This window comes from Streptomyces sp. NPDC042346, from assembly GCF_055581845.1.
In genome coordinates, this window is the sequence record NZ_JBVJEH010000001.1 from 1360695 (window position 1) to 1417837 (window position 57143).

Annotated in this window: 53 protein-coding genes, 1 tRNA gene and 1 pseudogene (2 of these 55 cut by a window edge); 34 read left to right on the forward strand and 21 right to left on the reverse strand. The window is 70.8% G+C overall.

All coding sequences use genetic code 11. From position 1 onward, the window contains the following. Positions 1-537 carry the 5' portion of a lysozyme gene (locus ACZ6K0_RS06475; protein ID WP_376400139.1) on the reverse strand. It extends 294 nt beyond the left edge of the window, so the window shows 537 of its 831 coding nt (coding positions 1-537); the start codon lies at positions 535-537; its stop codon lies off the left edge, out of view. A 259-nt stretch (positions 538-796) separates the two neighbouring features. Here ACZ6K0_RS06475 and ACZ6K0_RS06480 point away from each other — a divergent pair, with 259 nt between their 5' ends. After that, positions 797-1279: a MarR family winged helix-turn-helix transcriptional regulator gene (locus tag ACZ6K0_RS06480; protein ID WP_376400136.1), complete on the forward strand. Its 483-nt coding sequence runs from the start codon at positions 797-799 to the stop codon at positions 1277-1279. 66 nt (positions 1280-1345) lie between these two features. On the opposite strand, the gene ACZ6K0_RS06485 is transcribed toward ACZ6K0_RS06480, so the two are convergent. Further along, on the reverse strand, positions 1346-2131 hold the full coding sequence (locus tag ACZ6K0_RS06485) for a protein phosphatase 2C domain-containing protein (RefSeq protein ID WP_469227653.1): 786 nt from the start codon (positions 2129-2131) through the stop codon (positions 1346-1348). A 359-nt stretch (positions 2132-2490) separates the two neighbouring features. Between ACZ6K0_RS06485 and ACZ6K0_RS06490 the strand changes: the two genes are divergently transcribed. The 6 genes from ACZ6K0_RS06490 to ACZ6K0_RS06515 all read left to right on the forward strand — a co-directional run bounded on the left by ACZ6K0_RS06490 (position 2491) and on the right by ACZ6K0_RS06515 (position 9088). Continuing rightward, complete coding sequence (locus ACZ6K0_RS06490) at positions 2491-5607, forward strand: nitrate- and nitrite sensing domain-containing protein (protein WP_469227652.1); 3117 nt, start codon at positions 2491-2493, stop codon at positions 5605-5607. Next, the gene (locus ACZ6K0_RS06495) at positions 5604-6095 is read left to right on the forward strand and encodes a roadblock/LC7 domain-containing protein (RefSeq protein WP_376400128.1); all 492 of its coding nucleotides are present in this window, start codon (positions 5604-5606) and stop codon (positions 6093-6095) included. The genes ACZ6K0_RS06490 and ACZ6K0_RS06495 overlap by 4 nt, the downstream gene beginning before the upstream one ends. Before the next feature lie 13 nt (positions 6096-6108). Then, entirely contained in the window at positions 6109-6537 is a 429-nt protein-coding gene (locus ACZ6K0_RS06500) for a DUF742 domain-containing protein (protein WP_376400125.1), read from the forward strand. Beyond that, positions 6518-7201: a GTP-binding protein gene (locus ACZ6K0_RS06505; protein ID WP_376400123.1), complete on the forward strand. Its 684-nt coding sequence runs from the start codon at positions 6518-6520 to the stop codon at positions 7199-7201. Before ACZ6K0_RS06500 ends, ACZ6K0_RS06505 begins: the two co-directional genes overlap by 20 nt. A 40-nt stretch (positions 7202-7241) precedes the next feature. Beyond that, positions 7242-8477 carry a styrene monooxygenase/indole monooxygenase family protein gene (locus ACZ6K0_RS06510; protein ID WP_376400120.1) on the forward strand — a complete coding sequence of 412 codons (1236 nt, stop codon included), beginning with the start codon at positions 7242-7244 and terminating at the stop codon, positions 8475-8477. An 86-nt stretch (positions 8478-8563) separates the two neighbouring features. After that, the gene (locus tag ACZ6K0_RS06515) at positions 8564-9088 is read left to right on the forward strand and encodes a DUF6584 family protein (protein WP_469227651.1); all 525 of its coding nucleotides are present in this window, start codon (positions 8564-8566) and stop codon (positions 9086-9088) included. Positions 9089-9096: 8 nt separating this feature from the next. Here the strand turns inward: ACZ6K0_RS06515 and ACZ6K0_RS06520 are convergent. The 5 genes and pseudogenes from ACZ6K0_RS06520 to ACZ6K0_RS06540 form a co-directional block, all read right to left on the reverse strand. Beyond that, positions 9097-10287 (reverse strand): annotated as a pseudogene (locus ACZ6K0_RS06520) (MFS transporter); the annotation flags it as partial. Positions 10288-10382: 95 nt separating this feature from the next. Next, positions 10383-11849 carry a C40 family peptidase gene (locus tag ACZ6K0_RS06525; RefSeq protein WP_469227650.1) on the reverse strand — a complete coding sequence of 489 codons (1467 nt, stop codon included), beginning with the start codon at positions 11847-11849 and terminating at the stop codon, positions 10383-10385. A gap of 74 nt (positions 11850-11923) precedes the next feature. Further along, positions 11924-12274, reverse strand: coding sequence for a hypothetical protein (locus ACZ6K0_RS06530; protein WP_469227649.1), 351 nt, complete (start codon positions 12272-12274; stop codon positions 11924-11926). 42 nt (positions 12275-12316) lie between these two features. Continuing rightward, positions 12317-13039: a TetR/AcrR family transcriptional regulator gene (locus ACZ6K0_RS06535; protein WP_469227648.1), complete on the reverse strand. Its 723-nt coding sequence runs from the start codon at positions 13037-13039 to the stop codon at positions 12317-12319. Between the two features lie 166 nt (positions 13040-13205). Further along, complete coding sequence (locus tag ACZ6K0_RS06540; protein ID WP_469227647.1) at positions 13206-14141, reverse strand: AurF N-oxygenase family protein; 936 nt, start codon at positions 14139-14141, stop codon at positions 13206-13208. A 190-nt stretch (positions 14142-14331) separates the two neighbouring features. On the opposite strand from ACZ6K0_RS06540, the gene ACZ6K0_RS06545 reads away from it, so the two are divergent. Then, positions 14332-15441 (forward strand): ferritin-like domain-containing protein, encoded by a 1110-nt coding sequence (locus ACZ6K0_RS06545; RefSeq protein WP_469227646.1) that lies wholly within the window; start codon positions 14332-14334, stop codon positions 15439-15441. Between the two features lie 105 nt (positions 15442-15546). On the opposite strand, the gene ACZ6K0_RS06550 is transcribed toward ACZ6K0_RS06545, so the two are convergent. From ACZ6K0_RS06550 to ACZ6K0_RS06565, 4 genes are all read right to left on the reverse strand, one after another. Then, positions 15547-17022: a penicillin-binding transpeptidase domain-containing protein gene (locus ACZ6K0_RS06550; protein ID WP_469227645.1), complete on the reverse strand. Its 1476-nt coding sequence runs from the start codon at positions 17020-17022 to the stop codon at positions 15547-15549. Then, positions 17019-18398, reverse strand: coding sequence for an FtsW/RodA/SpoVE family cell cycle protein (locus ACZ6K0_RS06555; RefSeq protein ID WP_376400098.1), 1380 nt, complete (start codon positions 18396-18398; stop codon positions 17019-17021). The genes ACZ6K0_RS06550 and ACZ6K0_RS06555 overlap by 4 nt, the downstream gene beginning before the upstream one ends. A 67-nt stretch (positions 18399-18465) precedes the next feature. Next, positions 18466-19803: an ATP-binding protein gene (locus ACZ6K0_RS06560; RefSeq protein WP_469227644.1), complete on the reverse strand. Its 1338-nt coding sequence runs from the start codon at positions 19801-19803 to the stop codon at positions 18466-18468. Then, positions 19800-20591 carry a hypothetical protein gene (locus ACZ6K0_RS06565; RefSeq protein WP_469227643.1) on the reverse strand — a complete coding sequence of 264 codons (792 nt, stop codon included), beginning with the start codon at positions 20589-20591 and terminating at the stop codon, positions 19800-19802. Before ACZ6K0_RS06565 ends, ACZ6K0_RS06560 begins: the two co-directional genes overlap by 4 nt. Positions 20592-20877: 286 nt before the next feature. On the opposite strand from ACZ6K0_RS06565, the gene ACZ6K0_RS06570 reads away from it, so the two are divergent. Next, positions 20878-21723 (forward strand): CPBP family intramembrane glutamic endopeptidase, encoded by an 846-nt coding sequence (locus ACZ6K0_RS06570; RefSeq protein ID WP_469227642.1) that lies wholly within the window; start codon positions 20878-20880, stop codon positions 21721-21723. Between the two features lie 158 nt (positions 21724-21881). Here ACZ6K0_RS06570 and ACZ6K0_RS06575 read toward each other — a convergent pair whose 3' ends face one another. The 3 genes from ACZ6K0_RS06575 to ligD all read right to left on the reverse strand — a co-directional run bounded on the left by ACZ6K0_RS06575 (position 21882) and on the right by ligD (position 26064). Beyond that, positions 21882-24023 carry a PBS lyase gene (locus tag ACZ6K0_RS06575; RefSeq protein ID WP_376400087.1) on the reverse strand — a complete coding sequence of 714 codons (2142 nt, stop codon included), beginning with the start codon at positions 24021-24023 and terminating at the stop codon, positions 21882-21884. A gap of 236 nt (positions 24024-24259) precedes the next feature. Further along, positions 24260-25171: an ATP-dependent DNA ligase gene (locus tag ACZ6K0_RS06580; RefSeq protein ID WP_376400084.1), complete on the reverse strand. Its 912-nt coding sequence runs from the start codon at positions 25169-25171 to the stop codon at positions 24260-24262. Next, positions 25168-26064, reverse strand: coding sequence for a non-homologous end-joining DNA ligase (gene ligD, locus ACZ6K0_RS06585; protein ID WP_376400081.1), 897 nt, complete (start codon positions 26062-26064; stop codon positions 25168-25170). The genes ACZ6K0_RS06580 and ligD overlap by 4 nt, the downstream gene beginning before the upstream one ends. A 62-nt stretch (positions 26065-26126) precedes the next feature. On the opposite strand from ligD, the gene ku reads away from it, so the two are divergent. From ku to ACZ6K0_RS06600, 3 genes are all read left to right on the forward strand, one after another. After that, a complete protein-coding gene (gene ku / locus ACZ6K0_RS06590; RefSeq protein WP_376400078.1) occupies positions 26127-27053 on the forward strand; it encodes a non-homologous end joining protein Ku in 927 nt (308 codons plus the stop codon). A 364-nt stretch (positions 27054-27417) separates the two neighbouring features. Next, complete coding sequence (locus ACZ6K0_RS06595; protein ID WP_376400513.1) at positions 27418-28917, forward strand: M4 family metallopeptidase; 1500 nt, start codon at positions 27418-27420, stop codon at positions 28915-28917. A 205-nt stretch (positions 28918-29122) separates the two neighbouring features. Then, positions 29123-30883 (forward strand): phosphorothioated DNA-binding restriction endonuclease family protein, encoded by a 1761-nt coding sequence (locus ACZ6K0_RS06600; protein WP_469227641.1) that lies wholly within the window; start codon positions 29123-29125, stop codon positions 30881-30883. 536 nt (positions 30884-31419) lie between these two features. Here ACZ6K0_RS06600 and ACZ6K0_RS06605 read toward each other — a convergent pair. From ACZ6K0_RS06605 to ACZ6K0_RS06625, 5 genes are all read right to left on the reverse strand, one after another. Continuing rightward, complete coding sequence (locus ACZ6K0_RS06605) at positions 31420-32334, reverse strand: SRA domain-containing endonuclease (RefSeq protein ID WP_469227640.1); 915 nt, start codon at positions 32332-32334, stop codon at positions 31420-31422. A 64-nt stretch (positions 32335-32398) separates the two neighbouring features. After that, complete coding sequence (locus ACZ6K0_RS06610; protein ID WP_469575338.1) at positions 32399-33091, reverse strand: HEPN domain-containing protein; 693 nt, start codon at positions 33089-33091, stop codon at positions 32399-32401. 3 nt (positions 33092-33094) lie between these two features. Continuing rightward, positions 33095-34348 carry a GmrSD restriction endonuclease domain-containing protein gene (locus tag ACZ6K0_RS06615; RefSeq protein WP_469227639.1) on the reverse strand — a complete coding sequence of 418 codons (1254 nt, stop codon included), beginning with the start codon at positions 34346-34348 and terminating at the stop codon, positions 33095-33097. A 686-nt stretch (positions 34349-35034) separates the two neighbouring features. Beyond that, positions 35035-35847: a protein phosphatase 2C domain-containing protein gene (locus ACZ6K0_RS06620; protein ID WP_469227638.1), complete on the reverse strand. Its 813-nt coding sequence runs from the start codon at positions 35845-35847 to the stop codon at positions 35035-35037. 1 nt (position 35848) lies between these two features. Further along, positions 35849-36685 (reverse strand): sigma-70 family RNA polymerase sigma factor, encoded by an 837-nt coding sequence (locus tag ACZ6K0_RS06625; protein WP_469227637.1) that lies wholly within the window; start codon positions 36683-36685, stop codon positions 35849-35851. Between the two features lie 166 nt (positions 36686-36851). Between ACZ6K0_RS06625 and ACZ6K0_RS06630 the strand changes: the two genes are divergently transcribed. The 12 genes from ACZ6K0_RS06630 (at position 36852) to ACZ6K0_RS06685 (ending at position 44060) form a co-directional block, all read left to right on the forward strand. Next, positions 36852-37184, forward strand: a complete 333-nt coding sequence (locus ACZ6K0_RS06630; protein WP_469227636.1) for an SCO3933 family regulatory protein — start codon at positions 36852-36854, stop codon at positions 37182-37184. 2 nt (positions 37185-37186) lie between these two features. Then, positions 37187-38539 (forward strand): FtsK/SpoIIIE domain-containing protein, encoded by a 1353-nt coding sequence (locus ACZ6K0_RS06635; protein WP_469227635.1) that lies wholly within the window; start codon positions 37187-37189, stop codon positions 38537-38539. An 81-nt stretch (positions 38540-38620) separates the two neighbouring features. Beyond that, a complete protein-coding gene (locus tag ACZ6K0_RS06640) occupies positions 38621-39313 on the forward strand; it encodes a DUF2637 domain-containing protein (RefSeq protein WP_469227634.1) in 693 nt (230 codons plus the stop codon). Positions 39314-39333: 20 nt separating this feature from the next. Continuing rightward, complete coding sequence (locus ACZ6K0_RS06645) at positions 39334-39522, forward strand: mobile element transfer protein (protein WP_469227633.1); 189 nt, start codon at positions 39334-39336, stop codon at positions 39520-39522. 20 nt (positions 39523-39542) lie between these two features. Then, positions 39543-39698 carry a hypothetical protein gene (locus ACZ6K0_RS06650; protein WP_469227632.1) on the forward strand — a complete coding sequence of 52 codons (156 nt, stop codon included), beginning with the start codon at positions 39543-39545 and terminating at the stop codon, positions 39696-39698. A gap of 11 nt (positions 39699-39709) precedes the next feature. Next, on the forward strand, positions 39710-40027 hold the full coding sequence (locus tag ACZ6K0_RS06655; protein WP_469227631.1) for a SpdD-like protein: 318 nt from the start codon (positions 39710-39712) through the stop codon (positions 40025-40027). Between the two features lies 1 nt (position 40028). Then, entirely contained in the window at positions 40029-40268 is a 240-nt protein-coding gene (locus ACZ6K0_RS06660; protein ID WP_469227630.1) for a hypothetical protein, read from the forward strand. A gap of 4 nt (positions 40269-40272) precedes the next feature. Then, positions 40273-40821 carry a GGDEF domain-containing protein gene (locus ACZ6K0_RS06665; RefSeq protein ID WP_469227629.1) on the forward strand — a complete coding sequence of 183 codons (549 nt, stop codon included), beginning with the start codon at positions 40273-40275 and terminating at the stop codon, positions 40819-40821. 95 nt (positions 40822-40916) lie between these two features. Next, a complete protein-coding gene (locus ACZ6K0_RS06670; RefSeq protein ID WP_469227628.1) occupies positions 40917-41099 on the forward strand; it encodes a hypothetical protein in 183 nt (60 codons plus the stop codon). A gap of 5 nt (positions 41100-41104) precedes the next feature. Then, positions 41105-42508: a replication initiator protein RepSA gene (repSA, locus tag ACZ6K0_RS06675; protein WP_469228005.1), complete on the forward strand. Its 1404-nt coding sequence runs from the start codon at positions 41105-41107 to the stop codon at positions 42506-42508. Between the two features lie 11 nt (positions 42509-42519). Beyond that, positions 42520-42690, forward strand: coding sequence for a helix-turn-helix transcriptional regulator (locus ACZ6K0_RS06680; RefSeq protein WP_056568115.1), 171 nt, complete (start codon positions 42520-42522; stop codon positions 42688-42690). After that, positions 42687-44060, forward strand: a complete 1374-nt coding sequence (locus tag ACZ6K0_RS06685; protein WP_469227627.1) for a tyrosine-type recombinase/integrase — start codon at positions 42687-42689, stop codon at positions 44058-44060. The genes ACZ6K0_RS06680 and ACZ6K0_RS06685 overlap by 4 nt, the downstream gene beginning before the upstream one ends. A gap of 126 nt (positions 44061-44186) precedes the next feature. On the opposite strand, the gene ACZ6K0_RS06690 is transcribed toward ACZ6K0_RS06685, so the two are convergent. Then, positions 44187-44708: a hypothetical protein gene (locus ACZ6K0_RS06690; RefSeq protein ID WP_469227626.1), complete on the reverse strand. Its 522-nt coding sequence runs from the start codon at positions 44706-44708 to the stop codon at positions 44187-44189. Positions 44709-45223: 515 nt separating this feature from the next. After that, a tRNA-Arg gene (locus tag ACZ6K0_RS06695) sits at positions 45224-45295 on the reverse strand. 160 nt (positions 45296-45455) lie between these two features. Here ACZ6K0_RS06695 and ACZ6K0_RS06700 point away from each other — a divergent pair. The 10 genes from ACZ6K0_RS06700 to prfA form a co-directional block, all read left to right on the forward strand. Then, positions 45456-45950: a response regulator gene (locus ACZ6K0_RS06700; RefSeq protein WP_376400072.1), complete on the forward strand. Its 495-nt coding sequence runs from the start codon at positions 45456-45458 to the stop codon at positions 45948-45950. Positions 45951-46030: 80 nt separating this feature from the next. Beyond that, positions 46031-47002 carry an ArgS-related anticodon-binding protein NrtL gene (nrtL, locus tag ACZ6K0_RS06705; RefSeq protein ID WP_469227625.1) on the forward strand — a complete coding sequence of 324 codons (972 nt, stop codon included), beginning with the start codon at positions 46031-46033 and terminating at the stop codon, positions 47000-47002. Between the two features lie 18 nt (positions 47003-47020). Continuing rightward, entirely contained in the window at positions 47021-48412 is a 1392-nt protein-coding gene (lysA, locus tag ACZ6K0_RS06710; RefSeq protein WP_469227624.1) for a diaminopimelate decarboxylase, read from the forward strand. Positions 48413-48562: 150 nt separating this feature from the next. Continuing rightward, on the forward strand, positions 48563-49861 hold the full coding sequence (locus tag ACZ6K0_RS06715) for a homoserine dehydrogenase (RefSeq protein WP_469228003.1): 1299 nt from the start codon (positions 48563-48565) through the stop codon (positions 49859-49861). 7 nt (positions 49862-49868) lie between these two features. After that, positions 49869-50939, forward strand: coding sequence for a threonine synthase (thrC, locus tag ACZ6K0_RS06720; protein WP_376400063.1), 1071 nt, complete (start codon positions 49869-49871; stop codon positions 50937-50939). 295 nt (positions 50940-51234) lie between these two features. Next, positions 51235-52152: a homoserine kinase gene (gene thrB, locus ACZ6K0_RS06725; RefSeq protein ID WP_376400060.1), complete on the forward strand. Its 918-nt coding sequence runs from the start codon at positions 51235-51237 to the stop codon at positions 52150-52152. A 429-nt stretch (positions 52153-52581) separates the two neighbouring features. Further along, positions 52582-54666, forward strand: a complete 2085-nt coding sequence (gene rho / locus ACZ6K0_RS06730; RefSeq protein WP_469227623.1) for a transcription termination factor Rho — start codon at positions 52582-52584, stop codon at positions 54664-54666. Between the two features lie 206 nt (positions 54667-54872). Then, a complete protein-coding gene (locus tag ACZ6K0_RS06735) occupies positions 54873-55970 on the forward strand; it encodes an LCP family protein (protein ID WP_469227622.1) in 1098 nt (365 codons plus the stop codon). A gap of 222 nt (positions 55971-56192) precedes the next feature. After that, positions 56193-56411, forward strand: coding sequence for a 50S ribosomal protein L31 (gene rpmE, locus ACZ6K0_RS06740; RefSeq protein WP_376400051.1), 219 nt, complete (start codon positions 56193-56195; stop codon positions 56409-56411). A 93-nt stretch (positions 56412-56504) separates the two neighbouring features. Beyond that, on the forward strand, positions 56505-57143 hold the 5' portion of the coding sequence (gene prfA, locus ACZ6K0_RS06745; RefSeq protein WP_376400048.1) for a peptide chain release factor 1. 438 nt of this gene lie beyond the right edge of the window; only the first 639 of its 1077 coding nucleotides appear in the window; the start codon lies at positions 56505-56507; the stop codon falls past the right edge of the window.

Sequence of the window (57143 nt, forward strand, 5' to 3'; positions counted from 1 at the left end):
CGCGGTCTTGCCGTAGCAGGTCGCGCCGTACGGGTTCCACTCGATGTCGAGGACGCCCGGCAGGGTCCTGCCGTCCTTCGACCAGCCGCCGCCGTTGTTGACGAAGTAGTCGGCCTGGGCGGCGCCGGTCGTCGTGTCCGGGGTGGCGAAGTGGTACGTGCCCCGGATCATGCCGATGTTGTACGAGCCGTTGTACTGCTGCGCGAAGTACGTGTTCTTGTAGTACGTGCCTTCCGTGGCCTTGACGTAGGCCCACTTGACGCCGCTGTTCCACAGCGTGGACCAGGCGACGTTCCCCTGGTGCCCGGAGACGTCCACGCCTTCGGTCTGGACGGCCAGGGTCGAGCCGCCGCCGGGCGCGGCGCCGCGCCCGTCGTGCGCGAGGACGCCCATGCCCATGGAGGCGGAACCACGGGCGGGCACCTGCCGGGCACCCGGATCCTGGGCGGCGCCGGCGGGCCCGGCGAGGGGGAGGAGGAGGGCCAGGGCCGCGAGGGCGGCACCGGCGAGGGTCGTTCCGGATCTGTGCACACGCATGCGTGCCTCCGAAAGGCGGTGGGGGACCGATGTCGACACGTCCTGGTGTGGACATGTCATTGAGTCGGGAGAGACGCTACGCACGTAGACCCGCCCGGCGGAAGGGGGCCCGGATACCGCCGTTGGTCTACTCCTGCGAAATACTGAAGGAGCTGCGGCGATCGCCGTGACGGGAAGAAACTTTCAGCGGCCGGAAAACCATCGGGAAGCCGCAGAGGGCCGCCGGGAAGCCGCCGGAGAACGCGTGGGAGGTGCTGACGTGCACGGAAGCGGTACGGGAAGTGAAGGCCGGGCCGTCCCGCCCGCCGGGGTCGACCCGGAATTCCTCGCCCTCGAACGGGAACTGGCGGTCTTCCTGCGCCGCGCCCGCGCCCAGTCCGGCGAGATGGCCCGCGAGGTCCACCCCGAACTGGAGCCCGCCGCCTACGGACTCTTCGTACGGCTCGACGACGCCGGCCCCCAGCGGGCCACCGAACTCGCCGGGTACTTCGGGGTCGGCAAGGCGACCATGAGCCGCCAGCTGCGCGCGCTCGAAATGCTCGGGCTCGTCGTCCGCGACCCCGACCCCGCCGACGGGCGCGCCTCGCTGGTCCGCCTCACCGAGGAGGGCCGGGACCGCTTCCGGCACGTGCGGGACGCCCGGCGCGAGCGGTACGTCCGCAAGCTCGTCGACTGGGACCGCACCGAGGTCGCCGAACTGGCGCGACTCCTCCACCACTTCAACGTCCGGTCCGAGGGCTGAGCCGAGGGGCTCGCTCGCCGGAGGGCCGGAGGGTCGGGGGCCGGGGGCCGGATGGCCGGAGCGGCCTCAGGTCAGCTCCGCGTACACGGCCGTCGCGTCGTCGTGCGTCTTCCAGCGGCGCGCCCCGCCCGCCTCCGCGTCCGCCGTCTCCAGCGCCCGCACCCGCCGCAGCAGACCCGACGGGCCCTCCTCGCGCAGGACGCCGAAGCACTCCGCCCAGTCGCCCGCGCCGAACAGCTCCACCCAGCGGCTCGCCCCGTCGGTGAGCGCCGCCAGGGCCCGTACCTCCGCGCGCGGCGTCGTCCCCGTCACCGCCCGCTCCGCGACCGCCGGGTCGGCCGCCGCCGTGAAGAAGCCGCCCTCCCGGTTCCGCAGCCGGTCCGTCGCCTCCAGGGAGCGCAGGATCTCGTCCGGGACCCGGTCGAGCCGGTCGTCGAGCACCGCCCGGACCGATCCGTCCGGCGCCTCCAGGAGGAGAGCGGAGTCGGAGAGGACGAGATGTTCGACCGAGGACTCGTCCCAGCGGGCCAGCACCACGGTCGCCTGCGGCGTACGCACGTGAGAAAGGTCACAGGTGTCCCGGTGAGCGTTCGCGGTGCGCCGGATTGCCCGGGACAGGATCTCGGGCAAGGGCATGTCCGGGCGGGAAGCGGACAGTTCGGTCAAAGCCCCGCCAAGGCGAGCGGTGAACCACGGCACCGTGTGCACACAACCGTCATGACCGGCCGGTGGTGTGACGCCGTCGAGGACGACGACCGTCCCCCCGCCGCCCGAGGCGGGCAGAGCTGCGGCTGCCCAGTCCTCGTTGGGGCGTTCGGGGCTGCCGGGGAGGGTGGCGACGTCGCTGCGCATGATGTCCAGTGTGCCCGCCCCGCCGCACTCCTTCACGGCACCTCCCAACGGCCGGAAAAGGCCTGTACCAAGCCGCCGGTGGCGCCGCGCGAGGCGGAACCGGGACCTCCGCGGAGCTGCGGGCGGGCATCCTGCCAAAGCCCGCGCGGAAGATCCAACCGGGGGCCCGTGGAGGCCCGTGGACCCCGCCCCGGGGAGTTGTTCGCCAACTCATGAGTGTTGTTCACTCGTTCGGGTGGCGGAGCGGCCGATGCGCGCCCCCTTCCCAGAAGCGCTGGAATGGTCGGAAGCCGTACCAGGGGTGGGGGCGCTCCACGTGACCGGTCGTCACCTCTGCTTTGTGGGCGGACGAGTCAAGAATGCGAGCACCGGTGGAGAAGAAGCGGCCTCGGAGCAAGAACGGCGCGCGGAGCCAGACCCCCGGTGTACCGCCGACCCCGGTCGGCACCGCCACGGCGCCCGCCGGCGGCCACCCTTCGGAGCCCGCCGCGACGCTCCCCGCGCAGAAGCAGAAGCAGACGCCGACGCAGAAGCAGTCGCAGACGCAGCCCCCGGCCGGCCGCGCCAAGCGCGTCCGCAACCGCCTGGTCGCCGGTGTCGCCCTCGTGGGCGTGACCGTCCTCGCCGCCGGCGCCCCCGCGGTCCTCGCGGCCTCCGCCGACCTCAGCGACTCCCAGCGCCTGGTCACCCTCGCCGAGCTCGACCGGCAGGCCGTCACCCTCGCGCACTCCCTCGCCGACGAGCGCGACGAGGTCGTCGCCTACATCGCCGCGGGCCGCGACGCGCAGACCGGCGCCGCCAAGGACAAGCGCCAGGTCACCGACGTCCGGTCCGCCCGCGTCGACCGCCAGATCGACGAGATCAGGCCCGCGGCCGCCACCGAGCTCCGCCGCGACCTCGCCGGCGTCCCCTCCATCCGCCGCACCGCCCTCACCGGCAAGGGCACGGCCCTGGAGGCCCACAAGGCGTACTCGGACGTCATCACCAAACTCCAGGCCCTCTCCGACGAGCTCGCCGAGAAGACCCCGCCCCGCGCCGCCGACACCGCGCTCACCGAGGCCACCCGCGCCCCCGCCGCCCTCGGCCGCGCCGTCGAACAGGCCTCCGCCGCCCGGGGCCTGCTCCTCGCCGCGCTCGCCGTGCCGCAGCCCGAGCCCACCGGGGACGTCCACTACGACGCCGAGACCGGCACCTACGTCCCCGACGTGCCCGAGGGCGCCGACGAGGCCGAGCGCGCCCGCGACGCCCTCACCGCCGCCGCCCAGCAGGCCCGCGTCCGGGAACTCGCCGCCCTCGGCGACTTCGACCAGGCCGCCGGCGCCACCGCCCGCGACGCGATCGCCGCGACCGTCGCCGGACCCGACGTCAAGAGCGCCGAACGCTCGCTCGCCACCCTCACCGACCAGCCCCGGCTGACCGAGTCCGAGCGCGAGACCGACCCGGCCGGCCTGGAGGCCGCGCTGTCCGCCCGTATCGAGCAGATGCGCGGCGTCGAGTCCCGTCTCGCCGCCGAGCGGGTCGAGCACCTCGCCGCGCTCCGGGACGACGACGTCACCGCCCTCGAACTGCGCATCGCGTTCCTCGGCGGCTGCCTCCTCGTCGCGATCGGCATCTCCACCTACGTCGCCCGCACCCTCACCCGGCCGCTCGCCGTGCTCCGCATCGGCGCCGCCCGGCTCGCCGGGGCCCCCGAGCCGCACGCCGAGGAGCCGGTCCGCTTCACCGGCCGCAACGACGAGTTCGCCCAGGTCGTCCGCTCCCTCAACACCCTGCACGGCAAGCTCTCCGGCCTCGCGGCCCACAGCGAGCGGCTCACCGGCGAGCACGCCGAACTCGCCGCCGCGAAGGAGACGCTCGGTGCGGAGATCGCCGCCCAGCGCGCCGACCTCCAGGGCCGGGTCGCCCTCCTCACCGCCGACCTGGAACGCCTCAAGGGCACCATCCACCACACCTTCGTCAACCTCTCGCTGCGCAGCCTCGGGCTCGTCGAGCGGCAGCTCGGCGTGATCGAGAAGCTGGAGGAGCGCGAGCAGGACCCGGACCGCCTCGCGACGCTCTTCAAGCTCGACCACCTGGCGACCGTCATGCGCCGCCACAGCGAGAACCTCCTCGTCCTCGCCGGCCACGAGCACGTCCACGGCCACGCCGGGCCCGTCCCGCTCGTCGACGTCCTGCGCGCCGCCGTCAGCGAGATCGAGCGGTACGAGCGGGTCACCATCCAGTCCCTGCCGCCGCACGCCCAGATCGCCGGCTTCGCCGCGGACGACCTGAGCCACCTGATCGCCGAGCTCCTGGAGAACGCCACGTCGTTCTCGCCGCCCGACGCCGAGGTCCAGCTCTCCGGCTGGCTCTTGGAGAGCGGCGAGGTCATGCTCTCCGTCCAGGACGCGGGCATCGGCATGACCGACTCCCGGCTCACCGAGCTCAACGCGCGCCTCGCCGAGGCCGACCCGGACCGCTTCGAGGGCGAGGGGCTCGGCATGCGGGTGACCGCCCTGCTCGCCGCCCGCCACGGCGTCCGCGTCCAGTTGCGCGAGCAGAAGCCCGGCGGCATCGCGGCCGTCGTGGTCCTGCCGCTGCCCCTGCTGCCCGCGGCCCTTCCCGCGGCCGTGTCGGAGCCGCCGGTACGGGTGGCGGGCGCGGCGCCCACGCTCCACCTGCCCGGCTCGGCGGCGGAGGCCAACTCCAACACCCTGCCGTCCCGGACCCGCGACCCGCTGGTGGAGGCCGCGGAGCGCGCGTTCCTGGCGGCGGAGGCGGCGGGCACGACCGAGCCCCGGACGCCGGACGGGGGCCAGGCGCCGGAACACGCGCAGGCCCAGGCCTCCGAGCCCCAGCAGCAGTACGCGCCCGAGCCGGAGCCGACGCAGGCGTACGAGCCCGCGCAGGCGTACGAGCCCGGGCCCGAGCAGGCATACGAGCCCGAGCAGGCTTACGAGCCCGCACCCGAGCCCGCCGGATACGTGGAGTCCGTCTCCGAGACCACGCTCCAGGTCCGGCTGCCCGACCCGCAGCCCGAGCCGGACGCCCACGAGCGCGCCGCCGACGGGGACGCCCCCGCCGCCGCCCGCGTCGAGCCCCCGGTCGCCCCGGTCGCCCCGGCCCCGCCTGTCACGGCCGCACCGACCGCCCCCTCGGCCCCCACCGCCCCGTCGGCCGCCCCGGCCCCCGAACCGGCCTCCGACCAGCCGATTCCGGGCCCCCGCGTCGCCCAGTGGGAGCGGGTCACCGACAAGGGCCTTCCCAAGCGCACCCCGCAGGTGGTCCGCAAGGCCGAAGCCCCCACCACCCCCCGTCAGGGAGGTGTGGACGCCGAGGCCCTGCGCCGCCGGCTCGGCGGCTTCCACCAGGGCGCCAACGCCGGACGCCGGGACGTCGAGGCGGAGATGGAGAGTGGCTCGGCGCGGATAGACGCCGCAAGGCCTGCACGTACAGAGGAGATGACGGGGGACACAGTCGAGGAGGCACGCAGTTGACTGCGACGGGAACGTTCGGACTGAGCACGGAGGCCCGCAACCTGCAATGGCTGCTGGGCAATCTCGTGGAGGAGGTACCGGGAGTCCGCTCGGTCACCGTCGTCTCCTCCGACGGGCTGATGCTGCTCTCGTCCGACCCGGCCACCCAGCAGGCCGCGACGGCCGCCGCCGAAGCCGGCCGTCCCGACGGGCCGCGCGGCTCCAGCGCCGACCTGGCCACGATCGTCTCGGGCATCGGCAGCCTCACCATCGGCGCGGCACGGCTGATGGACGGCGGCGGGGTCAAGCAGACCATGGTGGCGATGGAGGAGGGCAGCGTCTTCGTGATGTCGATCAGCGACGGCTCGCTGCTCGGCGTGCACGCCACCCCCGACTGCGACATGAGCGTCGTGGCGTACCACATGGCGCTCTTCGTGGGCCGCGCCGGACACGTACTCACCCCCGAAGTCCGCAGTGAGCTGCGCAAATCGATGGAGAGCACCCAGTGATGGAGAGCACCCAGTGACGTCTGCGTCCGCGTCCGCCGCCTTTCACGCCCACAAACTGCCGGTACGGGGAGACGGGCGGCGCCCCTCGCGCGTCCGCCCGTACTCGCTGACCGGCGGCCGGACCCGCTTCGGCCACGTCCTGCTCGTCGAGACCTTCGTGGCGGCGCTCGAAGCGGCCCCCGCGCGCAAGGTCCTGACGGACGGCGGGCCCGGCGCCCGCGGTCTGATGCCGGAGATGCGGGCCATCGTCGAGATCTGCCGTCGGATGCGTACGGTCGCGGAGATCTCGGCACTGCTGAAGATGCCGTTGGGGGTCGTCCGGGTGCTGCTCAGTGACCTGGCCGACCAGGGAAAGATCCGTGTGTACGGGACCGGTCACGGCACCGGCCAGCCCGACCGCGCGCTCCTCGAAAGGGTGCTGAGTGGACTCCGTCGTCTCTGACGCCACCGCCGTCTCCGAACCGCCGGCCGTCGCCGGCATCCCCGTCCAGCCGCGGGCCGGGGATCCCCTGCTCGATACCGAGGACGGCGCCCAGGACTGGCAGCTCGACCACACCAGGGCCCCGATCGCGACGAAGATCGTGGTCGCGGGCGGCTTCGGCGTGGGCAAGACCACCTTCGTCCGCGCGGTCTCGGAGATCACCCCGCTCCAGACCGAGGCGCTGATGACCCGGGCGAGCGAGGACACCGACGACCTCACGTCCACGCCGGACAAGCTCACCACCACGGTGGCGATGGACTTCGGCCGGATCACCCTCGACAACGACCTCGTGCTGTACGTCTTCGGTACGCCGGGACAGCAGCGCTTCTGGTTCATGTGGGACGACCTGGTGCGCGGGGCGATCGGGGCGATCGTGCTCGCCGACACGCGCAGGCTGACCGACTGCTTCCCGGCCCTGGACTACTTCGAGAGCTGCGGCCTCCCGTACATCGTGGCCGTCAACCACTTCGAGGGCACCGAGCGCTTCGAGCCGGAGGACGTCCGGGAGGCCCTGACGGTCTCCGCGGACGTGCCGGTGGTGATCATGGATGCGCGCAAGCGCTACAGCGTCGTCGAGACCCTGCTCTCCATGGTCGCGCACGCGCTCGAAGCCACCCCCGAATAGTTCTCACGAGCAGTTCTCACAGTCGCCAGGAGCACCACCCATGCGGAAGATACTCATAGTCGGCGCCGGCCAGTCCGGTCTGCAGCTCGCCCTCGGACTTCAGACGCAGGGGTACGAGGTCACCCTCATGTCGAACCGGACGGCGGACGAGATCCGCGCCGGGCGCGTCATGTCCACGCAGTGCATGTTCGACACGGCCCTCCAGCACGAGCGGGACCTCGGCCTCAACTTCTGGGAGTCGCAGGCCCCCAGGACCGAGGGCCTCGGCGTCTCCGTCGCCGCCCCCGACTCGGGCCGCGCGATCGACTGGGTCGGCAAGCTCGACGGTTACGCGCAATCCGTCGACCAGCGCGTGAAGATGGCCGGCTGGATGGAGACCTTCGCCCAGCGCGGCGGCCAGCTCGTCATACACGGCGCGGCCGTGAGCGACCTGGACTACTTCTCCCGCACCTACGACCTGGTGCTCGTCGCGGCGGGCAAGGGCGAGCTGGTCTCCATGTTCGGCCGGGACGAGTCCCGTTCGCCGTACGCGGAGCCGCAGCGGGCGCTGGCCGTGGCGTACGTCCACGGCCTCGGCCCGCGCCCCGAGCACCCGGACTTCGACGCGGTCCGCTGCAACCTGGTCCCGGGCGTCGGCGAGCTCTTCGTCATGCCGACCCTGACGACCGGCGGCCGCGCCGACATCCTCTTCTGGGAGGGCGTTCCCGGCGGCCCGATCGACGTCTTCCAGGGCGTCAAGGACCCCTCCGAGCACCTGGCGCTGACGCTGGAGCTGATGGAGAAGTTCACGCCCTGGGAGTACGCGCGGGCCACCAGGGTCGAGCTGACCGACGCGGGCGGCACCCTCGCCGGCCGGTACGCGCCGACCGTCCGGAACCCGATCGGCCGGCTGCCCGGCGGCGGCCTCGTCCTCGGTGTCGCCGACGTCGTCGTCGCCAACGACCCGATCACGGGCCAGGGCTCCAACTCGGCGTCCAAGTGCGCCGCCACGTACCTCGACGCGATCGTCGCGCACGGCGACAAGCCCTTCGACGAGACCTGGATGCAGGCCACGTTCGACCGCTACTGGGACACCGCGCGGCACGTCACCAAGTGGACGAACGCGATGCTGGGCGTCCCGCCGGAGCACGTCCTCAACCTGATCGGCGCGGCGGGCCGGCTCCAGCCGGTCGCCGACCGCTTCGCGAACGGCTTCAACGACCCGTCCGACTTCGAGAACTTCTTCTTCGACCCCGAGAAGACGAACGCGTACCTGGCCGAGGTCGCCGGCGCCTGACGGCGAGGGCCGGTCGGCGCTCTGGGCAGTGGTCCGGGCGGCGAAATCCGGTCGAGACGCGGTACCAGGGTGTTCGACAATGAGGCATGTCCCTTTCGAACACCCTGGCCCGTGTGGACGCGGACCTGGCCGCCGGCCGTGTGCCGATGGCGCGTCAGCGCCTGCGGGGCCTCGTCTCGTCCTTCCCGTACGACCTGACCCTCCGCCGGCGTCTGGCCGAGGTGTACCGGCTGTACGGCGACGCCGCGGAGGCGGGGCGCTGGATGTATCTCGAAGTGGACCGGGACGCGGACGAGACCGCCGCCTTCGAGGAGCGGTACGGGTCTCCCGGGTGGCGCATGAAGGCCCTCGCGTGGCGCGGCCCCGAAGCGCTGGCCGGTACCGCCTTCGCCGAGGAGCGGCTGGTGGCGGTGAGGGCGGCCTGCGCCGAGGAGTTGGGGCACCCGGTCGACTGGGACGACCCCGACTCCTACGCGGAGCCCGACGAGGCGTACGAGGCCCCCGACGCGCCCTGGTCGGTCGGCGGGGTGCTCGCGGGCGCCGGGTGCGTCGTGGGGGCCGTCGCCTTCGCGACGGTCTGGGTGCTCGGCGTCATGTCCCTCTTCGACTGAGCCCCGGCACCGGCACGTGCGGCCTCCGCCCGGCGGACCGCGAGCGGGGTCAGGAGACCGGCGACGGCGAAGAGCGCGCCGACGACGAACCAGCCGGGGCGCCCCCAGGTGATGCAGAGGGCGATCAGGAGCCCGGGGCCGAGAGCCTCGGAGAGGCCCGCGCCCAGGCCGAAGACGCCCAGGTACTGGCCGGTGGCGTGAGGCGGGGCGAGGGCGAAGGACACCTCGAAGCCGCCCGCCGCGTGCCAGAGTTCGCCGACCGTGTGGACGACCACGCCGGTCAGGAGCAGGGCGACGGCCGCCCACGCCGGGACGCCCGCGGAGAGCGAGACCAGGCCGCAGGAGGCGAGGAAGGCCGCTCCGGCGCGACGGTAGGCGCGGCCGCCGGCCCGGGGCGAGTCGATGCCGCGGCTCGCCCGGACCTGGAGTCCGACGACGAGGACGGTGTTGGCGAGCATCGCGCCCGACACCAGCCAGTGCGGGGCGGTCGTGGCCCCGACCAGCCAGAGCGGGACGGCGACCGTGAGCACCTTGAACTGGATGGCCATGACGCCGTCGAGCGCGGTGAGCACGAGGTACGGCCGGTCCCGCAGGGCGATCCAGCGGGGCCCTTCGGCGGCGGGCGCGGGCGCGACGGGCGGCAGGAGGACCAGGACGGCCGCCGCCGCGGCGAACGCGAGGGCGTTGCCGACGACCAGGATCCGGTACGCGTCGAGGGTGCCGACCTGGACGGCCCAGCCCGCGAGCAGCGCCCCGAGGGAGATGCCGACGTTGGTGACGGCCCGCAGATAGGAGCGGAACTCCTGGGGCCGGTCGCCGCCGTAGTGCCGGATCAGCGGTGCGCGGGCTGCGAGTCCGGCCGCCTTCGCCCCGGTGGCCGTCGAGACGGCGAGCACGAACGGCCAGAAGCCGTCCGCGAGGACGAAGCCCGCCGTGGCCACCGCCTGGACCAGCAGCGTCGCGGCGTAGACCGCGCGGGCGCCGTGCCGGTCCGCGAGATGGCCGACGGCGATGCCCACGGCCAGCGAGAGGAGCCCGGCGATGCCGAGCCCGAGTCCCACGGTGGCGGCGGGGAGGTGCACGGCCTGGGTGAAGTACAGGACCCCGGCGGTGAGGAAGAGGCCGCTGCCGACGGTGTAGACGAAGTTCGACGCGGCGAGGGTGCGTTGCGGTCCGGTGTCCGGCAGCAGCTTGGGCATGACGGGGCTCCCAGTCCGGGGCGGGCAACTGTAAGGACCCAGCAAGCTTGGCGCTTATTACTTGTGAGGGCAAGAGGCTTACGGCGAAGGGCAGTTCACGAGCGGTCGTACCCCTCGTCCCCGCCCTCCTCGGCCCCCGCCGGAAGCGTCGGCGGCGCGTACGCCTCCAGGGCCTCCCCGCCCGGATCGGGGCGGACCGCGCCGAGCAGCGGGTTCGCCGCGACGGGGGAGACCTTCACCTTCCCGCCGGGCCGCGGCGCCTGCACCACCAGGCCCTCGCCCAGATAGAGCGCCACATGGGTGGCGCCCGGGAAGTAGACCACCAGGTCCCCCGGGCGGAGCTCGGACAGCGACACCCGGGGCAGCGTCGCCCACTGCTCCTGGCTCGTCCGCGGAATCTCCCGCCCCGCCGCCGCCCACGCCTGCTGCGTCAGCCCCGAGCAGTCGTACGACTCCGGGCCCTCGGCCCCCCACACGTACGGCTTGCCGATCTGGCCCACCGCGAAGCTCAGGGCCGCCGCGCCCGCCCGGGACGGGGTGCGGAGGCCGTCCAGGGCGCCTGAGTCGAGGAGTTCGCGCTGCGCGCCCGCGGTCTGGACGCGCTCCAGCTCGGTGAGCCGGGCGAGCTGCTCGGGTGAGAGGGAGGCGAGCAGCTTCTCGACCTCGCGCAGCTTCGTCGTCACCTCGTCGCGCCGGGTGCGCTGCGCGGCGGCGAGGGTCTGCTGCCGGTCGAGGGCCTTGCGGGAGGCGCTCGCGAGTGCGCCGGCCCGCCGCTCGGCCCCTTCGAGCCGCGAGACGGTGCCGGCCCGGTCGCGGGCCACGCGGGCCAGCAGGCGTCCCTGGTCCAGGGCGGACTGGGGGTCCCGCGCGAAGAGCGCCTGGAGGTACGAGGGGAACGCGTCGAACACGGCCCTGCCCTGGTACTGCTCCCTGGCGAGCCGTCCGGCCGCGGCCCGGCCCCGGGCGAGCTCGGTCCGGGCGGCGGTGAGCCGGGCCGTGACCTTCTTCGTGTCGGCGGCCTGGAGCTTGAGCGACTCCTCGGCGGCGTTGAACCGCTCGGTGGCCTCCTCGGCCTGCTGGTAGAGCGCCCGCAGACGGGTCAGGAGCCCGGTGACGGAGTCCCCGCCGGGCGGCGGCAGCGCGGATGCGTCGTCGACGGGGGCGGGCGTGGGTGTGGGCGTGGGCGTGGGTGTGGGGGTGGGGGTGGCGGTGAGGTCGACGGGATCGGTGAGGGGGGCGACGGGATCGGCTTGCGCGGCCGAGTCGTCCGGCGCGTCCGGGGACACCGGAGGTACTTCCGCGGCAGGGTCCGCCGGGTCCACCCCGGGAGTCGGGCCCGCAGGGTTCACCCCGGCCGCAGGGTCCGCCGGGTGCACCCCGGCCGCCGGGTCCACCGGGTAGACCGGTTCCGCCGCCGGGTCCGCCCAGGCGATCGGGGCCTGCGCCGCCGGGTCCACGGGCGGGTCCGTCGGCCCCGCGCCCGCCGCCGGGACCACCCCCGTGAGGGCCGTCGCCGCGGCCAGCGCCCCCGTGCAGACCGTACGCAGCAGCCTTCGCGACACGTCACCACCTCCAGGGGGATGATGACGCGTCACTTCATCCGATTACCGTATGAATCGGGGCACGCTCGGCGTGCTCACCCGTTCGGCTCAGCATCCGTCGGCCGCGCGCCACCGCTCGCCCCGCCGCTCGCGCCTTCGCCGGCCCCGCCGTTCGCCCCGCCGCCCGGCTTGGACCACGGCCACTTCAGCTCGCGCCGCTCGCGGCCCTCGGGGGCGTACTCGTAGACCCAGCCGCGCTGGATCCCGAGCCGTTTCGTGTGCCCCGCGGGCTCGCGCCGGTACGCGTGCAGCATCGGCGGGCGTCCGTCATGGGCCGGGACCGGCACCTCGTACCACTTCGGCGGGTGGCCGGTCGGACCGACCAGGATCGGCAGGACCGTGCCGTCGAGGGGGCCGCCGCGGAAGGGCGTGTTCTCGCTTCTCACCCCTCCAGTCTCACCCCTCCGGGCCCTCCCGCCCCCACCGGCTCACAGCAGGTGGGCCGCCTCGCCCACCACCGGGATCACTTTGCGGGCGAGCGTCGCCACCGGCCCCTCGGGCGTCTCCTGCGCGAGGAGCCGCCCGACGACCGCCGCCGTCTCCTCGTCGCTCGCCGTGGTCGCCGCGAGGAGGGCGACGAGATGGTCGACCAGCCACTCCCGCAGCTCGCGCGCCGGGGGCTGCTTCTCCTCGTCGAGCCAGATGAGCGAGGCGGCCTCCACGGCCGCGATCCACGTCCGTACCAGCATGGAGAGCCGGGGGCCCGGCCGCTCCGCCCCGAGGTGGACGAGGATCTGCTCGGCGGCGGCCCGCCGCACCTCGTCCACGATCGCGGTGGTCCGGGAGGTCTCGGCGACGCTGCCGCCCCGCAGCAGGGCGCTGAACCCGGCGTCGTGCTCGTCGACGAAGGCCAGGTACCGGTCGAGCACCCGGCCGAGGCGCTCCGTCGGCGCCCCGACCGGCGGCTCGGTGAAGCAGCGGTTCAGGGCGTCGGCGGAGGAGCGCAGGGCGGACTCGTACAGCTGCTGCTTGCCGCCGGGGAAGTAGCGGTAGACGAGGGGCCGCGAGACGCCGGCCGCCTCGGCGACGTCGTCGAGCGAGACGTCCTCGGGCGTCCGGTGGGCGAAGAGCCCCAGGGCGGCGTCGAGGAGCTGCCCGCGCCGCTCCTCGACAGTGAGCCTGCGGTACGCGGGTGTGGCGGCGCTCGTCATGCTCCGCAGCGTATCCGCGGAACGCCCCGCCCAGGCGTACGGTCCCGAACCGGCCCTGAACCGGACCCGAACCGCGCTCGGACCAGGAGTGCTGGTCCCGAACCGCCCCGAACCGCGCTCGTGCCGGGCGTACGGCCCCCGGACCGGCCCCGGCCCCGCTCTCCCGTCAGGCCAGTAGCCCCGAGGAGCGCCAGAGCCGGCGTCCCGCCCCGCGCAGCACGCCGATGTCGTCGAGGAAGTCCGTCAGCCGCTTGGCCCCGGACTGCATCACCTCGCGCCGGTGCCCGCTCGCCTTCACCTGGGCGACGGCCTCGCGCCGGTCCAGGCCGACGGCCTCGTACACCTGCGGGTTGACGAAGCAGGTGGAGAAGACGCGGGCCGCCTCGCCGCAGCTCAGCCGGGTGAACTCCTGCTCCCAGCGCGGGGCGGTCACCATCTGGCGGCGCAGTTCCTCGCGGGCGTACCGGACGTGACGGGCCTCCTCGACCACATGGATCCGGGTCACCCCGCGGACGAGGGTCTGCACCCGCTCGTCCGGGAAGGTCAGTCGCTGCATCCAGTCGAGGATCTCCTCCCCGAGCAGGGTGGAGGCGAAGGAGCCGGGGGTGGTGGAGACGGTCTTCAGGAGGCGCGCGAGGTTGTGGTAGAGCCGGGGGACCGGGTACGCGGGGGTGCCGCCCCGCTGGATGAGCCGGGCGAACATCATCGAGTGCCGGCACTCGTCGGCGATCTCGGTGAGGGCGTACCGGACGTGATGGCTGGTCAGGGACTTGTCGTAGATGTGCCGGACGAGCAGCTGCATCAGGATGATCTCGAACCAGATGCCGAGCGAGGCGAGCGAGGCCGCCTCGTGGCGCGAGAGCGCGATCCGCTGCTCCTCGGACATCCGGCGCCACAGCGGGGTGTCGTAGAGGGAGAGCAGCTCGGGCGGCCAGAACCACTTGCCGTCCTCGAAGGGGGCGTCCCAGTCGAGCTCGGTGTCCGGATCGTAGGAGTGCTTGCGGGAGGACTCCAGGAGCCGCTCGGCGACCTGCTCACGGTCGCGCAGCGGCCCCAGGGCGTCCCGGAGGAGACCGAAGTCGGGCTCGGTGAAGGGGGTCATGGGGGAGGCACCTCACTGCGCTCGCCGTCGCGTTGCCGGGGGCGTCACCGGAATCGTCACCGGGGACGTTACCGGGGGTCACCTTTATGAGACTGCCCGTCAGTAACCCCGTCAATCCCTTGCGCGCGACTTGTTGACCATCCGTCTACCAACGTGTGAGCCTGCTGGAAACGGACGGAAGGAGTCGTCAGTGTCGACGCACGACCTTTACGTGAACACCCCCGCCGGACCCGTCTGGCAGGTACCGGCCGGTGGTGCGGCCCGCTTCTCGTGGGAGTACGAGGACGGCCGCGAGCGCCTCCTCGCCCTCTACCAGAAGGGCAAGGACAAGCAGTGGGACGGCGCCACCCGGATCGACTGGGACCTCGACGTCGACCCGTACGACCCGCTCGGCACCCCCGACGAGGTCCTCAACCTCTACGGCACCCGCCACTGGGCGAAGATGACCGAGAAGGACAAGGGCGACCTGCGCCGGCACTACTCCTCCTGGCAGTTCAGCCAGTTCCTCCACGGCGAGCAGGGCGCCATGATCTGCGCCGCCCGGATCGTCGAGTCCGTCCCCGACCTGGACGCCAAGTTCTACTCGGCCACCCAGACCATGGACGAGGCCCGGCACGCCGAGATCTACGCCCGCTTCCTCCACGACAAGATCGGCATGCTCTACCCGATCAACGACAATCTCCAGAGCCTGCTCGACGACACCCTGCGCGACTCCCGCTGGGACATGCCCTACCTCGGCATGCAGGTCCTCATCGAGGGGCTCGCCCTCGCCGCCTTCGGCATGATCCGCGACACCACCGACAAGCCGCTGCCCAAGCAGATCCTGGCGTACGTGATGCAGGACGAGGCCCGGCACGTGGCCTTCGGCCGGATGGCCCTGCGCGACTACTACCGGCAGCTGTCGGACGCGGAGCTCCGCGAGCGCGAGGAGTTCGTCATCGAGGGCTGCTACCTGATGCGCGACCGGCTGCGCGGCGTCGAGGTCCTGGAGAACTTCGGCATCCCGAAGGCGGAGGCCGAGGAGCTGAGCGAGCGCAGCGAGTTCCTCCAGCTCTTCCGGAAGCTCCTCTTCAGCCGGATCGTCCCCTGCGTGAAGGACATCGGCCTCTGGGGCGAGCGGCTCCAGAAGGCCTATCTGGACATGGGCGTCTTCGACCTCGGCGACTCCAACCTCGACCTGCTCATGACCCAGGACGAGGAGATCGCGGAGCGGCTCGACGCGGAGCGCTTCGCGGCGGAGGAGCGGGCACGGGTGGCGGAGGTGGAGGAGGCCATCGAGGACGGGGCGGCCACGGAGTAGGGCCTGCCGCGGTTGGGCCTACCCTGCCGGTCCCGCAGCTCCCGCGGGTCTCACGGCTCCTGCCGGTTCCCGCTGGTCCTGCCGGTCCCCCAGCCCCCGCGGGTCCTAGTCCCGGGCCTCCGCCTCCAGGCGCAGCGCCTCCTGCATCACGGCCCGGGCGATCGGGGCCGCGCTGCCGCCCCCGCTGATGTCGGTACGGGCCGCCTCGGCGTCCTCGACGACGACCGCCACCGCGACGGCCGGCTGGGCCGTGCCCTCCGCCTGCGCCCAGGCGATGAACCAGGCGTACGGGGTGCCGGTGTTGCCGAGGCCGTGCTGCGCGGTGCCGGTCTTCCCGCCGACCCGGGCCCCCGGGATCGCCGCGTTCGTGCCCGTGCCCTCCTCGACCGCCCGCACCATCAGCCGCTGGAGCTGGATCGCCGTCGAGGGGTTCATCGCCTGCCGGTAGCTGCGGCGGCCCGTACGGTCCACCGTCGACCCTCCGGAGGTCGTGGTGCGGTCGACGAGGTACGGCTGGGCGATCTCCCCGTTGTTGGCCACGGCCGCCGCGACCATCGCCATCTGGAGCGGGGTCGCCGTCGTGTCGAACTGCCCGATCGAGGAGAGCGCCAGCTGGTCCGGGCTCATGTCCCGGTCGAAGTTGGACTTCGCGACCCAGGACGGCACCCGGAGGCCGGTGTCGTTGAAGCCGAAGCGTTCCACCGCGTCGACCATCCCGCCGAGCCCGACCTCCACCCCGATCCCGGCCATCACGGTGTTGCACGACCACTGGATCGCGTACGCGAGGGACGCGTCCCCGCATCCCCGCGCCTCGTTCGGCAGCACCTGCCGGGTGCCCGGCAGGACGAACGGGTCCGGGGTGTCGGTCGGCGCGTCCACGTCCCGCACCACCCCCGCGTCCAGGGCCGCCGCGGCCGTCACGATCTTGAAGGTGGAGCCGGGCGGGTACGTCTGGCGCAGCGCGCGGTTCAGCATCGGCTGGTTGGGCGAGGTGTTGAGCCGCTTCCACGCCGTCGCGACCTTCGCGCCCGTCCCCGAGAGGACCCCGGGGTCGTACGAGGGCGAGCTGACGAGCGCCAGGATCCGGCCGCTGGACGGCTCGACCGCGACGACCGCGCCCCGCTTCCCGTCGAGCCCCCGGTAGGCCGCCTCCTGCATCGGGGCGCGGACCGTCGTCACCACGTCGCCGCCCGGCTGCCGGCCCCGGGTGAGGTCGTTCCAGAGGGGCAGCGGCGCGAGCATCGGGTCCGTTCCGCCGAGGAGCGCGTCCTCGGCGTGCTCGACGAGCGTGGTGCCGTACGTCTGGGAGGCGTAGCCGGTGACCGGCGCGTACAACGGCCCCTGCCGGTAGGTCCGTTCCCAGCGGAGCTGCTGTCCACTGTCCCGGGAGCCGGTCACCGGCTTCCCGTCGACGACGATCTCGCCGCGCGGCTCCGCGTACCGGTCGATGGCGATCCGCCGGTTGGCCGGGTTGTCGTCGAGCTCCTCGGCCTCGAAGACCATCACGCGGGCCGCGTTGACGAGCAGCGCGACGAGGAGGACGAGGCAGAGGGCGGCGGCCCGCCGGATGTAACGGATCACGGGGCGTCCTCCCTGACCGGGGCGAGCGTCCCGGTGTCGGCGGAGTCCGGCTGGGGTGCGCGGGCCGAGTCGCTGACCCGGATGAGGAGCGCCACGATCACCCAGTTGGTGACCACCGACGAGCCTCCCTGGGCGAGGAAGGGCATCGCCATGCCGGTGAGCGGGATCAGCCCCATCACCCCGCCCGCGATGACGAAGACCTGGAGCGCCACGATCGACGCGAGCCCGATCGCGAGCAGCCGCCCGAAGGGGTCGCGCAGCGCGAGGCCGGCGCGGTAGCCGCGGGCGACGAGGAGCGCGTACAGGAGGAAGAGCGCGGTGAGGCCGACGAGTCCGAGCTCCTCGCCGGCCGTCGCCAGGATGAAGTCCGACTTCACGGCGAAGCCGATGAGGACCGAGTGTCCGAGCCCGAGTCCGGTCCCGAGCATGCCCCCGGCGGCGAACGCGAACAGCGACTGGGCCAGCTGCCCCGGCCCGTCGCCCGCCCGGATCGAGGCGAAGGGGTCGAGCCAGTCCGCCACCCTGCTGTGCACGTGCGGTTCGAGCGAGCCGACGAGGAAGGCCCCGGCGGAGGCCAGGACGAGTCCGACCGCGATCCAGCCGGTCCGGCCGGTCGCCACGTACAGCATGATCACGAAGAGGCCGAAGAAGAGCAGCGAGGTGCCGAGGTCCCGCTCCAGGACGAGGACGCCGACGCTCAGCAGCCAGATCGCCACGATGGGCCCGAGCACCCGGCCCGTGGGGAACTGGAACTTCCAGATCCGGCGGCCGGTGTACGCGAGGGCGTTGCGGTTCGCGGAGAGGTACGCGGCGAAGAAGACGGCGAGCAGGATCTTCGCGAACTCGCCGGGCTGGAAGGAGAGCCCGCCGATCCGGATCCAGATCTTGGCGCCGTTCACGGCGGGGAAGAAGATCGGCAGGATCATCAGGGCGAGCGCGGCGGCCACGGAGACGTACGCGTACCCCTGGAGCGTGCGGTGGTCGCGCAGCAGCAGGACGACCACGATGAAGAGCGCGACCCCGAGCGTCGACCAGACCAGCTGGGTCGCCGCCGCCTGGTCGTTCGGCGTCTCCAGGTCGAGGCGGTAGATCAGCACCAGGCCGAGGCCGTTGAGCAGCACCGCGATCGGCAGCAGCAGCGGATCGGCGTACGGGGCGCGGAAGCGGACCGCGAGATGGGCGACGAGCGCGAGCAGCCCGAGCCCGGCGCCGTAGCGGGCGGCGTCCGGCGGCACGGCACCGCTGCGGGCGAGGCCGACGGCGGCGTAGCCGGAGACGGAGATGAAGACGGCGCAGACGAGGAGGGAGAGTTCCACGCCGCGGCGCTTCGGGATGCGGACCCCGGGAGGGGGAGCGTCCGTGCGCGGTGTGGTCATGGTCCGCAACGTAGCAAGCGGTATGCCCTATGTCCCTTTTGTGTGACGGTGTGCCGTGTGGTGCTGTTCAGTCCTCCGGTACGGGGCCGGGCTCGGGGTCCGGCTTGGGCTCGGGTCCGGGCTTGGGCTCGGGTGCCGGCTCGGGTTCGGGTTCGGCGAGGTGTACGTACTCGGGAAGGCGCAGCCGGGCGACGGCGCCGCGGTCCTCGGCGTTCGCGAACACGAGCTCGGCGCCGATCACCTCCGCCTGCCCCACGGCGATCGTCAGCCCGAGACCGTGCCCCTTGCCCCCGCTCTCGGTGCGGAACCGCTGCGGCCCCGACTCCAGCAGGTACCCGGGATAGCCGGGCCCGTGGTCCCGCACGGTCACGACCGGGCCGTCCACCGTCAGCACCACCGGAAGGGCCCCGTGCTTGTGCGCGTTGGCGATCAGATTGCCCAGGACCCGCTCCAGGCGCCGCCGGTCCGTCTCCACCGTGGCGTCCCGGACGATCCGCACCTCCGTCGGCGTGCCCGAGGCGCGGACCACCCGCGCGGCCAGCGGGCCGAGCTCGTGCACCGCCAGGTCCACGGTCTCGTTGCGGGCGTCGAGCCGCGAGATCTCCAGGAGGTCCTCGGTGAGGTCGCGCATCGCCCGCACCCGGTCCTGGACCAGCTCCGACGGCCGCCCTTCCGGCAGCAGCTCGGCGGCGGCCGACAGCCCGGTGAGCGGGGTCCGCAGCTCGTGCGCCACGTCGGCCGTGAACCGCTGCTCGCTCTGCAGCTTGCGCTGGAGCGAGGAGGCCATCGTGTCGAGCGCCCCGGAGACCGTCGCCACCTCGTCCTGGGGGCGCGAAGGGTCCGCGGTACGGGGGTCGTTGACGCGCGCGTCCAGGTCACCGGCGCTGATCCGCCGGGCCACCTGGGCCGTGAGGTGCAGCCGGCGCGTGACCCGGGTGACGGCGAAGGCGCCGACGAGCAGCGTCGCCCCGATCGCGAGGACGGACGAGCCGACGATCGACCGGTCCAGCGCGTCGATCGTCTCGGCGCTCTGCGTGTAGTCGAAGCGGACGGCGAGCGCGCGGCCGTCCGCGGGGCCCGCCGCCCACATCGTCGGCCGGCCCTGGTGGTCCGCGACCATCGTGCCGTGCTCGCCCCGGGCCGCGAGCGCCCGCAGCGGGGCCGGGAGCCCCGGCGGGTCGATGCCGGAGAACCGGGGCAGCGGCTCGCCCGCCTCGTACAGGCGGCTGACCTCGGTGAGCCGCGTGAGCGCCTTCTCCCGGGCGTCGTGCGCGGTCTGGCCGGTCACCGAGACGTGGACGAGGATGCCGAGGAGCGCGGCGAGGGCGCAGCACATGACCGTGATGAAGACCGCGGCCTTCCAGGTGAGGGTCGCGGTCCAGCCGGGCAGCCGGGGCGCTCTCACGGGCCCGGCTCCACGGGCAGGGGGACGGGCACCGGGGTGGACGCGGGCGCCGGCAGCGCGGGGGTGGGCGTCGGGCTCACGAGCTGCGGCGCGGGCGGCACGGCCGACGCCCCGGCGCCCGGGGGCTTGACGCGGACGATCTCGTCCCGGGTGGGCAGCATGCTGCCCTGCTGCTCGTCCCAGGACCAGGCGGTGCGGTACTCGTACCCGGGGATGCCGGCCGAGCTCACCCGCATGATCAGGTCGCGGCCGGCCAGCTCCACGCTGATGACCTGGTCGACGGTGGACATGATCCGGGTGAGTCCGCCGTTCTCGGCGAGGTAGACCCGCACCCCGACCTGCTGGTCGGGCATCCGGATCCCGACGATCAGCTCGTCGCGGCCGTTGCCGGTGAGGTCGCGGTAGTACGGCCGCAGGACGGGGCACGCACCGGGCTTCGCGCCGCAGGCCTCGATGGCCCGGGCGGTCTCCTCGTACATGCCGTCCCCGCCGGAGTACGTGTCGGGGTGCGCGCGCACCTCGGCGAGGACGACCGCGACGGGAGCGACGTGGTGGACGTCGTTGTCCGGCACCTTCACGCCGGGGACGCGCTGGATGTCCGACTCGCCGTAGTCGATCGGGGGATCGGTGGCGGGCGGCAGATCGGGCCAGAGCCGTACGGGCCCGACGGCCGTCGGCGTGGGCCCGGCACTCCTCAGCCCGCCCTCCCCGCCGCCGCAGCCGGTCAGGGCGGCGAGGGCGCACAGGACCCCGGCGATGCCGAGGGCTGCTGTGCCGAGCGGTCTCATGCGTTCCTCTTCCTGGTTCTCCATTGCGGCGGCGGTCCGGTGTCCCGTCGACCTTCCGGTCGACCTTCCCGTCGACCTGCCTGTCGACCATCCAGTCGACCATATGCGGAGAGATATTCCTTTTGCTCCCCGATAGGGGAGTGCTGGCGTGATGTCCGTCCCGCGCCATGATTGGCCTATTGTGCGACTGGGCGGATTGACCGCCTTTGCTCGACAAACGACGGTCTTCCCGGTTCTGCGGGCAGGGACGGATGTACGGGCACGGATGGGCGGGGACCACATGAGCATGACGCAGCAGACCGGTGAGCGGCGGCCCGCATCCCGGGTGCGACGGTTCTTCGACCGGCCGACGACGGCGAAGGCGGTCCTGGTCGTCGCCGTCTACCTGGTCTTCTACCTGCTCGTCGGGCAGCTCGTCTCGGTGCTGTTCGGGGACGACATCGACACCGATGACGTGCTCGGGACGGGCGCGAGCATCTTCTTCGGGCTCGTCCTGCCGATCGCGATCGGCGCGGCGGCCCTGGTCGGCCTCACCGCCGCGGCCGGCTGGCTGCGGGACGTCTTCGGCCGTCAGCGCGTGCGCGGCCGGGGCTGGATGTGGATCGCACCCGCACTCGTCCTCCTCGCCGTCGTCGGACACGTCGGCGCCACCGACTGGAGCACCTGGGACGCGGACCGGATCGCCCTGATCCTGCTGGTCGGCGTCTGCGTGGGCGTGGCGGAGGAGCTCGCGACGCGGGGCGTCGTGGTGCGGATGCTCCGGGGCGCGGGACACCCCGAGCGCTTCGTGATGGTCGTGTCGTCGGCGCTCTTCGCCCTGATGCACGTCGTCAACGTGCTTTCCGGCATGGCGGCGGTCACGGTACTGGCGACCGTCGTCTACACGTTCGCCTTCGGTACCTGCATGTACCTGTCGATGCGGGTGACCGGCACGATCTGGACCGCGATCGTGCTGCACGCGATCACCGACCCGACGACGTTCCTGGCGGCCGGCGGGGTCGGCGAGGGGGTCACGGGCGGGTCCGGCGGCTGGTCGCTCCTGACCGCGGCGGTCACCGTCCTCATGGTCGTCTTCGCGCTGGTCGCGGTCTTCCTGGTCCGCGACGACCGCCCGAAGGCACCCCGGGCCTGACGCCCGCCGAGCGGGCGCGGCAGGGTTCACGTGGCCGCTCGCTCCTCAGCGGGCTCGCCACTCCCCGCGCGGAAGGCGCCCCGCCGGCTCCTCGTAACGCACCGCGCTCACTCCTCGTAACGCGCCCCGCGTGCCTCAGAACGCGCCGCGCTCGCTCCTCAGAACGCGCCCCGCTCCATCCGCGCCAGGGCCGCCCGGCACAAGGTCAGGAGCTTCTCGTCCTGGTGGATGTCGTGGCTGCCGGAGCCGCCCTCGCGGGCGTTGTGGCGACGTCTTCGGGTCAGCTCGGTGAGCATCGTGAGCTGGGCCTCCGACGCGGCCGGGCCCATCTCCGCCAGACACTCCGCGATGTCCACGCGCGCGTGCCGGTTCTCCTCCCAGGCCGCCAGCAGCACCGGAAGCGCCTCGTCGGCGCGCCCGGAGACCCGCCACAGGGCCGTCGCACTGCGTACCCGTACCCACAGGTCCCGCGAGGCGAGCCCGGGCCGGAGAGCGGCCGCCGAACCGGCCGCCGCCGGGCCGATCGCGGCCAGGGACAGGGCCGCGCAACACCAGTCGGGGGCCGAGGAACCGGGCCGCAGCCACCGCTCCAGGGTCGGCAGTACGTCCCCCCTGTCCCCCTCGGCGGCCCACAGGGCACGCGCGGCCATCGTGGAGACCGCGGCCGACTCCGCGGCCAGCAGGACGCGCAGCTCCGGTACGGCCTCCCGGGCCGCCGGGCCGAAGGCCGCCAGGGTCCGCAGGGCCGCCTCCCGCACCCAGTCGCGCCGGTGCTCCGGCGCACCGCGCAGCACCCGCAGCACCTCGGGGAGCGCCTGGCCGCCCCGTACGGCCGCCAGGGCGTACAGCAACGGCGCCGCCCGGTCGAACAGCCCCTCGTCGAGCTCGACCTCGGCGAGCCGGCGCCGCAGCAGCGGGGCGAGGCCCGCCGCGGCCGGCCCGAGACCGTCCATGGCGTACAGCAGCTCGCGCCGCACCTCGGGCTCCTCCAGGGCGCGCGCGAGCAGCGGGACCGCACGGGTGTCCCCGGCGCGGGCCAGCGCGAGGAGCGCCCCGTCCCGCCCGGACCGCCCGACGAGCCCGCCGGAGCCGTCCCGCAGGGCACCGGCCCCGCCCCGTCCGGCCGTCTCGGCCGTCAGCCGGATCACCAGCGCGTCCGCGGCGGGCCCGCCCAGCTCGAAGAGCCGTTCGAGGAACGAGGTGGCGGCCTCCCGGAGCCGCGGCTCCGGGTCGTGGAGCTGCGCGCCGACGAGCCGGACGATCTCCTCGTACCGCCCCCGCCACACCCGGATCAGCCCGCCGCACAGCCAGATCGCGTCCGACCGCTGCCACCGGTCGGGGCTGCGCAGCTGGGCGAGGATCAGCGCGATCCGGTCGTCGACGCGGTCGTCGAGCGCGGAGTGCAGGGTCCGGAGCAGCTCCTCTGTCCAGGGGGCGGGCCGTCCGGCCACCTGCTCCTCCAGGAGCTCCCGGACCTGTCCGATCAGCGTGGGCGTGGCGGGCCGCCCGCCGTCGGCCCCCGTACCGCCGCCACAGCCCTCGGCGCCTTGGGCGCCTTGGGCGACGGTCCTGATCTCCTCCAGGAGCTCCGTCACCCACCGCACGATGTCGTCCGGGATCTCGCTCGGCGCGCAGCGCGCGAGCTGGGCGAGGGCCGCGAGCCGGAGCCCGGGGTCCTGCGCGGCGCGCGCGAGCCAGTCGAGCCACTCGACGGTCTCGGCGCGCAGCGACGCGTGCCGCAGGGCGATCCGCCCGACCGCGGCCACCAGGGCGAGGCGCACCTCGGTGTCGCGCTCGACGGTGAGCCGCTCGCGCAGCAGGGTCAGGACGCGCGCGGGGTCGGGGTGCAGCGAGGCGAGCGCGCAGGGCGCGGCGAGCCGCACCTCGGGGTCGGGGTCCCCGACGAGCCCGAGGAACACGTCGGCCCCGGCGGCGATGGCGGCCGCGGCCATCGCGTAGTTGGCCGCCGGTATGAACTCCTCGTCTTCCGGGTCGAATTCGTCCAGTTCCTCGTCGTCGTCCAGCTCGATGCCGCCGATGCTGGTGAGCAACTCGACGATGCCGCCCCGGTCCTGGACGGCGGAGTCGGCGACGAGTTCGAGGAGGAAGGGGATGCAGGCGAGCGTCGAGTCGTAGACGTCGCCCTGGTGGTGCACCGCGCCGTACATGCCGTCGAGGGCGGTCTCCCGCTCGGCGGGATCGGCGGAGGCGAGTCCGCGGAGCAGTGCCGGCACGTCGTCCGCGGGGCCGTAGGCGTGCCCCAACGAGGCCCAGTCGACCTCCTCGATCCCCGTCAGCATTGCCAGGCCGCCTTCCCCGTGAGCGCTGTACCAGTGAGCAAGTGTGCACCACAGGAGGGGCAACAACGCCGTGCCGACGCCACCGGCCGCGCGCGGGAGCCCCGTTGCGCTCTGTTTGCGCCATGTACGGGGCGGAGCGGCCCGGTTGCTCTAGGTATCCACACAGGCAGCTACGCCCACACGACACACCCCACCCCCACCTCACCCCGCCACCTCGCCCCCGTCACACCCCCCGCTCACCCCTCGGACCGGACGCGGACGAACGCGGCGTTGTCATGCCGCCCCGCGAGCCGGCGCAGCTCGACGGGAAGGGGTGGCTCCACCGACCGCACCGGCCCGTGCTCCGGGTCGGTGGCGAGGGCGCCGACGCGGTCGGCCACGAGGGCGCCGACCTGACGGGACTGCGCCGGGGTCAGCCGGGGCGAGGTCGTCACCGTACGGCCGTCGGGGAGCCGTACGAGCAGGTCCCGGGGCCGCTCGGGCGGGCCGATCACGCCGAGGAGGAGGCCGTCGCTCGTATCGGCGTGCCGGATCTTGCGCCAGGCCCAGGTGCCGCCGGCCCGGTAGGCCGAGCTCAGGGACTTCGCGACGATGCCCTCGACGCCGGCGTCGCGCAGGTCGCGGAACCAGCCCCGGGCGGTCGCCTCGTCCTGGGTGGCGAGGACGCGCTGGAGGGGCGGTTCCGCCTCCCGCAGGGCCGCCCCGAGCAGCTCCCACCGGTCACGGAGGGGCAGCGCGCGCACGTCGCGCCCCGGTACGGCGAGCAGGTCGAAGGCGATGTACGAGACGGGGACCCCGGCCCGTACGCGGTCGCCGTGCGAGCGGAGCAGGTCGGTGAAGCTGAGCCGCCCGTCCCGGTAGGCGCACAGCTCGCCGTCGAGCACGATCCCGGGCGGCAGCTGCGCGCGCAGGTGGGCGGTGATCTCGGGGAACTCGGGCGCGAGGTCCCGGCCGGAGCGGGACTGGAGGACCACCTTCCGGTCGTCGAGGACGAAGGCGAGGGCGCGGAAGCCGTCCAGCTTGAGGGAGTACTGGAGCTCCCGCGGCGGCTCCGCCTGGGCGGGGATCTCGTCGGCGGACCGGGGCCGCATGACGTCGACGGGCGGCGGCAGCGCGACGGCCCCGGCCTCCCCGCGGTCCGCGTTCACGGCACGCTTCCGGCGCGCGCGGGCGCGAAAAGAGGCGCCAGGAGCTCTCCGTACCGCTCCAGACGTGGCGTGATGTCGTCCATCGACAGAACGAGCTCCTCCGGATCGGCCGCGGGCTCGGCACAGCCGGCGACCTCCTCCCAGGTGACGGGTGCCGAGACGGTGGGCCGGGCGCGGGCGCGCAGGGTGTAGGGGGTGGCGGTGGTCTTGGCGGCGGCGTTCTGACTGTGGTCGACGAAGACCTTGCCGGGCCGCAGGGCGCGGGCCATCCGGTGCACGACGAGCCGGGGCAGCGCGGCCTCCGCCTCGACGGCGAGCTGCTTCGCGTACGCCGAGACCCGCTCGGAGGGCGTCGGTACGAGCGGGACCAGCAGGTGCAGCCCCTTGGCGCCGGAGGTCTTGGCGAAGGCCTCCAGGCCGTCCGCGGCGAGCCGCTCGCGCAGGTGGAGCGCGACCCGGCAGCAGTCGACGACGGTGGCGGGCGGTCCGGGGTCGAGGTCGAACACGAGCCGGTCGGCGACGGCGGGGGAGGAGGTCCGCCACTGGGGCGTGTGGAACTCGACGACGAGGTTCGCGGCCCACATCAGGGAGGCCAGGTCCTGGATCACGACCTGCCGGGCCCGGGGGTCCTCGGAGCGGGGGACGGGGGTGGTGTTCACCCAGGAGGGTGTGCCGGGCGGGGGGTTCTTGGTGAAGAAGAGCTGCCCGTCGGGACCGTCCGGATAGCGCAGGAAGGAGACGGGCCGATCGCGCAGATGCGGCAGGATCGCGGCCCCGACGGTGGCGTAGTAGTGCAGCACCTCGCCTTTCGTCGTGCCGGTGAGCGGGTGGAGCACCTTGTCCAGGTTGCTGAGCGCCAGGCGCCGCCCCTCCACCTCTGTGATGGGCGTCATACGATGAGAATCCCACGCGTACCGTACGTATCTGGCATTTCTGCGCGAAAGTGAAGAAAACCGTGCGATCTATCTGGAACGGCGCCATTTCCTTCGGGCTGGTCAGCATCCCGATCAAGTTGGTGAACGCCACCGAGAGCCGGTCCGTCTCGTTCCGCCAGATCCACACCGAGGACGGCGGCCGGGTCCGCTACAAGAAGGTGTGCGAGCTCGACGGCGAGGAGGTCGCGGCGGCGGAGATCGGCAAGGCGTACGAGGAGGCCGACGGGACGATGATCCCGATCACCGACGAGGACCTGGCCGCACTGCCGCTCCCGACGGCGAAGACGATCGAGATCGTGGCCTTCGTGCCGGCCGGGGAGATCGACCCGCTCCAGATGGAGGCGGCGTACTACCTCTCGGCGAACGGCGTCCCCGCGGCGAAGCCGTACACCCTGCTCCGCGAAGCGCTGAAGCGCAGCGACAAGGTGGCGGTGGCGAAGTTCGCGCTACGGGGAAGGGAGCGGCTCGGCATGCTCCGGGTCGTGGACGACGTGATCGCGATGCACGGCCTGCTCTGGCCGGACGAGATCCGGGCGCCGGAGGGAGTGGCGCCGGAGACGCCGGTGACGGTCAGGGAGGCGGAACTCGACCTGGCGGACGCCCTGATGGCGACCCTCGGCGAGGTCGACCTCGGCACGCTGCACGACGACTACCGCACGGCGGTGGAGGAGATGATCGCGGCCAAGGCGGAGGGCGGCGAGGCGGTGGCGCCTCCGACACCGGGCGAGGAGGGCGGTGGCCAGGTCATCGACCTGATGGCGGCGCTGGAGAACAGCGTGCGGGCGGCGAAGGAGGCGCGGGGGGAGGACGCGGAGGTGACGGAGCTCAAGCCGAGGGCGAGGGCGGCGAAGAAGACGGCGGCGGCGGCCAAGAAGACACCGGCGAAGAAGACGACGTCGGCAAAGAAGACCCCGGCAAAGAAGACGACCCGCAAACGCCCGGCGTAGACGCCACCGCCCACGCCACTCCCCACCCTCCGCCCCACCCCCACTTAACCCAATCCCACCCCCCGCCCCCCCCTACACACCCAGAGGCCCCCGGACAAGAATCCGGGGGCCTCTGGGCTGCGCGCAGAGTGCCGGGGGACAGGTCAACTCCCCGCACACCGGACAGGAATGACCGAACTTCGGACAACAGATGGTCAAATCCTTGTCGTAGACCTGCCAAATAATCTCCTTCGCTGGCACGCTCACAGCCGCACCACCCCCCCCCACGATCCCCACGTGCTTCAGCGAAGGAGCCCGCGTGATCCGCCAGCAGTCCTCGTACCGTCGTACCGCCCTCTCGACCGCCCTCATCGCCTCGGCGGCCATGATCGTCGTCGGAGTCCAGACCGGTTCCGCCAGTGCCGACGCCCAGCGCGAGGCGGGCGCCACCGCGCTCGTCCTCACCGGCCCGCAGCGCGCCGCGGCCGTCCAGGAGGCGCAGGCGGGAGCCGCCGCCACCGCGAAGGCGATCGGCCTCGCCGACCGCGAGAAGCTGGTCGTCCGCGACGTCGTCAAGGACGCCGACGGCACGGTCCACACCCGCTACGAGCGCACGTACGAGGGCCTGCCGGTCCTGGGCGGCGACCTGGTGGTGCACCAGAAGAAGGACGGCGCCCGCGCGACGACGAAGGCGACCGGCGCCCGTATATCGGTCCCGACGACGGAGGCCAAGGCCCCGGCGGCGACGGCCAGGAGCACGGCCCGCAAGGTGATCTGGGCGGCCACGGGCAAGCCGGCGCTGGCGTGGGAGACGACCGTCACGGGCACGCAGCCGGACGGCACCCCGAGCGAGCGCCACGTGATCACCGACGCCGCCACGGGCAAGGAGCTCTACTCCTACGAGGCGATCGAGACGGGCACCGGCAACACCCAGTACAGCGGCCAGGTCACGCTCGGCACGGCGCCGTCGTTCACGCTCACGGACACGACGCGCGGCGGCCACAAGACGTACGACCTCGCCGGCGGTACGAACGGCACGGGCTCCCTGTTCACGAACAGCACGGACACCTGGGGCAACGGCCTGGCCACGAACCGGGAGACCGCGGCCGCGGACGCCCACTACGGCGCGGCCGTCACGTGGGACTTCTACAAGAACGAACTGGGCCGCAACGGCATCCGCGGTGACGGCGCTGCCGCCTACTCGCGGGTCCACTACGGCAACGCGTACGTCAACGCGTTCTGGTCGGACTCCTGCTTCTGCATGACGTACGGCGACGGCACCGGCAACACCAAGCCGCTCACCTCCCTCGACGTCGCGGGCCACGAGATGTCCCACGGCCTGACCGCCTCCACCGCGGGCCTCCGCTACAGCAAGGAGTCGGGCGGCCTGAACGAGGCCACCTCCGACATCCTGGGCACCTCGGTCGAGTTCTACGCGGCCAACGCCACCGACGTCGGCGACTACCTCATCGGCGAGAAGATCGACATCCGCGGCAACGGCACCCCGCTCCGCTACATGGACAAGCCCAGCAAGGACGGCAACTCCGCCGACTTCTGGTCCAACTCGGTCGGCCGCCTCGACGTCCACTACTCCTCGGGCCCGGCGAACCACTTCTTCTACCTGCTTTCCGAGGGCAGCGGCACGAAGACGATCAACGGCGTCACCTACAACTCCCCGACCAGCGACGGCTCCACCGTCACGGGCATCGGCCGCACGAAGGCCTACAAGATCTGGTACAAGGCCCTCTCCACCTACATGACCTCCTCCACCACCTACGCCGGCGCCCGCACGGCCACCCTCTCGGCGGCCACGGACCTCTACGGCGCGACGAGCCCGGAGTACGCCGCGGTGGCCAAGGCCTGGACCGCGATCAACGTGAAGTAACCCCGCACCGCCACGCACGCACACAAGAGACCCCGCCCCCAGCGTTTCCGCTGCGGACGGGGTCTTCGCGTCGCAACCCGGAGGGGGCGCCAACGTCGGCCTGGCAGGATCGGTGACAGAGAGCTGCGTCATGGGGGGAGGCCCGGTGGGAAGCCACTTGCGTGTCGGTGAGGTGTTCCGATCTGCTCGGAACAGGGATCCCGCGGTGACGCACATCGACGGGTACCCGAACATTCATCACGCCACAGCGTCCGAGAATCTTGCTCAGATCCAGCTCAGCAAGGGCATCAACCCGGCTGCCAGGATCACCGCATCCGACGGGCGGCGTCGCCCGTGCATCCTGATCCGGTCCAGCCCGTGGAAGGCCGGGACGGTCGAAACTCCCTGGCATGACGTGTTCGACCTGAAAAACGGTCGCATGAGCTACTTCGGAGACCACAGGGCCGATCACACCGTGCCGGTGGGAACCACCCAGGGCAATGCCGTGCTGCTGGAGACGCTGGCGGAACACCGAGGGCGCTCGGCAGAGCAGCGCGCACCGGCCGTGCCGCTGTTGGTGTTCGCCGCGGTTTCCCGGAACAAGACGCCGAAGGGGTACGTCGAGTTCTGTGGCGTGGCGGTCATCGACAACGCCGAACAGATCGAGCAGCAGTCGGAGGGCAGGCCCTTCCCCAACTACCGGTACGACTTGTCCGTCCTGGACCTGACCGCAGAGGACGATCGGGTCGATTGGGCTTGGATCGAGGCCCGGGGCAACCCTGACCTGTCGGCCGCAGAGGCGCTCGAGCTCGCTCCTCGTGCCTGGCGCCAGTGGGTGGAGACGGGGCAGGCTGCCCTGCCCGACGCGCGCCGCGGGTCGATCAGCCCTCCCAGGAACGAGTACGCGTCCACGGTGACGGTCCCCACCCCACGCGGACGAGGCGACTCCGCCCCCGCCCCCGCCCCCGACTCCGAATCGGCCGCGCCTCCGGCGCCCGGTTCGTCCGCCGAACTCACGGTCAGCAAGCTCATGGACAGGTTGAGGAACCTCAGGGTCCATACGAGAGCAGGGCGCCGGGCCAGGCACAAGCCGCTGGCGCTGCTGTGGGGTATCTCCAGAGTGGCGACGGGCAAGCCGCACCTTGCGCCGTGGCGGGAGTTCCGCGACGAGGTGGGCGGACTGTTGGCCGAGTTCGGCCTGCCCGACTCCTCCGTCACCCCCGAGTACCCGTTCTGGCACCTGCAGACGAGCCGACTGTGGGATGTTCACGGTCTCCCCGGCGACTTGGCTGCCGTGACTCACGCTGCAACGCTCGACAGGCTCAATCCCGAGGGAGGAGTGACCGAACAGGTCGGACGGCTGCTGGGTGACCCCTATATCCGGTCTCAGGCGGTGGCCGTCCTGAGAGAGACGTACCTGGCCGACGTCGACCAGCAGGCCCTCATGGAACGGTTGGGGTTGGCCGGCTACGAACGCGCGAGCGGCGTCGAGGACTCCGCAGAGGACGACGTGAGCGAAGGGGGCCCGGCAGCACGGCGCACGGTCGCGTCCTCCGGTGCCGTGCGCGATCCGGTACTGAGGGCACGGGTGAAGAGTCTGCACGGCGACCACTGCCAGATCTGTGATCTCCAGCTGAAGACCCGCTTCGGTACGTACAGCGAAGCCGCTCATATCCGCGGTCTCGGACGACCTCACAACGGCCCCGACGAGCAGTCCAACCTGCTTGTCCTGTGCCCGAATCACCACGTCCAGTTCGACACGCTGGCGATCTACATTGACGATCAAGACGCCGTCCGTTGGACGGCGGACGACAACCCCACGGGCCAGGTCCTCCGCCGGCATACCGCCCACCGCATCAGCGAAGCGCACCTTCGCTACCACCGCGCGCTCTGCGGCCGAGACGCGACGGAACGTGCACCCCAAGGCCCGTCCGTGACGATTCCACCGTGCGCGGTGCCCCCGCAGGATTCGGTGAAAGGCGACTGAGGCACTCCGCTGGGCCCTGGGACCCGTCCCGGGGCCTACGAGCGACCGAGCGAGGTGCGCTGTCGGTGCCTTCCCTTGACCGATGACGAGGTGCGCGCCTGGTCCCCCGGAGGCCAACCCACGTACGAGGAATGGGACGAGGCTCTCGATTCAGGGCGGTTGGACTTCCCCGATCGCGCCCAGGGCAACTGCACCGTTCTCTATCGCGACGGCGAGCCCGTCCAGATCGGCTACTGGGGAGTGACTGCCGACTAGGGGGCCCACGCAAGGTCCCCGGAGCCGTCCCGGGGACCGTCTGCGTTTCTGCCCGGCACCCGCCCGCACATACAACAAGACCCCGTCCTCAGCGTTTCCGCTGTGGACAGGGTCTGTGTGGCACTTCTTGCGAAGTGCCCCCGGCAGGATTCGAACCTGCGCACACGGCTCCGGAGGCCGCGTGCGTCTCACGCGTTCCCGCAGGTCAGCGCCCTACAATCGCTAAGCGGCCTCCAGCCGGTCCACGAGTAGGCCGCGGACCGGCGATCTGAGGTAGGCGGCTACGGGATGAGATTGGGCTCGGTGCTGCCGTAGGTCTTACCTTCAGGCCAGATGACGACGCATCCCTGGCTCTGCGCGAGGTTGAGCAGGTCCTTGCGGGGCTGGGAGGGCAGAAGGATGGCGCGAACGGCGTGGTCCACGAACCTGCTGTAGTCCGCGAGCTGCCCGATGGCCATGCGGACGTTCTCGCGGGTGACGCTGCCCTTTGCCTCGGCGAGGAGACCGAGCTGCTTGCAGTAGAGGTCGGTGAATAGGGGGCGGCTCTCACCGGGAGGCAGCATTCTGTGCCGGCAGGATTCGTGTCCCTTGCTCGCGAGGTAGTCGGCGAAGGCCTTGACCAGCTTGGCTTCCCGGCGCTCGGCCTCGTAGGACTCGCCGTTGGGGTTGACGAACGACTTCTCGGTCTCGTTTCGCTCCAGGGGGAGCTCGTCCACCTCGTTCGGGTCGCCGCCGAGGAGGCGTCCCAGCTTGGTGGCAGGGTTCTTCGGCTCGGTGTCGACCGGCTTGAGCCGAAAGATGATGACCTTACGGAGCGGGCCGTCGTTGGTCTCCGGTGCGTCAGCCTCGTACCAGGGGTCCTTCTGGGCAACGACGAATTCACCCTGGTAAGTGACGGTCCCGCGGGCGCCCTCGAAAACCCGCAGTGTGCGTCCCTCGGCCTGGTGGTTAAGGACGCTGGCGTTGCCGGAAAGCATGCGCTGGTCTCCGTACTGGCCTTCTCCGCTGTAGTGAAAGTGGCCGTCCGGCATCCAGTCGTCGTAATAGCCGTGCTTCTCGCCGGCCACCGGATCAGTGAATACGAACACGTTGGGAGTTTTCGCGGACGGGCCGATGCCGCCCTGCGTCCGTCCCCCAAAGATGCTGTGCAGATCCTTGCGGGGGATGGCGTCGCCCGGCTGGAGCGTCCACCGCACCGGAGGAGGCAAAGACATGGCGGGTAGTCCCCTTATGGAAATAAGTTCGGACAAATGCTCAAGGCTAGCGCCAAGCGGGAATTAGCACCCTGGGTGCGTATCTATCCATATCGGATAGTCCGGACTCGATGACTTGAAACCTGTTCAGCTCACCGGCTCCCGTTGGAATTGTCGGGATCAGGGCGCCTGCGCCGTGAGCGACCTGGCCGCGCTTTTCTCCCAACTCGTTCATCTTGTCGCGAAAATGCGTAGTGAAGAACGTGTCACGGAAACCCAAGGGGAGTAGGATCATATTCAAATTTGAGGGCTTGATGCCATTATTTTGAGTGATCCTTTTCCGGTGTGCTTCAATTGCTTTCATCAGGGAACTGGCGGTCGTTGACCAGCTTTTCTGGAGCCCGTCCGGCGAGAAGTCTGGGTAGCTCGCATTCCCTGAACTGCGGGTGTTGGCCAGAGGGTTGAGGGACTGAAATACGAGCAGGTGGTGCCCTGCATGTGTGAGGCGGCCGAGTCGGCACTGACGTTCGGTCACATCCAGAACATTGCGTGCGATACTCTCAACATAGTGTTGCACCTCTGCGTGCATGAGTACGCGAAATGCATGCAATCTGTCAGTATCGGCTTGGCTTTGGGATACCAGGTTCTTGGTGATGGACAGCGAGGAAGCCAACTCGCTGATTCGACTCTGAAGGACGATTATTCGGCGTGATCTTCTGCAGGGGTGACCGATATGGGCGCCCAGATGCATGTATGCCATTCGTCACGCCTTACGAGCCGCGATCGGAAGGAAAGGGAGGAGGAAATCGTTGCCGCGCAGCGGAATTCCGATGACGCGCCCCAGGGCCTCTCCCCAGAGATCAATTCGCCCGTTTACCGCGTCAGATCGCTTCGTCGTGGAGATGAGGAAGGATGAGAAGCTCGCGTTACTTCGACAAAGCTCTTCGAAGGCTTCGACAACTCGCTCCGCGTTATTCTTTGCTAGGTCACTGATGCGAGGGTCTGAAAAATACCAGGTCATCAGATCGAAGACTGCCACGTTGAACCGCGGCATGTATTTTGCTCGGTCGGCATCGAATCGCAGGAACGCCGTTCGTTCGAAGATTTCGAATGTTGTCTCGATGGCCATTTCCAAGCCAGCAAGCAGGTCCCGCAGGTTTCCCTCGATTTCCGAGTAGTGATCATTCCCTCCCCTGAGTACCCGGTCCAGGAAATCGCGAAGGTCTCCTCCGTATTTGTTCAAGTTGGTCTTGAATCCAACGTAACGCAAAAGGGTCTCGGCGTCCCTGAGTCTCGTGTCTGCCTCCTTGAGGCGTCGCGCCTTGAGGAGGGGGCGACTCTCCGCGCTTTCCTTGTTGATGAAGTACGTTAGCTGTCCGGGATACAGGGCTTGGCGCAATTCATGTGACGCCAGAGGAACGCTCGCCTTGTTTAGGCGCGAAAAGATCAAATGCAGAAGCGCAGGGGTTCTCCAATTCCTTACCACGATGGTTCGGATTGGCTGAGCGTACATTGTTTGAATCAGTTTACGGGTGTCCGTGCTGAGGCGAATTTCGTCAAAGTCCTTCCCGGAAATTCGGTCTCCGAGGAGCTCGAGGCCCCGTAGCTTCAGCTTTTCCGGGTCGCCCTTAACGAAGTTCTTTAGAGCGGTGAGGCGCTGCTTTCCATCCAATACGTAGAAGTGGCTAGGGTTTATCAGGCTCTCGGCCAGCACCAAGGGGGGTACCGGAAGTCCGAGCATCAAGGATTCGATGTATAGGCTCTGGCGATCATTGTTCCAGGCCGTCCGCCTTTGGAATGGCGGGGACGTGAAGATGACGCCTTGCGAATCTGGGTCGTTTGGATCTGCGTCGATTTGTTCGATAACGGAACCGATTGTCCAGTCAACGGTGTAAATCACGCTCCCCTGAACCTGTTCAGCTGTTAGCTGTCCTGGTTCCTCGTACGATTCGCCGAATTCGTCGTCGGAGTCGATCTGGATCTCGATCTTGGATGCGCCGGAGTCGTCAGCGTCCATCAAATCTCCCTCACGTCGTGTCTGGGCTAGCCGGCGGACTACTTCACGCCTCGTCAACTAGGTTAGCGTGCTGCGTTTTCGCCTGTCTGGTATCCGTTAAGAATCGACACGCCGGTTCCACCCTCGTGTGGTCGGCTTCCCGGGTCGGTGGAGCTGCTTCGGTTGAGGTCCTGGCCGGACATGATCAAGGGACTACGAGCTGCCGGAAGATGACTGAACGACGATCTCATTGGCCACAGCGAGACCGGTACCGACGCGGAGCGACCACACCGGCCTCCGCCACTTCGCGGCAGCAGCTGCTCCCCGCCCGCCCATCTCCAGTGGTGCGGTCGCCTCACGCTCCCGTCATCCGTGACGGCGGGGGTACGGCGCCCGGCCCTACTCAGGCCTGGCAGTCGGCCGGCCATGCGCAAGAGGGCACCCCTCCCTGGCTGCTGGCCGTCTTTTGGTCGCCCGTCGTGGCCGCAGTCGGCGGCGCTCGTGGCTACGCGTGCCATGTGACGGTTGCCGTGCTTGAAGGCCTGCTTTGGCTGCCCATCAACCCAAGCTGTCAGGCGTGCGGACGGCGGCCGGGCTGGAGCGGGGCGCAGACAGGAGCGCAGGCCCGGGCGACGGGCCGCGCGCGCCGCGCCGTGCGCGGCGAGTGCCTTGATGAGGTAGAGAAATCTGTAACAACTCCACTGCGCCTATGGGTGGAGGTACGCGATCGTGGCGTCGTCGTGCTGCTTGCTTCGTGGCCATTTGTTGAGGCTGGGGTCGGATGCTTCCGCTTCGCGGACCTGCCGGAGCACGTCTTCGGGGCCACTGTGGCTGAGCAGACCCATGTAGCCCTGCCAGTCGGTTGAGTGGAACGTCGTCACCAGTCGTCCAGCGCCGTCGGTCAGCAGGGCTACGCCCTCGACGCGGGCCGTACTCTCTGAGCCGGTGAGTGCCTGGCTTGCTGCTGTCGGGTCGGCTGCTGCCACCCAGTACCCGCCCTGAACGTTGCGCTGGCTGCGCTCTTCCTGAACCAAGACTTCATGGGCTCGCTGTCGCTCTGGCGACCCTGGGACTGCCCTGGCGAGAGCTTCGCGGGCGTGTGGTGCCACATGGGCAAGGCGGTCGTCCGTTGTGGCCGTCACTGTGCCGTCGCTCTGGATGAGAACCGTGCAGTCACCGAGTAGGAGCCACTCGACGACGTCGCCTCGCACGCGAGTCACGGAAACCGTCGCGGAAGGGGACAGCGGGTCATCGACCAGACAGGTGTCCCGGTGCAAGCTTGTCGTCGACTCGATAGCTGTAGCCAGGCAGATCGCTAGGGACCTGTCTGCCTGGGTGGCCTCCGCGTGCAGGAAAGTCCCCAACTGCTCCACGTACCAGGCGACTCCATGTCGGCATCCCGACTGCATGCCCGGTGCCATACCGGCGCCGTCCAGAACCACAGCCGCGGTGGAGTCGAAGAGCACGAAGTCCTCATTCGAGCCCCCGGGGCGGGAGTAACTGGCGGCGTCGACGAGCACGTCAGGCGGTCTCGTGAATCAGGACAGCGCTCAGCGCTCGGCTACTGCTGATCGCCTTGGTGCTCGGGTCATAGTCCGCGGCGATCACCATGGAGAACGGTGCCGTCCCCACCTGCTTGTACAGGTCGGCGACGTTCTCGGAGAGGAAGTGGGCCACGCCCAGCGAACCGACCGCGTGGACGCCAGCGATCAGCAGGAAGTTGCCCTGCCCGTCAGGCCTCAGCAGCCTGCCGAAATACGCGACATCCGTCGGCGACGGCGTCTCGGGGTCGTCGGTAGGGGAGGTGTGTACGGTGCCGGCGTCCCGCTCGATCAAGGCCCAGCGCCCATCGGGCAGGGTCTCGAAGGCCAGCCGCGGGTCTTTGCCCAGCGCTTCGGCGGTTACGGGTGACGTCTTTGGGCCGCAGACGACCATCAGGTCATCACGGTTGAGGTCGATCTCGCCGGAGGTCGGGATGTAGCCGAGGTCTCCGTCGAGTTGAAGCCGGTGCGCCAGGGCCAACAGCTTCTGTCCCGTGGAGCTGTCTTCGAGCGCTACGTAATCCCGCTCGCCCGGCCGCATGGGCACGAGCACCTGGGCGTGCTCGGTACCGAGGAACGCTCGCTCCGGCGGGGGGCCGGCATCGCGGAGCTGTGCCACGCGCGCCCGGCTGACGCCCATCATCTTGGCGACGTCCGCCATGGAGTGCCCGTTGTCGCGAAGCCAAGCGATGCTCTCCTTACGCATGCGAGAGGTCTCGACGACAGCGGCTTGCAAGTCCCCCATCAGCTCCACGGCGGCCTTCACGCGGAGTGCGTGATCTTGCATGGCGGCGACCCGCCGCACTTCCTCAATCACGGCGAACACCTCGCGGAACCGGACATAGGGCTGACTTCATACCCACATGTTAAGGGGGGCTTGACACCTTGCACCAGTCGCAGGCATCTTGGGTGCTAACCCCCCCTTACCAGTGTTGGGGTTCCAACGCCCGGGCTGTTAAGCCCCCCTTACCGGGAGAGTGGACATGCCGTCCTTCAAGATTGACCTTTCGACCGCCGTGGTGTTCGTGGCCACGGCTCCCGCGCCGAAGCTCGTGAGCAAGCAGACCGGTGAGCGCGCCATGGACCGGGAGACGGGCGCCGGTCTCTCCACGGTCGGACTCCTGATCTCCGACGAGGGAGAGGGCAACCTCTACCAGGTGACCATCCCGGAGACGGGTCTCCCCGACGGGCTCGCGCCGGGTATGCCCGTGTCGGTCATCGGGCTCAAGGCCCGGGACTGGGAGAACACGTTCAACGGCCAGACCCGGCACGGCATCTCGTTCCGCGCCGTCGCTGTCACCCCGATGGGTGCCTGACCATGACGGATCTGTCGACGTTATGGGAGGTCGGCCTCCCGCTCGCCGGGGCCGCCGGCGGTCTCGGATACGCGAAGGTCCGCGCGCCGGGTGTCTTCTGGTCGCTGATCGGTCTGCCGGTGGCGACCACGCGGTTCGCGGTGACGTACCGCTCGACGATGGACGTGTGCGGGCTGACGGTCCAGCCGTCCCGCCTGAGGGCGTTCATGGTCCGTACCGTCGCCCGCCGCCCCGACGTGCAGCCCGTGCCGCCCAAGGTCCGCCGCATCCGGGTCACCTCGACTGGCCTGCTGGTCACCCTTCGGCTCCCGGCCGGACTCGAACCCGCTGATGTGATGGCGGCCTCCGAACGCCTGCGGCACGCCTGGGGCGTCCACTCCGTGAACGTTGTGGAGACCAAGCCGGGGTTCGTGGAGCTGCGGATGACCGGCTACGACGTCCTGCGGAAGGTCCGGATGCCCCGTCGCCGGGTGCACTCCGGGCCGATGACCGTGCCGGTCGCCCTGCGGGAGGACGGGACCGCGTTCGTCCGTGACTACCTCAAGGTCCCGCACGCGCTCACCCTCGGTGCGAACCAGTCGGGCAAGTCGATGTATCAGCGGAACCTGGTCGCCGGGCTGGCCCGGCTGCCGGTGGCCCTGGTCGGCATCGACTGCAAGCGCGGTGTCGAACAGCGCGTCTACGCGCCCCGCTTCTCCGCCCTCGCGATTACGCCAGAGGAGGCGGACGGCCTCCTGGAGGTCCTGGTCGGGGAGATGGAAGAGCGCTTCGACCTCCTCAGTGAACACGGGGTCGGCGACATCTGGGACCTCCCCGACGACGTCCGCCCGGCCCCGGTGGTGGTCCTGGTCGACGAGGTCGCGGAGCTGTTCCTTGTCGCGACGAAGAAGGACGAGGAACGCCGGGACCGGATGGTCACCCAGCTGATCCGTCTGGGGCAGATGGCCCGTGCGGCAGGCATCTTCCTGGAGGTGTGCGGGCAGCGGTTCGGCTCCGACCTCGGCAAGGGCGCCACCGCCCTCCGCGCCCAGCTCACCGGCCGGACCGTCCACCGCGTCAACGACAAGCAGACCGCCGAAATGGGCGTCGGCGACATCGCCCCCGACGCCGTGGTCACCGTGCTGACCATCCCGCCCGACCGGCCCGGCATCGCGGTCGCGGGTGACACCTCCGGCGGCTGGTCCCGCATCCGCACCCCCGCCCTCACCGCCGCCGAAGCGGCCGCGATCTGCGCCGTGTACGCGCACCTGACCCCGGACCTGCCCGCTCTCGCGGGCTACCGCCCGGTCCTTCCGGCCTCCGGCGTCGCTCCGGAGTCGGTTCCGCTCGTCAAGCCTGCGCCGACCACCGCCTAGCGCACCCCTCCCCACCGCGGTTGGCGTGACCGTCTCACGCCAGGTCCCTACCTCCCCCATGCCCGAAAGGAGGTGACCCTCATGTTCCGCACCCTCCGCCTCGATGCCGTCCTCATCCAGGCCGTCATCGCCGGGGCCCTGTCCTTCGCCCACCTGCATGACCTGGCGGCCGCGGCCGGTCAGGACGGCTGGAAGGCGTGGGCCTACCCCGTCTCCGTCGACCTGCTCCTGGTCGCCGCCTGGCGCCGGATGCGCGCCAACAGTGCCAACCGTGATGCCTGGCTGTGGTTCGCCATCGCCCTCATCGCCTCGCTCGGCGCCAACGTCGCCACCGCCGGACTCCTCGACATGACCGACGTCCCGGACTGGCTGCGCATCCTCGTCGCCGGATGGCCCGCCCTCGCCTTCCTCGGCGGCACCCTCCTCGCCCACGCACCCCACCCCACACCCGGACCCACACCTGTGCCGGAACCCGAACCCGCCGTCGACCTCATCGTCGAACACTCCCCGGAACCGGCACCCGAGCTGCCGCCGGCCGAACCTGCCCCGGCAGAAATCCCGCAGGACCCCACGCCGCAGGAAGTGCAGCCCAAGCCGGAGCCCGCTCGTGAGGTGCCTGCTGTGGCAGTTCCGCCCGCGCTCCTGGCGCATGCCCAGAAGATCGCGGACGCCCACCGGGCCCAGACCGGTGCGCCGATCGACGCGGAGACCCTCCGTACCCGCCATGGCCTGCCCGCTGCCCTCGCGGACTCCATCGCCCTCCAACTCGCCTGACCAGGAAGGAGGTAAGACCCGTGCGCCCCAACCGCTTCCACCACGTGATCAAGATCGGCCCGGTTCAGATCGGCACCCACCACGACGGCCGGGGCCGGACCAAGCACACCGCCGTGTGCACGGCCCCTGGCTGCGACTTCTCCGCCGACTACAACACCCGCGCCGCCGCGGAACTCGCCGCCAGCACCCACCGCTGCAACCCCCGCTAACCACATAGGAGATCCGCGTCATGGACGTTCCGCTCTGGCTCGCCCTGATCGTCGTCGGCGGCCTCGGCATCAAGCTCATCCGCCCGCCCTGGTGGCTCGTCGCCGTCCTCCTCCTCGGCGGCTACCTCCTCGCCGACAGCCTCCTCACTCCCATCATCGACCCGATCACCAAGTAGGGAGACCCGCCATGCTCCGACCGCACATCCCGGTCAACCCGCTCCCGACCGGCATCGCCACCCCGCTCATCCAGCCCACCCCCACCGCGGCCGACATCGAGCCGACCGCCCCGGCCCAGGCCCCGGTGCCGACCGCCCCGGCCCGCGCCACCTCGGTCCAGCTGACCCCGGGCAGCGCGCTCGCCCTCGCCGCCGGCAGTGGCGCGGTCGTCCTGGTCGTCGGCGCCGTCCTGGTCTCGATGCTCCTCGCGGTCGCCATCACCGGTGTCTCCGTCGCGGTGTGCGCGGTGGTCCTCAAGTCCCTGATGAACCAGGAAAGGAAGCACTGACATGGGTCTGTTCAGCCGCAAGTCCAACGGCACCCCGGCCAGTCAGGAGATGGCGGAGCTGGGACGCGAGTACGCCATCGCCAAACGCCACGGCGACCGCAAGGCCCTTGGTCGCATCACCCGCCAACTCGGCTCCACCCACGTCAGCGACACCGACCGGGCCTCCTTCCAGCAGGGCCGCGACGCCTACGACGCCATCCCGCCCATCAAGCCCATCCGTAACCGTCGCAAGGGCCGGTGACCCCATGGACACCCAGACCCTTGCCGCCGCCGGGTTACCGGCCCTCGGCTGGGCCCTGCACGGCGGACTCCTCCTGCGCCGCCTGGCCACCGCCCGCCGTGACCCCCTCACCGGCCTGCACACCCGCGCCGGATGGACCACCCGCGCCGAGCACCTCATCAGCAAGCACCCGGGTGCGCTCGTGGTCCTGGTCGACCTGGACGACTTCAAGGCCGTCAACGACACCCACGGCCACGCGGCCGGAGACACCGTCCTCACCACCACCGCGGCACGCCTGGCCGATTGGTGCGGACGCCACGGGGTCGCCGCCCGACTTGGCGGGGACGAGTTCGCCGCCATCGTCACCGACCCCGCCCACACCGCCGGCCTCTTCGCCCTTCGGGCCGCACTGGCCGAGCCGGTCACGCACAACTGCCGAACCCTGCGGGTCTCCGCGTCGGTCGGCCACTGCCACCGCGACCAACTGCCGGTCCCGCTCCTGACCGACGCCCTTTCGGCCGCTGACGCGTCGATGTACGCGGCCAAGGGCCACGGCAGGCGCAACACACGCTGAGCGGCCCCCGGGGCGGCCTCGGTCGCCAAACTTCCGCCGCCCCGGGCGCCTGAACCCCACTCCAGATTCAACGGACCCGAAAGGGAGCACTCATCATGTCCCAGACCACCCCGACCGTGCGCGTCTGCCGCGACTGCGACGGCTTCGCCACCGTCCACATCGCCACGGGGACGACCACCCAGGACGGACAGCGCCGCACCCTCGCCGCCAACTGCCCGGCCTGCAAGGGCACCGGCACCCGTACCGCCCCGGCCTTTTTCGCCCGCGCGGGGAAGTGACTGCTTTGACCCACGCCGCCCTCCAGGCGGGCCTGGACCCGGCCACCCTGAGCGACCTGCTCCGGATGGCCGGGTCTCCCGGCTTCGACCGCCTCACCGAACAGATCCGCCGCACCGGAGGATGCACCGCCCCCATCCGCCTCACCGGCGGCACCAAGACCCTCGACCCGGTCACCAAGACCCTGCTCCACGCCTACAACACCGACGCCGAACCCGGGGGCGTCCTGCGCGTCGCCTGCGGCAACCGCCGCGCCTCCCGCTGCCCCGCCTGCGCCTGGACCTACGCAGGCGACACCTACCACCTCATCCGCGCCGGACTCGTCGGCAACCCCGACAAAGGCACCCCGGAGACCATCCGCGAACACCCCCGCGTCTTCGCCACCCTCACCGCCCCGTCCTTCGGCCCCGTCCACAACCGGCCCGACAACCGCCCCTGCCGCTGCGGCACCCGCCACCCCGAGGATGCCCCGGAGCTGGGCATCCCGCTCGACCCGTACGCGTACGACTACGCGGGCGCGGTGCTGTGGAACAACCACGCCTCCGAGCTATGGCGCTACTTCACGATCTACCTCCGCCGCGAGATCGCCGCCCGCGCCGGCCTCACACAGAAAGCCGCCCGCGAACAGTCCCGCGTCTCCTTCGGCAAGGTCGCCGAGTACCAGAAGCGCGGCGCCGTCCACTTCCACGCCGTCATCCGCTTCGACGGACCCACCGGACCCCACACCCCGCCCCCGCACTGGGCCACCCTCGACCTCCTCACCGACGCCATCCGCGCCGCCGCCGCCCGCGTCCGCGTCGTCGTCCCCGCCAACGAGGAATACGGCTTCGTCAACGACTGGGTTCTCCAGTGGGGCACCCAGCTCGACATCCAGCCCATCGGCGCCTTCGGAGACGGGGAGGAGCTGACGGAGGAGGCCGTCGCCGCTTACGTCGCCAAGTACGCCACCAAGGCCGCCGAGACCACCGGTGCCGTGGACCAGCCGGTGGGCAACAAGGAGGCCCTGATCCTCCTCGACGTCCCCGACCACCCCCGGCGCCTCATGGAAGCCTGCATGGACCTCGATCCGGCCTACCCCAATCGACGGCTCCGCGCGTGGGCTCACATGCTCGGCTTCCGCGGCCACTTCTCCACCAAATCCCGCCGCTACTCCACCACCCTCGGCGCCTTACGCCAGGTCCGCGCCGACTACCGCGCCGCCCAACAACGCACCGCACTCGGCCTGCCCGACCCCGACGAACACCCCGAGTCCACCGTCCTCGTCGTCGCCCACTGGGCCTACGCCGGCCACGGCTCCACCCCCGGCGAGTCCTGGCTCGCCGCCAACATCCGCCGCGACATCCAACACAACCGCGAACACGCCCGAGAGATCCGCGCCGAACTCGAAGCCCAGGGGGATGAACTGCTGTGAAGGACGAACTGATGACCGTGCCGCAGATCCTCGCGGCCCTGGGCGGGGTGTCGCGGCGTACGTTCTACCGCTGGCGGGAGTTGGGGCATGGGCCGGCTGCTTTCAAGCTTCCCAACGGAGAGCTTCGAGTGTGGCGGAGTGACTTCGACACCTGGCTCCGCGGACTGGAGACGGCTGCGTGAAGTCGCTCGATGTGAAGGTCTGGAGCGTCCGGAAGCGCGACACCAAGACTCCCTCGTACGGTGTCCGCTGGTCTGTGGCGGGCAACGTCTCGTCTGAGTCGTTCCGTACCAAGGCGCTCGCAGATCACTACCGCACGAAGCTCATGCGAGCGATGCGGGATGGCGAAGAGTTCGATACGGAGTCTGGTCTGCCTGCCTCGATGGAGGTGAAGAAGTCAGCCGTATCGTGGTACGACTTCGCCCTCAGGTACCTGGCGATGAAGTGGCCTCATGCCGCCCCGAATACGCGAGACGGCATAAATGAATCGCTTACCAGCGTCACGGTGGAACTCCTTGATGACCGCCCCGGACGCCCGACCGACCAGTTGATCCGTAGAGCACTGCGCAACTGGGCCTTCGTGATTCCGGGGCCCGCTGAGCGAGAAGTGCCGGACGACGTGCGGAACGTCCTTCACTGGGTATCCAAGGCTTCTCGGCCACTCGCTGATCTTGCTGAGCCTGCTACGGCTCGTGCGGTGCTTGATGCCCTGAAACTCAAGCTCGACGGGACCGCGGCTGCTGCGGAAACCGTACGGCGCAAGCGTCGGACCCTCGTGAATGCAGCGAACTACGCCGTGGACCTGGGGGAGCTGCGGGAGAACCCGATCACGGCTGTCCGCTGGCAGAAGCCGAAGGTGTCCAACCAGGTCGATCCCCGCGTCGTCGCCAACCCGGAGCAGGCTCGCGATCTGCTGACGGCTGCTTCCTACGTCGGTGGGTATCGGCGGGCTCGCGGTCGTCGATTGGTCGGCCTCTTCGCCGCGATGTACTTCGGCGGCCTTCGCCCGGCAGAAGCCGTTGGCCTGGTCGAGACGGACCTCGTCCTTCCCGAGCAGGGCTGGGGCTCGGCACTCCTGCATCGGACCCGGCCGTCAGTCGGCAAGCAATGGACGGATTCGGGGGAGACCCACGACGACCGCGGGCTGAAGAACCGACCGACCGAGGACGTTCGGCGTGTGCCCATCCCGCCTCACCTGGTTGCCGTTCTCCGTGATCATCTGGGCACGTTCGGCACAGCCGACGACGGGCGCCTGTTCTTCAGCGAGAAGGGATCGGTAGTTCCCTCCTCGACCTACTACCGCGTCTGGCAGGAAGCCCGGCTCCTCGCGCTTCCGCCGGCCGTCGCCGCCTCGCCTCTCGCGAGTCGGCCGTACGACCTTCGGCATTCGGCGCTGTCGACCTGGCTCAATGCCGGTGTCGACCCGACCGAGGTGGCCGAGCGTGCTGGCAACAGCGTGGAGGTCCTGCTGACCCGCTACGCGAAGTGCCTCGACGGGCGTCAGGACGTCGCCAACCGCCGCATCGAGGACCTGCTCCGCGAGTACGAGTGAGGTCACTGGATGTGCCTGAGGCCCCTGGAGATATCCCAGGGGCCTCGCCGTTGTGCATTGTGCGCGGGCCGATGGACGAATGGCCCTCAAACGCTCGCGGTAAGTCGTGGGGCTTGATCTCTTCGCCTACTTGCGGACCTTCGCCAGAGCCAGCTGCACCAGCTTCAGCGCTGCCTTAACAGAATCGTCGTCGCGAAGTGGGCAGTTCACGACGTACTGGTGCCCCGGTCGGACATTGCGGTAGCTGACGTGCGACTCGTTGAGATCGCTCACGTCCTCCCTGGTCAAGCGCAACGTCAGGCCACCGCTTCGCGGCTTGACGTATGCCACAGCCCCGTAGCGCCGGATGCCGGCGTCGTGCACCATCACGTAGTCAGTGAGACCGTCCGGAGTGCGCTCGGACGCGCCTGGACCGATCTCGACATCGCCGAGGTCAACCACCCCTCGCAAGAAGTCCAGCACTCGCTTGGCGACATCTGCGCTGCGGGCTCGACCACTGACTAGATCGCTGATCTGGGCCCACTCCAGCGCATCGACCGGTGTCTCGGTGGCGACCTCGGCGGGTGCCCCTGAGTCACTGTCCTCGTCCGTGCCGGTGAGCCGAAGGAACTCAGCGATCTCCTGTGGAGTGCCATCGATCAGGCGCATTGATCCTTCTCTCTCACGCATACTCCAGGCTGTGCTTGCTGACTCAAGCCTACTCACGAGAACTCACGCGTGTACAGGCGCTCGTGTGTGGATGTGTATCCCGTGGAGCGAGTCGAGTCGCGAATTGAAAGGCACGCTCCGGACCGCGCGGACGTGAGAGAGGGACCTCGACTCAGTCGAGTCGTGGGGTAGTGAGCTTGGCGTGGAGCTGCCGCAGACGTGATGAGCTCGAAGTGGTCGCCACCCAGGTACTTCTGAGCGCGTATAGCCAGACGCCGATCGGCAGGAGTGCAGTTCGTGAGGGCGAGTGGCGTTCCTCTCCGCGCTGGCGGCTGCCCCTGTAGGCACCGCTTCCGCTGGCGCTCACCTGCGGCGATGCCCCAAGATCCCGTCCACGCCTCGTCCACAGACCCCGACATACGGCGGCTCAGGGCGACATGCGGCTGCACATACAACAAGACCCCGCGCTCAGCGTTTCCGCTGATCACGGGGTCTGTGTGGCACTTCCTGCGAAGTGCCCCCGGCAGGATTCGAACCTGCGCACACGGCTCCGGAGGCCGTTGCTCTATCCCCTGAGCTACGGGGGCGTCCGCCGCGTTCGGCGGCGACGGGTTGAACACTACCAGCTCGTTGGGCGTGCCTGTGAACAGGTATTTCCGTGGTGTCACCAGGGGCTGGGTCCCTCGCACGGGTCGGAAGTGGGCAAAACCCGGACGCAGCCCCTCGGGGCGTCCTACTCTCATTCGTGTGTCAGGCGTGTCCGGTCGGGTGCTCGTTGTCGACGACAACAAGGTGATCCGGCAGTTGATCAGGGTCAATCTCGAACTCGAGGGGTTCGAGGTCGTGACCGCGGCCGATGGTGCCGAGTGTCTGGATGTCGTACATCAGGTCTGTCCTGATGTCGTCACCCTGGATGTCGTCATGCCCCGCTTGGACGGGATCAAGACGGCCGAGCGGCTGCGGGCCGATCCGCGGACCAGACATCTGCCGGTGGCGATCATCAGTGCCTGCGGCGAGCACGACGTGGCCGGTGGGGGCGGTGCCGGTGTCGACGCCTTTCTTGCCAAGCCTTTCGAGCCCTCCGAGCTCGTCCGTGTCGTGCGTCAGTTGATGCACCACGAGCGCCGGGAGCGTCGGGAGGCCACCGGGCAGGACGGGGGAGAGGAGCCGCCCGCAGGGGAGGGGCGGGACGAAATCCGAGAGGAATCCCGGCGCGCCGGGAGTGCGCCCGGCGCTCTGTGAGGAGCGAGTGGGACGGACCGGGTGCCCGCATGGCGAAACCGGTTCGCGCTCGTACCCCCCTCCTCCCCTAGGCTTGCCCCGTGACCCCCGCGGACCTCTCCCTCACCGTGCTGCACGCCGTGCGCCGTGCGGTCGACGACGGTGCGCTGCGGGTCGAGGTGCCCCCGCGGGTCAAGGTCGAGCGGGCCCGGCCCGGCGGCGCCGGGGAGTACGCCAGCAACGTCGCCCTCACCCTTGCCAGGTCCGCCGGACGCAGCGCCCGCGAGGTCGCCGGAATCATCGAGGAACGCCTCCGTGACGCACCCGGGCTCAGCGGTGTCGAGATCACCGGGCCCGGGTTTCTGAACTTCACCCTCCGGAGCGACGCGGGGAGTGATCTCGTCCGGACGGTTCTCCGTGAGGGGCTCGTGTACGGGCACGGCACCTCCCTCTCCGGCACCACCGTCAGCTTCGCCGAGGTGACGGAGTCGCGGGCCGTTCTCGTGACCGACGTCGTGGTGCGCCTGCTGCGTTCCCAGGGGGCCGAGGCCGGGGGCGGCGGCAGCGAGCGGGTGTACGTACAGCCCGGGACGTACGAAGAGGACAGGCTCGGGCGCGACGCCGCTCGATGGGCCCTCCTGCGGGCCGCGCCGCACGACCGGCCCCTCGACGGGACGCCCCTCCTCGCCCAGCACGAGCGCAACTCCCTCTTCCGGGTCCGATACGCGTACTCCCGGGTGCGGAGGCTGCTCGTCAACGGGGAGCAGCTCGGTGTCAGTCCCGTGGCCGAGGTTCCCGTTGACGCTCCCGGAGGACCTGAGCTTCTCTCCGTCCTCGGCGACCATCCCGTCGTCCTCCTCGCCGCCGCCCGCCACCGCGCCCCCGACCGGCTCGCCCGGCACCTGGAAGCCACCGCCGACGCGCTGCTCGCGTTCCAGCACACCGTCCTGCCGCTCGGCGACGAGAAACCCTCGGCCGCCCACCGCTCCCGGCTGGCGCTCGCCGAAGCCGCCGGGACGGTGCTCGCCGGTGGCCTCTCCGTGCTCGGCATCAGCGCACCCGACCGGATCTGAAAGAGCAGAAGAGCAGACATGAGCCGTTCCGCCCACCCCGCAGGCCCCCGCCACGCAGACGTCCTCACCGAGGGGCACTACTCCGCGCCGCCCGCCGACCTCAACGTCCTCGACCCGAAGGTGTGGGCCCGGACCGTCGCGAGGGACGAGCGGGGGGTCGCCACCGTCGGCGGGATCGGTGTCGACGCGCTCGCCGAGGAGTTCGGCACGCCCGCCTACTTCCTCGACGAGACCGACTTCCGCGCCCGCTGCCGCGCCTGGGCCGAGGCCTTCGGCAAGGACGCCGACGTGTTCTACGCCGGTAAGGCGTTCCTCTCCCGGGCCATCGTGCGGTGGCTGAAGGAGGAGGGGCTGAATCTCGATGTGTGTTCGGGGGGCGAGCTGACCACCGCGCTGTCCGCCGGCATGCCCGCCGAGCGCATCGCCTTCCACGGCAACAACAAGAGCGAGGACGAGATCCGCACGGCCGTCGAGGCCGGCGTCGGACGGATCGTGCTCGACTCCTTCCAGGAGATCGTCCGGGTCGCGCACATCGCCCAGTCGCTGGGCAAGCGGCAGCGCGTGCAGATCCGCGTCACCGTCGGCGTCGAGGCCCACACGCACGAGTTCATCGCCACCGCGCACGAGGACCAGAAGTTCGGCATCGCGCTCGCCGGCGGGCAGGCCGCCGAGGCCGTGCGCCGCGCGCTGAAGCTCGACGGGCTCGAGCTCATCGGGATCCACTCGCACATCGGGTCGCAGATCTTCGACATGGCCGGCTTCGAGGTGTCCGCCCGCCGCGTCGTGCAGCTGCTCGCCGAGGTGCGGGACGAGCACGGGATCGAGCTGCCCGAGATCGACCTCGGCGGCGGCCTCGGCATCGCGTACACCTCCGACGACGACCCGCGCGAGCCGCACGAGATCGCCAAGGCGCTCGGCGAGATCGTGACGCGGGAGTGCGAGGCCGCCGGTCTCGCCACGCCCCGCATCTCCGTCGAGCCGGGGCGCGCCATCGTCGGGCCGACCGCCTTCACGCTCTACCGGGTCGGCACCGTCAAGCCCCTCGAAGGGCTGCGGACGTACGTGAGCGTCGACGGCGGCATGTCGGACAACATCCGCACCGCCCTGTACGACGCCGAGTACAGCGTCAGCCTCGTCTCGCGGACCAGCGACGCCGAGCCGATGCTCTCCCGCGTCGTCGGCAAGCACTGCGAGAGCGGTGACATCGTCGTACGGGACGCCTTCCTCCCCGCCGACCTGGCCCCCGGCGACCTCATCGCGGTGCCCGCCACCGGCGCGTACTGCCGCTCCATGGCCAGCAACTACAACCACGCCCTCCGGCCGCCCGTCGTCGCCGTCCGTGACGGCGAGGCGCGGGTGATCGTCCGGCGCGAGACGGAGGAAGATCTCCTGCGCCTCGACGTCGGGTGATGAAATAGTCGAGTCATAACCGAGTGATGAAATAGATGTCTCAGGATCCGGACAGGGGGCGGAAACCCCCGTCCGGTGAGTGAGACTGGTCCCACCGTAGAAATACGAACGTAGAAATACGAAGCAGAAGTACGAGAAAGAGGTCGGATGATGCGTACGCGTCCGCTGAAGGTGGCGCTGCTGGGCTGTGGAGTGGTCGGCTCAGAGGTGGCGCGCATCATGACGACGCACGCCGACGACCTCGCCGCGCGCATCGGCGCCCCGGTCGAGCTCGCCGGCGTGGCCGTCCGCCGCCCGGACAAGGTCCGCGGGGGCGTCCCGGCCGAGCTGATCACCACCGACGCGACCGCCCTCGTCAAACGGGGCGACATCGACGTCGTCGTCGAGGTCATCGGCGGGATCGAGCCGGCCCGCACCCTCATCACCACCGCGTTCGAGCACGGCGCCTCCGTGGTCTCCGCGAACAAGGCGCTCCTCGCGCAGGACGGCGCGACGCTCTACGCCGCCGCCCAGCAGCACGGCCAGGACCTGTACTACGAGGCCGCCGTCGCCGGCGCCATCCCGCTGATCCGGCCGCTCCGCGAGTCCCTCGCCGGCGACAAGATCAACCGTGTGATGGGCATCGTCAACGGCACGACGAACTTCATCCTCGACAAGATGGACAACTCCGGCGCCGGATACTCCGAGGCGCTCGACGAGGCCACCGCCCTCGGGTACGCCGAGGCCGACCCGACCGCCGACGTCGAGGGCTTCGACGCCGCCGCCAAGGCCGCCATCCTCGCCGGGATCGCCTTCCACACGCGCGTGCGCCTCGACGACGTCTACCGCGAGGGCATGACCGAGGTCACCGCCGCCGACTTCGCCTCGGCGAAGCAGATGGGCTGCACCATCAAGCTGCTCGCGATCTGCGAGCGGGCCGCCGACGGCGAGTCCGTCACCGCGCGCGTGCACCCCGCGATGATCCCGCTGAGCCACCCGCTCGCCTCCGTCCGCGAGGCGTACAACGCCGTCTTCGTCGAGGCCGACGCCGCCGGGCAGCTCATGTTCTACGGCCCCGGCGCCGGCGGCGCCCCGACGGCCTCGGCCGTCCTCGGCGACCTCGTCGCCGTGTGCCGCAACAAGCTCAACGAGGCCAACGGCCCCGGCGAGTCCGCGTACACCCAGCTGCCCGTGAGCCCCATGGGCGACGTGGTGACGCGGTACCACATCAGCCTCGACGTGGCCGACAAGCCGGGCGTCCTCGCCCAGGTCGCGACGGTCTTCGCCGAGCACGGCGTATCCATCGATACGGTGCGCCAGCACGGTCGACAGGACGGAGACGGCGAGGCCTCTCTCGTCGTCGTCACCCACCGCGCGCCCGACGCCGCCCTCTCCGGGACCGTCGAGGCGCTGCGCAAGCTCGACACCGTACGCGGTGTCGCCAGCATCATGCGTGTTGAAGGGGAGTAAAGGACCCATGACCAGCAAGGGCACCCACCAGTGGCGCGGCATCATCGAGGAGTACCGGGACCGCCTTCCGGTCACGGACACGACGCCCGTCGTCACGCTCCGTGAGGGCGGCACGCCGCTCGTCCCCGCTCAGGTCCTCTCCGAGCGCACGGGCTGCGAGGTGCACCTCAAGGTCGAGGGCGCCAACCCCACCGGCTCCTTCAAGGACCGGGGCATGACCATGGCCATCACCAAGGCCAAGGAGGAGGGCGCGCAGGCCGTCATCTGCGCGTCCACCGGCAACACCTCCGCCTCGGCCGCCGCCTACGCGGTACGGGCCGGCATGGTGTCGGCCGTCCTCGTGCCCCAGGGCAAGATCGCGCTCGGCAAGATGGGCCAGGCGCTCATCCACGGCGCGAAGATCCTCCAGGTCGACGGCAACTTCGACGACTGCCTGACGCTGGCCCGCAGCCTCTCCGAGAACTACCCGGTGGCGCTGGTCAATTCGGTCAACCCGGTGCGCATCGAGGGTCAGAAGACCGCCGCGTTCGAGATCGTGGACATGCTGGGCGACGCCCCCGACATCCACGTCCTGCCCGTGGGCAACGCCGGCAACATCACGGCGTACTGGAAGGGGTACACCGAGTACGCCGCCGACGCCATGTCCACCCACCGGCCGCGCATGTGGGGCTTCCAGGCCTCCGGTTCCGCGCCGCTCGTGCGCGGCGAGATCGTCAAGGACCCGTCGACGATCGCCACCGCGATCCGCATCGGCAACCCGGCCTCGTGGGACTACGCGATCGCCGCGCGCGACGAGTCGGGCGGCTTCATCGACGAGGTGACGGACCGTGAGATCCTGCGCGCCTACCGCCTGTTGGCCGCCCAGGAGGGCGTCTTCGTCGAGCCCGCGTCGGCCGCCTCGGTCGCCGGTCTCCTGAAGGCCGCCGAGCAGGGCAAGGTCGACCCGGGCCAGACGATCGTCTGCACCGTCACGGGCAACGGCCTGAAGGACCCCGACTGGGCCGTGGCCGGCGCGCCGCAGCCCGTCACCGTCCCCGTCGACGCCGCGGCCGCCGCCGAGCGTCTCGGCCTGGCCTGATCCCACCGCTTCACCCCGCCCTCGCGCGGGGTGAAGCGCTGATCGAAACCCGATCAGGAACGTACATAGGCGCACAGGTTGGCCCGCGACACGCATCGTGCGCCTCCTGTGCGCCCTATGTCGCCACAGAACCTTCCTTCGATAGGCTGTACCGAACCCGCCCCGACGCATATGCGCGGTGTTGTTGCCGTTGTCGCCTTCGTGGCCGAAACGGCCCCCGGGTCCCCGAGTACCTCTCAAGCCAAGCCTGTTGTGTGAACCACCTGTTGTCGCAATCAAGGAGAGTCATCGAGCGATGGCCGGTCCAGCGTTCCGCGCCGCCGCCGTACGGGTGCGCGTCCCCGCCACCAGCGCCAATCTCGGCCCGGGCTTCGATGCCTTCGGCCTGTCGCTGGGCCTCTACGACGACGTCGTCGTCCGGGTAGCCGACTCGGGGCTGCACGTCGACATCGCCGGCGAGGGTGCGGAGACCCTCCCGCGCGACGAGAGCCACCTGCTCGTACGTTCCCTGCGCACGGCCTTCGACCTGCTCGGCGGACAGCCGCGCGGTCTTGAGGTCGTCTGCGCCAACCGCATCCCGCACGGCCGCGGCCTCGGCTCCTCCTCCGCCGCCATCTGCGCCGGCATCGTCGCCGCCCGCGCCGTGACCATAGGCGGGGACGCCAAGCTCGACGAGGCGGCCCTGCTCGAACTGGCCACCGAGATCGAGGGGCACCCCGACAACGTCGCCGCCTGTCTGCTCGGCGGCTTCACGCTCGCCTGGACCGAGTCCGGCGCCGCGCGGGCGATCAGGATGGATCCCTCGGATTCCATCGTTCCGGTGGTTTTCGTCCCCGGGAAGGCGGTACTGACCGAGACCGCCCGCGGACTTCTGCCCCGCACCGTCCCGCACGTGGACGCCGCGGCCAACGCCGGGCGCGCCGCCCTCCTCGTCGAGGCCCTGACCCGTCGCCCCGAGCTGCTGCTCTCGGCCACCGAGGACCGGCTGCACCAGGAGTACCGGGCCCCCGCGATGCCGGAGAGCATCGCCCTTGTGAACCGACTGCGCGCGGACGGCGTCCCCGCGGTCATCTCCGGCGCGGGCCCCACGGTGCTCGCGCTGGCCGAACACGGGACGGCCGACAAGGTCGCCCGACTGGCGGGCGAGGGCTGGGCCGCGAACCGGCTCGACCTCGACGCGTCCGGAGCGAGCGTGCTGCCGCTGGCGCCCTAGGGGCACGGCGGCGCGGGGGCGCCGGGCAGCGTCCCCGCACTGCTCCGGACACGAGATTGCCGGTGAGGGAGAGGGGGAATGTTTGTCGGAGCCGGTAGTGTTAACCTCAAGTCAGCACCCGGCGCCTTTGTGGCGCGGTGCTGAGTGTCCCCATCAGGGACCACCGATTCTTCCGGGAGCCTCCCCAACTGCCTGAGCAGCCTGCCTGAGCAGTTTCGAGCACGCTCCGGAACCGGCACGACACCCCTCGCTCTTTCGCAGTGAGGGCCGAGCAGGGGGCGCTCGGGCCGGACCCACAGCACGTTTCTCTCTCCGCCGTACCCGGCGGGACCACCGCCCCGGACACGGTCCACAAGCCAGGACCCTGCCGGACAGCACAACCGGTCGCCGAGCCAGATGGCCGACGTCCGCTCCAGGGAAGGACCCTTCGTGAGCGACACCACCGATCTGATGGGCGTGACTGCCGACAACAGTGTCGACACCGCCGCGCCCGCCGCAGGTGCTGCCACCGGCGGCACCGCACGGCGCCGCCGCTCCGGCACCGGCCTCGACGGCATGGTCCTGGCCGAGCTGCAGCAGGTCGCGTCCGGCCTCGGCATCAGGGGCACTGCGCGGATGCGCAAGAGCCAGCTGATCGAGGTCATCAAGGAGGCGCAGGCCGGTGGCGGTTCCGCCGCCCCCGCCAAGACCGCCGAGGCCGTCGAGACCAAGCCGAAGCGCCGCGCCACCTCCAAGGCCCGTACGGGCGACACCGCTGCCGAGGCCGCCGCGCCCAAGGTCGAGAAGGCCGAGAAGGCCGTCGCCCAGCAGCAGATCGACATCCCGGGTCAGCCGGCCAGCGACGACCAGCCGGCCGGTGAGCGCCGTCGTCGTCGCGCCACCGCCCCCGCCGGTTCGCCGGAGGGCGAGGCCAAGGCCGAGGCCGCGCAGGTCGTCAAGACCGAGGCCCGCGCCGAGACCCGTACCGAGGTCAAGACCGACGCGCAGGCCGACGCCAAGGCCGAGGGTGCCGTCGACGGCGCCGAGGGCCGTGGCCGCCGTGACCGCGGCGAGCGCGGGGAGCGCGGCGAGCGCCGTGACCGCCGTGACCGTCAGCGCGAGCGCGGCAAGGGCGACGAGCAGCAGGGCGGTGGCCAGGGCGGTCAGCGTCAGCGCCAGGGCGGCCAGGGTCAGGGCCAGCAGGGCCAGGGCCAGGGTCAGGGTCAGGGCCAGAGCCAGGGTCAGGGTCAGCAGGGTGGCCAGCAGGCCGGCCCGCAGGACGACTACGACGACGAGGCGGGCGGCCGTCGTGGCCGTCGCGGTCGCTACCGCGACCGTCGTGGCCGTCGTGGCCGTGACGACTTCCAGGCCGGCGAGCCGCAGGTCTCCGACGACGACGTCCTGATCCCCGTCGCGGGCATCCTCGACATCCTCGACAACTACGCGTTCATCCGGACCTCCGGCTACCTGCCCGGCCCGAACGACGTGTACGTCTCCCTCGCCCAGGTCCGCAAGAACGGCCTGCGCAAGGGTGACCACGTCACCGGTGCCGTGCGTCAGCCGAAGGACGGCGAGCGCCGCGAGAAGTTCAACGCGCTGGTCCGCCTGGACTCCGCGAACGGCATGGCCGCCGACTCCGGCCGCGGCCGCCCGGAGTTCAACAAGCTGACCCCGCTCTACCCGCAGGACCGGCTCCGTCTGGAGACCGACCCGGGCGTGCTGACCACGCGGATCATCGACCTCGTGTCGCCGATCGGCAAGGGCCAGCGCGGTCTGATCGTGGCCCCGCCGAAGACCGGCAAGACCATGATCATGCAGGCGATCGCCAACGCGATCACGCACAACAACCCCGAGTGCCACCTGATGGTCGTCCTGGTCGACGAGCGTCCGGAAGAGGTCACCGACATGCAGCGGTCGGTCAAGGGCGAGGTCATCTCCTCGACCTTCGACCGTCCGGCCGAGGACCACACGACCGTCGCCGAGCTGGCCATCGAGCGCGCCAAGCGTCTCGTGGAGCTGGGTCACGACGTCGTCGTCCTGCTCGACTCGATCACCCGCCTGGGCCGCGCGTACAACCTCGCGGCGCCGGCCTCCGGCCGCATCCTGTCCGGTGGTGTCGACTCGACCGCGCTCTACCCGCCGAAGCGCTTCTTCGGTGCCGCGCGCAACATCGAGGACGGCGGCTCGCTGACCATCCTCGCCACCGCGCTGGTCGACACCGGTTCGCGCATGGACGAGGTGATCTTCGAGGAGTTCAAGGGCACCGGCAACATGGAGCTCAAGCTCGACCGGAAGCTCGCCGACAAGCGCATCTTCCCGGCGGTGGACGTCGACGCGTCCGGCACCCGTAAGGAAGAGATCCTGCTCGGCGCCGACGAGCTCGCCGTCACCTGGAAGCTGCGCCGTGTGCTGCACGCGCTCGACCAGCAGCAGGCGATCGAGCTGCTTCTCGACAAGATGAAGCAGACGAAGTCGAACGGCGAGTTCCTGCTCCAGATCCAGAAGACGACGCCTGGCGGCAAGAACGACGACTGACGTGTGACCTGCGTCACACGACGGTCGCGCGACCGGAGCGGGACTTCGATCTCGTAACCCAGTCGTGACCTGCGTAAACCACTGCGCCCACCGTGCCCCGCACGGTGGGCGCAGTGCGTTGCTCAGCGAAACCTCACAGGTCCGCATGCAACCCTTTTGGGTGCTTCGCCGTCACACATGGTGAACCGAGGGCCTGAGGGAAGACGATGACCGAGCAGAACAACAGCGGCCGAATACCCGGCGCGGGAAGCGGCCGCCGCCGCAAGCCGCCCGCGAAGGGCCGACGCCGCCTCACGATCCTCCTGTCGGGGGCCGCAGCGGTCCTCGTCCTGGGCGGGGCCGGTCTGGGGTACGTGTACGTCAAGCTCGACGGCAACATCAAGGGCGTCGACATCAACGCCCAGCTCGGCGCCGAGCGCCCCGACGACGTCGACAACGGCTCGATGGACATCCTCGTCCTCGGCTCCGACTCCCGCTCCGGCGACAACGCCACGTACGGCAAGGACGAGGGCGGTGCCCGCTCCGACACCGCGATGGTCGTCCACGTCTCCGAGGGCCACAAGAAGGCCAGCGTGGTGTCCATCCCCCGCGACACCCTCGTCGACCGGCCGCGGTGCACCGACGGGAAGGGCACCTCCGTCCCCGGCGAGCAGCGCGCGATGTTCAACACGGCGTACGAGGTCGGCGGCCCGGCCTGCGCCGTCAAGACCGTCGAGGCGATGTCCGGCATCCGCATGGACCACTACATCGAGGTCGACTTCACCGGCTTCAAGAAGCTCATCGACGAACTCGGCGGCGTGGAGATCACCACCACCCAGCCGATCCAGGACTCCAAGAGCCACCTCGACCTCGCCCCGGGCACCCACACCCTCGACGGCGAGCAGTCCCTCGGCCTCGTCCGCACCCGCAAGAGCGTCGGCGACGGCAGCGACCTCGGCCGCATCCAGCTCCAGCAGGCCTTCATGAAGGCCTTCATCGACCAGGTCAAGGACGTCGGCGTCCTCACCAACCCGGCGAAGCTCCTCGACCTCGCCGACGCGGCCACCAAGGCCGTCACCCCGGACTCCGAGCTCGACTCGGTCCAGGAGCTGATGGGCTTCGCCAAGGGCCTCTCCGGCATCAGCCCCCAGAACGTCCACATGGTCACGCTGCCGGTCGAGTACGACCCCGCCGACCCCAACCGCGTCGTCCCGCTGGAGGCCCAGTCCCAGCAGGTCTGGACGGCCCTCAAGACCGACAGGCCGATCCCCGCGTCGGCGACGAAGGACGCCGCCACGGGCAAGGCCGACGGCGTCGTGAAGTAGCCCCTCCGGGCAGCCGACGACGACCGGGGACGGCCGGGGACGGTCGGGGGACGGCCGGGGGACGGCCGGGGGAGGGTCGGTGACAGGCCGGGGGAATACTTTCGGCCGGACCCCGGTTTGGGGAGATGCGGCCGGTCCTGGCAGACTGGTACGTCGGCCCCGGTTCACGTCTTCCGCAATCCGCGGAGGCGACCCGGAGCCCTCCCGAAACTAGGAGACACCTTGAAGCGCGAGATTCACCCCCAGTACGTCGAGACCCAGGTCAGCTGCACCTGTGGCGCGTCGTTCACCACCCGTAGCACCCTGACCGACGGCACCATCCGTGCCGAGGTCTGCTCCGAGTGCCACCCGTTCTACACGGGCAAGCAGAAGATCCTCGACACCGGCGGCCGCGTGGCCCGCTTCGAGGCCCGCTTCGGCAAGGCTGCTGCCGCCAAGTAGCGAGCCCCTGCGCCGGTCCACGGTCGCCCCGCGCGGGTGGCCGGGACCGGCGCTTTGCCGTCCCGTAGAACTGACGAAAACCAGGAGCCCCCGATGTTCGAGGCGGTCGAGGAACTGGTCGGCGAGCACGCCGACCTGGAGACCAAGCTCGCGGACCCTTCGGTCCACGCCGATCAGGCGAACGCGCGCAAGCTGAACAAGCGCTATGCCGAGCTGACCCCGATCATCGCCACCTACCGCTCCTGGAAGCAGACCGGTGACGACATCGAGACCGCCCGGGAGTTCGCACACGACGACCCCGACTTCGCCGCCGAGGTCAAGCTGCTGGAGAAGCAGCGGGAGGAGCTCACCGACAAGCTCCGCCTGCTCCTCGTCCCGCGCGACCCCAGCGACGACAAGGACGTCATCCTGGAGATCAAGGCGGGCGCGGGCGGCGACGAGTCCGCCCTCTTCGCCGGCGACCTGCTCCGCATGTACCTCCGGTACGCCGAGCGCGTCGGCTGGAAGACCGAGATCATCGACGCCACCGAGTCCGAGCTGGGCGGCTACAAGGACGTCCAGGTCGCCGTGAAGACCAAGGGCGGCAACGGCGCCACCGAGCCCGGCCAGGGCGTCTGGGCCCGCCTCAAGTACGAGGGCGGCGTCCACCGCGTGCAGCGCGTCCCCGCCACCGAGTCGGCCGGCCGCATCCACACCTCCGCCGCCGGCGTGCTCGTCACGCCCGAGGCCGAG

Coding starts and splice junctions, on each gene's coding strand:
- ACZ6K0_RS06735 (WP_469227622.1), top strand. CDS start 54,873: ATGACCGAGCAGAACAACAGCGGCCGAATACCCGGCGCGGGAAGCGGC.
- ACZ6K0_RS06610 (WP_469575338.1), bottom strand. CDS start 33,091: ATGGCATACATGCATCTGGGCGCCCATATCGGTCACCCCTGCAGAAGA.
- thrC (WP_376400063.1), top strand. CDS start 49,869: ATGACCAGCAAGGGCACCCACCAGTGGCGCGGCATCATCGAGGAGTAC.
- ACZ6K0_RS06630 (WP_469227636.1), top strand. CDS start 36,852: ATGCCGTCCTTCAAGATTGACCTTTCGACCGCCGTGGTGTTCGTGGCC.
- ACZ6K0_RS06535 (WP_469227648.1), bottom strand. CDS start 13,039: ATGACGAGCGCCGCCACACCCGCGTACCGCAGGCTCACTGTCGAGGAG.
- ACZ6K0_RS06650 (WP_469227632.1), top strand. CDS start 39,543: ATGGACGTTCCGCTCTGGCTCGCCCTGATCGTCGTCGGCGGCCTCGGC.
- ACZ6K0_RS06680 (WP_056568115.1), top strand. CDS start 42,520: ATGACCGTGCCGCAGATCCTCGCGGCCCTGGGCGGGGTGTCGCGGCGT.
- ACZ6K0_RS06595 (WP_376400513.1), top strand. CDS start 27,418: ATGATCGTCGTCGGAGTCCAGACCGGTTCCGCCAGTGCCGACGCCCAG.
- ACZ6K0_RS06485 (WP_469227653.1), bottom strand. CDS start 2,131: ATGCGCAGCGACGTCGCCACCCTCCCCGGCAGCCCCGAACGCCCCAAC.
- thrB (WP_376400060.1), top strand. CDS start 51,235: ATGGCCGGTCCAGCGTTCCGCGCCGCCGCCGTACGGGTGCGCGTCCCC.
- ACZ6K0_RS06640 (WP_469227634.1), top strand. CDS start 38,621: ATGTTCCGCACCCTCCGCCTCGATGCCGTCCTCATCCAGGCCGTCATC.
- ligD (WP_376400081.1), bottom strand. CDS start 26,064: ATGACGCCCATCACAGAGGTGGAGGGGCGGCGCCTGGCGCTCAGCAAC.
- ACZ6K0_RS06715 (WP_469228003.1), top strand. CDS start 48,563: ATGCGTACGCGTCCGCTGAAGGTGGCGCTGCTGGGCTGTGGAGTGGTC.
- ACZ6K0_RS06510 (WP_376400120.1), top strand. CDS start 7,242: ATGCGGAAGATACTCATAGTCGGCGCCGGCCAGTCCGGTCTGCAGCTC.
- ACZ6K0_RS06575 (WP_376400087.1), bottom strand. CDS start 24,023: ATGCTGACGGGGATCGAGGAGGTCGACTGGGCCTCGTTGGGGCACGCC.
- ACZ6K0_RS06565 (WP_469227643.1), bottom strand. CDS start 20,591: ATGAGACCGCTCGGCACAGCAGCCCTCGGCATCGCCGGGGTCCTGTGC.
- ACZ6K0_RS06690 (WP_469227626.1), bottom strand. CDS start 44,708: ATGCGCCTGATCGATGGCACTCCACAGGAGATCGCTGAGTTCCTTCGG.
- ACZ6K0_RS06615 (WP_469227639.1), bottom strand. CDS start 34,348: ATGGACGCTGACGACTCCGGCGCATCCAAGATCGAGATCCAGATCGAC.
- ACZ6K0_RS06570 (WP_469227642.1), top strand. CDS start 20,878: ATGACGCAGCAGACCGGTGAGCGGCGGCCCGCATCCCGGGTGCGACGG.
- ACZ6K0_RS06490 (WP_469227652.1), top strand. CDS start 2,491: ATGCGAGCACCGGTGGAGAAGAAGCGGCCTCGGAGCAAGAACGGCGCG.
- ACZ6K0_RS06665 (WP_469227629.1), top strand. CDS start 40,273: ATGGACACCCAGACCCTTGCCGCCGCCGGGTTACCGGCCCTCGGCTGG.
- ACZ6K0_RS06655 (WP_469227631.1), top strand. CDS start 39,710: ATGCTCCGACCGCACATCCCGGTCAACCCGCTCCCGACCGGCATCGCC.
- ACZ6K0_RS06540 (WP_469227647.1), bottom strand. CDS start 14,141: ATGACCCCCTTCACCGAGCCCGACTTCGGTCTCCTCCGGGACGCCCTG.
- ACZ6K0_RS06515 (WP_469227651.1), top strand. CDS start 8,564: ATGTCCCTTTCGAACACCCTGGCCCGTGTGGACGCGGACCTGGCCGCC.
- ACZ6K0_RS06670 (WP_469227628.1), top strand. CDS start 40,917: ATGTCCCAGACCACCCCGACCGTGCGCGTCTGCCGCGACTGCGACGGC.
- lysA (WP_469227624.1), top strand. CDS start 47,021: ATGAGCCGTTCCGCCCACCCCGCAGGCCCCCGCCACGCAGACGTCCTC.
- ACZ6K0_RS06635 (WP_469227635.1), top strand. CDS start 37,187: ATGACGGATCTGTCGACGTTATGGGAGGTCGGCCTCCCGCTCGCCGGG.
- ACZ6K0_RS06555 (WP_376400098.1), bottom strand. CDS start 18,398: ATGACCACACCGCGCACGGACGCTCCCCCTCCCGGGGTCCGCATCCCG.
- ACZ6K0_RS06660 (WP_469227630.1), top strand. CDS start 40,029: ATGGGTCTGTTCAGCCGCAAGTCCAACGGCACCCCGGCCAGTCAGGAG.